Here is a 57671-nt window from a genome sequence, read left to right as displayed (position 1 = left end):
TCGACGGATTCGAGATTTTCACGGCCACCATATTTGTTGGGGATCCATTCGTCGGCATTGCGGCTGTAATCGCGGTACAGCATCGATGCCACGGCATCGACCCTCAGTCCGTCGATGTGGTAGCGCTCGATCCATTCCAGCGCGCTGGAAATAAGGAAGCTTTTCACCTCGTTGCGTCCGAGGTTGTAGATCAGCGTATTCCAGTCCCGATGAAAACCTTCGCGAGGATCTTCATGCTCGTAAAGCGCGCTGCCGTCGAAACGGGCAAGACCCCAGGGGTCTGTCGGAAAATGAGCCGGCACCCAATCGAGGATGATGCCGATACCCACCGCGTGGGCGCGATCGACGAAATAGGCGAAATCCTCTGGCGTGCCGTATCGCCCGGTCGGTGCGAACAGGCCGAGCGGCTGATAGCCCCAGGAGCCGCCGAAGGGATATTCCATGATCGGCAGGAACTCGAGATGAGTAAAGCCCATGTCGCGAGCATAGGGGATGAGCCGCTGGCTGAGTTCCATCCAGTTCAGGTGGCGGTTGCCTTCTTCGGGGATCCGGACCCAGGAGCTGAGATGCACCTCGTAGACCGACATCGGTGCGTCATCGTCCTGTCGCGCCTTGCGGGAGGCCAGCCATTCGGCGTCGTTCCACTGGAAGGGTGTGCTGCGCGCAACAATAGACGCGGTTGCCGGCGCAGCTTCGCTGGCCCGGGCCACGGGGTCGGCCTTCTGCGCAAGAACAGTGCCGCCGGAATCGATGATCTCGTATTTGTAGTGATCGCCGGGACCGAGGCGCGGCACGAAGATTTCCCACACGCCTGCACTCGCACGCAACCTCATGGGGTGGCGACGACCGTCCCAGGAGTTGAAATCCCCGACCACGGAAACACGCCGAGCATTTGGAGCCCAGACCGCGAATCGGACGCCGGCAATACCCTCGACGGACATCGCCTGCCCGCCAAGAACCTGCCCGAGTTCGTAGTGATTGCCCTCGGCCAGAAGGTGCAGGTCGAGGTCGCCCAGTAGCGGGGGGAAGGAATAGGGATCTTCCGTCTCCTGGATAGCGTCCGGCCAGTGGATGCGCAGGCGATATTCCAGGCGTCCTTCGACTGCACCCGCAAACAGACCATTTTGGAAGACCGGCTGCAGCTGCGCGAGGGTCTCGCCACTGCCGGCTGCAATGATGTCGATGGAGATGGCACCAGGAATATAGGCACGGATCACGTATCCGTTGCCGAGGCCATGCAGCCCGAGGACGGAAAACGGATCGCCGTGGCGGCCCTCAACGAGAGCATACAGGGCATCTTGATCTATTCCCGCCAGAAGATCGGCGTTGGCAAGCGTCATAGGTCGTTCTCCAGCAGGCGATCGACAATCATCGATAGGCCACGCAACGGGATAGGAAGCCATTTCGGCCTGTTGCCGGCTTCATAGGCAATTTCGTAGGCAGCTTTGCCGATCAGGAAGAGATCGAGAATGCGGTTGCGCTGCTCCGGCGGCATCTCCAACTGCGGCGAACTTGCCGAGGCTGCGAAATACTCCTCGAGGAAGCGTACTTCCGCTTCTGCCGTAAACTGGTCGATCATCGCCCGGCGCGTTTCGCCGGCACTGTCGACGAGCACCTGTTTGTCGCTGTCGGCAGATGCAGCCGCATAGTTGAGCGAACGCAGGAACCCGGCGACATCGCGCAACGGGCTGGTCTTGGCACGGCGTTCCTCGAGGTCGCGCGTCGGCTCCCCTTCGAAATCGATGATGTAGGCATCGTCCTCCGATACCAGGATCTGGCCAAGATGGAAGTCGCCGTGGATGCGGGTCATCAAGGTGCCGACAGCGGCATCGGCGAGCTTGCCGATGGCCGGAATGATGCGCTCGCGGCGCGACAATACCCGCTCGACCAAAGCCATCCCGGCCGGATCGAGGCCGTCTTTCGATTGCGCAATGATATCGAGTGCAGTCGAGAGCTGAGACAGCACGCTGTCACGCCATTCGTTCGCCGTCGACTGATCGACCCTTAGAGGCGCAAAGGCCGGGTTGGCGCTCGGAGCGGCAAGGGCTGCGTGCAGTTCGCCAAGGCGGCGGCCGACAACGGCAGCGAAGTCGCCGAGAGGACGGAAAGGATTTTCGCTCTCTGCGTGATGTTCTTCTTCCGAGACCAGCAGCTGATCGGTCGTCAGGCGCAGGCCATCGAGCATCCAGTTCCAGGCGTCGCCCTGATTGCGGATGGCGCCCTGGACGATGATCAGAGTGTAACGGTGACCATCCGCGTCGGTACGCGTTACCTCACCCAGCAACGGCGCGCTGTGGGTATAGCCGACCTCTGTCAGATGGCGGGTCATCTCGACTTCTGGATGCTCACCTTCGAACACGTGGCGGATCAGCTTGACCATGGCGAGGTCGCCGATCACCAGCGAGCTGTTCGATTGCTCGGCGGAGAGCCAGACGATCGGCAGGTCGGCGTGTAGGGCGATCTCATCGAGCTTTTCGCTGCCTATGAAGTCGAGCGTGCCGGCCTTGCCCGAGATTGTCGAACGTTCAGCCAGCGCCTGCAAGGTCGCCCGTGCCATGCTTTCCATGGCGAAGCCATCGGTCAGCAAGCCGACGCGACGTCCCTGACGAACGCGGGCGAGCGCCAGCTGCTGGGCCAGAATGGGCGGATGCATGTCGTCCCAGGCAAAGCTAAGCGGCAGGAAGTAGCGCTCCGAGCGATCGTCGAACTCTACCTCTAGCTCAGACATGATCACGCCATCTGCAAAAGGCATGGGGGTCGCCGCGACAAGCGTCGCGTTCTTCACTCTTTCTCCCTTGGCGCCAAACCAGCGACGACGAGCGAGATAGGAAGGCAGGATATCGCGCGACAGTACTGCCGCGTTGCGACCGTCTTCCATCAGTTCCAGCAGGTTGTGCTTCAGAACGATGGTGACAAATTCGTCCATCTGTTCCGGTGGCGGAGTGCGCCATACCGGGCCATCGGTCTCGCCCGCAAGCTTGAACCAGAAGAAGCCATATGGCTGCAGCGTCAGGAGATAGGTCAGCTGGCCGATGGGCGGGAAGGCTGACATGCCGGTCATCTCGACCGGTATCCGGCCCTCGAATTCCGAAAGGTCAAGCTCCACCGCCTGCGGCAGGCGAGACAGGTTGACCACACAAAGGATCGTCTCATCGCCATACTCGCGCAGGTAGGCGAGGATCTTGCGGTTGGCGGGTTTCAGGAAGCGGATGGTGCCCCGACCGAATGCCGTGTGACGACCGCGCAACGCAAGCATGCGTCGCGTCCAGTTCAGCAGCGAATGAGCATCGGTATTCTGTGCCTCGACGTTGAGCGCGCCGTAGCCGTAAATCGGGTCCATGATCGGCGGCAAGACGAGCCGTGCCGGGTCCCCGTGTGAGAAGCCGCCGTTGCGATCGGGTGACCATTGCATCGGCGTACGCACGCCGTCGCGGTCACCGAGATAGATGTTGTCGCCCATGCCGATCTCGTCGCCGTAGTAGAGGACCGGCGTGCCGGGCATCGACAGCAGCAGCGCATTCATCAACTCGACGCGGCGGCGGTCACGCTCCATCAATGGCGCAAGCCGGCGGCGAATGCCGAGATTGATGCGGGCCCGACGGTCTGAAGCGTAGGTGTTCCAAAGGTAATCGCGCTCCTCATCGGTCACCATCTCGAGCGTCAGCTCGTCGTGATTGCGCAGGAAGATCGCCCACTGGCAATTGTCCGGAATATCCGGTGTCTGGCGCAGGATGTCGGTAATCGGGAAGCGGTCTTCTTTGGCAATGGCCATGTACATGCGCGGCATCAGCGGAAAGTGGAACGCCATGTGGCACTCGTCGCCATCGCCGAAATAGTCGCGCGTGTCTTCCGGCCATTGGTTGGCTTCGGCCAGAAGCATCTTGCCGGGATGGCTCTCGTCCATGGCGGCACGGATCTGCTTCAGGATCGCATGCGTCTCCTCGAGATTCTCGTTATTGGTCCCCTCGCGCTCGACAAGGTAGGGGATTGCGTCGAGGCGGAATGCATCGATGCCGGTATCCAGCCAGAAGCGCATCGCCTTCATCAGCTCGTCCATGACGGCCGGATTGTCGAAGTTCAGGTCTGGCTGGTGCGAATAGAAGCGATGCCAGTAATACTGGCCAGCCGCCGCATCCCAGGTCCAGTTCGACTTTTCAGTATCGATAAAGATGATGCGGGTTTCCGGGAACTTCTGATCCGTATCCGACCAGACATAAAAATCACGCTCCGGCGATCCGGGTGCTGCCAGCCGTGCACGCTGGAACCAGGGGTGCTGGTCGGAGGTGTGGTTGATGACCAGTTCGATGATGACGCGCATCCCGCGCTCGTGCGCGCCGGCAACGAACTCGCGGAAGTCGTCCATCGTCCCATAGTCGGGGCTGACATTGGTGTAATCGGCAATGTCGTAGCCATCGTCGCGGCGAGGCGAGGGGAAGAACGGCAGCACCCAGATGGCGGTGACGCCGAGAGCTGCGATATAGTCGAGCTTCTGGGTGAGGCCCTGGAAGTCGCCGATACCATCGCCATTGCTGTCGAAAAACGACTTGATGTGCAGCTGGTAGATGATGGCGTCCTTGTACCAGAGCGGATCCTGGCCAAGCTTTTCGTTGATGATGATATTGTCCATTTAAATCTCCCGAACACTGCTACGCCAGATGGAAAAGGGCACGCCCGGCTCAAACCGGAGATGTTGCCGCTTGCCTGTCCAGGTCATTCGATTGCCATGCATGAGGTCTTCGACGAAAAGGCTGCCGTTATCTGGAAGGCCCGAGGCCCACAGCGGAATTTCGACGTCGGCTTCCTGCGCGTTATGAGGGTCGAGGCTGACCGCCACGAGCACGACGTTGTCTCGGCTCGGCGTCGCCTTTTCGAAGAAGAGAATGTTATCGTTCCAAGCCGGCAGCAGGGTCAGGCCCAGATGAGAATGCAGCGCCGGATTGTGCTTGCGGATGCCGTTCAGCCGAGTGATCTCGGCGATGATGTTGCCCGGCCGATCCCAGTCCCAGGCCCGGATCTCGTACTTCTCGCTGTCGGCATATTCCTTGCGCTTGGCATCCGGACGGCCCTCGCAGAGCTCGAAACCGTTATAAACGCCCCAGAGCCCCGAAAGCGTAGCAGCGAGTGCGGCGCGGATCAGGTAGGCCGAGCGCGGCGCGTTCTGCAGGAAATCAGGGTTGATATCGTGGGTGTTGACGAAGAAATGCGGGCGGAAGAAATCCTTCGGCGCCGTTTCCGTCAGCTCGCGCATATAGGCTTCCAGCTCCCACTTGGCATTGCGCCAGGTGAAGTACGTATAGGACTGGGAGAACCCGACCTTGGCGAGGCGGTACATCACCTTCGGCTTGGTAAAGGCTTCCGATAGGAACACCACGTCTGGATGTCGGCTGCGGATATCGCCGATCATCCACTCCCAGAAAGGGAAAGGCTTGGTGTGCGGATTATCGACTCGGAAAAGCTTTACACCGTGATCGACCCAAAGCTGGACTACATCGCGCAACGCCGTCCAAAGCCCCGGCACGGCGTCCTTGGCATAGAAATCGACGTTGACGATGTCCTCGTATTTCTTGGGCGGATTTTCCGCATAGCGCACAGTTCCGTCCGGTCGCCAGTCGAACCAGCCCGGATGCTGCTTCAGCCATGGGTGATCCGGCGAGGCCTGGATGGCAAGGTCGAGCGCGATCTCCAGCCCGTGCTCGTGAGCCGCCTCGACCAGCCGGTCGAAATCCGCGAATGTTCCGAGTTCCGAATGGATGGCATCATGGCCACCGTCCGCCGCGCCGATGGCGTAGGGGCTGCCCGGATCCTGCTCCGACGCGTTCAGGGTGTTGTTGCGACCCTTGCGGTTCGTGTTCCCGATAGGGTGTATCGGCGGGAAGTACAGAACGTCGAAACCCATGTCGCGGATGGCGGGCAGACGACCGATCACGTCGTCGAATGTGCCGTGACGGGTCGGATCGCCGCTCTGCGAGCGCGGAAAGATCTGGTACCAGCTGGCAAAACCTGCCGCCTGCCGTTCGGCGTCCACCGGGTACGCTGCGCTGCGCACTTTGAACGGGCGGTGATCCGCCTGTTTCATCAGCGACGAGGTTTCGCCAGCCAGCAAAAGCTGGACGCGAGCCTTGTCTTCCGCCTTGGTAAGGCTGTCCGCCAACGTTTCAAGCCGCGTGGCGATATCGCCGCTATTCTTGCCGATCGCAGACTTGACGAGACCGAGGCCTTCCTGGAGCTCGAGCTTCAGGTCGAGCTTGGCGTCGTTCTTCTTCACCAGTTCATAGCGAAAGATGGCAAACGGGTCGCGCCAGGCTTCGATGACGAATTCATGTCGGCCCATGCGCTGAAGTTCGAATTCTGCCCACCAGCGGTCATTGCCGATTAACTGCATGCGGACTTCAGACCAGATGTCCTCATCGACGGCGCGCCACATGAGGGATGCCGAGAGCGGATCGTGGCCATCGCCGAAAATGTCAGCCTCGACACGGACTGTCTGTCCGACGGTGGTTTTCACCGCGAAGCGGCCGTCATCGACTGACGGCGTCACCTCTTCGATCGCCAGTCGTGGCGTAGCGGCAGCGTCTGTCGCAGGCAGGGGAGCTTGCGACAAAATCGCCTTGCTGGCCTTGCCCTCGAATACCCGGACCTCGCCGGGAAGCAGCCTGATGATTTTCTCAGCGTCTAGCGTCGCGCCATCAGCCAAGCCCAAAAGCGGCAGGAAGCCAGCCGAATTTTCGGAAAGCATTCCCACTGGCAACAGCGCGGATTTGCGCAGGTCGTTATTGACTGCAATCAGCCTCTGCGTGCTGGCAAAGCGCGCATCGGCGGCGTCTGAGCGGATGAGGATGGAGACCGGGGTCGACGAGCCCACGACCACGCGGACCGACTGTCTTTCGAACGCCGCGTTCTGCTTCTGAAGGTTTGCATTAACCCGCCGGACCTCGCCCGAAAGGTCAAGAAGACCATCGTGACGCAAGGAGGAGATACCGCGTCCGTTGCCGGCCGTCATGTCGAGGGCGAGAGACGCGCCGAATTCGAACCCCATAGGTATCAGCAGACCGTCGCCGAATTCAGCTGCTATCAGCAGTGCACGACGCGCTTTGCGCTCGATTGTCTCCAGGTCTTCCGCACCATGGGCGACGCGGCGACCGAACGGTGCTTCTGGAAACGCAATGTTGAGACCGATTGCGCGGTGGACATCGTGCTCCTCGACGATCCAATCGCCACGCTTGTCCCACCAGCAGATAGACGAGAAGGCACCGTCAAATCCCGCGCTTTGCAGAGCGCGGCGGACAGAGAAGGCCGTGCCCGGGGTCCAGGCATAGAAATGAGTGTCTGGCGCAATCTCGCGGGCAGCGCTGATCAACCGTGTCCAGGCATATGAAGGTACCCTGTCGATGCCGAGGCAGCGAAAGCCCGAAATGCCTGCCGATACCAGTGCGTCGAGGCGGACCTGCCATTGGCGCAGGTTTTCCTCCTCCGCTTCGCTGCCGGTTGAAAAGTGCTTAGCATGCCTTTCCTCGGGCGAAATGCGCGGATCGGAAACTACGTCTCCGTTGATCGATTCTACAGTTGAAATTCGATCTATGACGATGTCGATCATGAAGTTCAGACCGCGTTGGCGGGCCGCGGCGGCGAGGGCCTGAAGCCCCTCGACGGTATTCCCGAGGCTTTGCAGCGATGGCGTCAGGCGATCCAGGTCGCTGGGAACGAACACGCTTTCGCCCGGCACCGTCAGAAACGGCGGGGCTGAAAGGACGGTGTCGAAGCCCAGGGCTGCGGCGTGATCGAAGACAGCCGACCAAGTCATCATGCCGTCCAGCATCAGGGGGTGGACGTAGTAAATGCGTGGTGGTCGACGCCGTTTTTGCTGATCGTTCCGTAGGGTAGACGCTTGCATCGTTCTCGGCCCCGCTGGCCGCGCCCGAGGGCTGCGACCGGATTTTGGTTTGCCAAGTGGAACGGTAGGCAGCCTCCATTGTTCCGCCGACGAGCAGGTTTATCCTCCGGCAGAGACTTTCGGGCGGGCAGGAAATCGATTTTTCAGCGCATGTTGGCATTGAGCGTTAAGCACCTGCGGAAGTCTGCCCGCATAGGCTCCGAAGTCGTTACGCTTACTTCAAACGATAGTGGAAAGTCTTCAATGAATGACGATGGGGTGATCGGGGCAGATCGCCTCGCCTATCATCTGGTCCATGTGTTCGTCAGCGACTTCGACGAGTGAGATCGCGATGTCCTCGGGCTTCCAGCCTTCGTCGAGGGCTTCGCGCACCACCCTTTCCACCGCACGGCGGAGAGACTCCCGGCAGCGCCAGTCGCTGTCGTCGGCAAGCAGCAGAGGATTCTTTGGCGTTTTTGGCATAGCGTCCCCCTCGCGCGAGGCCCGACTCCTGAGTGTTGCTGGCTTGATCGATACGCGGCACAGCCATAGCTGCCAATCGTCTCATATATTATCTGTGGTAACCGCCACTCTTGGCAAGACACGAAGACGCAATACCGGCCGAAATCGCCGGCGGTAGGGAAGTGCGACGAGGAGGCTATCGCGTGCGCTGATACCAGAGCGCGCTATAGTCATCGAGCGGGGGCAGAGGGAGGCTGGCCTGCGCTAGCAAGGTGAGAGCCGCCGGAGCGATGCCCGTCAGCAGTGCAGCGCCGAGGCTGGTGCCCGTGGAGCCCGGCAGCGCGACGACATCTAGGCCGGTAAGGGCGGAAAGCGCCGCTATATAGATGCGGTTGAGCGCAAACGGTCCCTCGACGACAACGCTGCCACCGGCGCCAATCAGATCGAGGCAGGCCTGCGTCATGAGAGCGAGATACAGCCCGGCGGCAGCGCAGCGCTCTGCGACTGTCGCCTCCGCGTCGTTCAACCATTGCATTTGCGCGCCGGGAAAGGGACCTGAGCCGGGGACCACGTTTGGCAACAGCATCAGACGTCGCTCGATGACGGCACTCACCGCCTTCTCGGAATCCTCGGGGGCGACGTCGCCGAACGCTCTCGCCAGCACTTCGAACTCCCTACCGCCCATGAACCGCGACGAGGGAACGGCGCGACCGTAGGCATCTACATTGGCGAGCGTGTCGCGCCCAGGATCGAGCCCATCCATATCGCCGCCAACGGCAAAGCTGACCACCCATGTCCCCGTCGAGACTACAGTGAAGGGTGAGGGGCGATCGATCAGGTGTGGAAGCAGCGAAGCGTTGCTGTCATGGATGCCGCAGAAGACCGGAATTTCACCGCCAACTCCTAGCTCGGCGGCGAGCGAAGCAGAGATCGGCCCAAGGACATCGAACGCCGAGCGGATCGGCGCCATTTTGGCACGGATGCCAAGCAGGTCAACGAGGGGCGAGTAGTCTGCGGATGCCGGCAGCCACAGATCCGTATGACAGCCGAGCGATGTCATTTCGTTGGCAGCTACGCCGGTCAGCCGCCAGGCCCAGTATTGCGGATAGGTAAGAATCGTCGCAACCCTAGCAAAGGCCTCGGGAAAGACCGTCTTCTGGTAATGCAACTGCGCCCCGAGATTAAGGCCGACGGCAAGCGAGGGCGAGAAGGTTTCGGCGAAATCCGGGCGCAGAGCGAGGTACTCCGCGCGAATGGCCGGGTCGTAGGGATGCTCATAATCCAGCACGGGCAGCGCGAGCGCGCCGTCGGCATCGAGCAATGCGGCACAAGCCCCATGGGTGGTGATCGACACAGCATCGAAACCCGGCGCAACCGCGAAATCGGCCAGCGCTTTCATCGTGAAGCACCACAAGGCTTCGATATCGTAGTGGGGATAGGGGCCGTCTTGCAGTACGCTGTTGCCGGTCTTGACGACGGCGACCTCCCTACCGGTCCGGGCATCGAGCACGACCACCTTGGCATTCGTCTTGCCGATGTCGAGGACGGCGATGCGCTGGAAAGCCGCGCTCATGGCAGATGAAAGAGCGTCACGAGATCGCTCTGCTCAGGCGAATTATCCGGATTGGTGGCCATGATATCGGCCATGTGCGCCCACCAGCGCTGCATCACCGGGTGGGCCGGAAGGCTCGCCATCGTGTGATCCTTCGGCCGCGTCAGCACGCCGAACAGCGTGTTGGTTTCGCGGTCGAGATGGATGGAATAGTCGCTGGCCCCGGAGGTGTGCAGCAAGTCGACCAGTTCCGGCCAGATCTCGTCGTGACGCCGGCGGTATTCGGCTTCCATGCCGGGATGGAGCCGCATCTTGAAAGCGCACTTTTCGAAATCGCCGGTCATTTGCCGCTCATGGCCTTTATGCGCCGCACGATGATGGGCAGCGCGATGGTGATGATCAGCAGCAGGCCGATGAAGATCGACATGACGATGCCAGGAACATTGAGCAGGCCGAGGCCAAAGGTAACGAGGCCCATGACAAAGGCAGCAATGACGACGCCGCCGATAGTGCCGGAGCCGCCGAGGATGGACACGCCGCCGAGCACGACCATGGTCACCACTTCCAGCTCCCACCCTTGCGCTATCGATGGCCGCGTCGAGCCGAGCCGCGAGGTGAGGCAGACCGAGGCCAGACCGCTCATGACGCCGGTCAAAAGGAAGAGGATGAACTTTATCCGCTCGACCGGAATGCCGGAGAACCTCGCCGCAAACTCATTGTTTCCGATCACATAGACCTGCCGTCCGAAATTGGTGGCATGCAGCAGGATGGCAAACAGGATCGCAAGCACGAGGAACAGCACGAACTCGAATGAGAAAACCCAGACGACGTAACCCTGTCCGAAGAAGGCGAAGTCTTCAGGATAGCTCCCGAACGCCTGGTCCCCGAGGACGATGTAGGAAATGCCGCGAAACAGGCTCATCGTGCCGATGGTGACGACGATAGACGGCAGCTTTAGCACGGAGACCAGAATGCCGTTGAACAGCCCACACAGCAGCCCGACGCTAAGGCCGATGGCAACCAGCCCGACGGTATCGACGCCCGCCTGCGCCGCATATCCCATCGCGGTCGAGGCAAGCGCAATGATCGCTGCAACCGACAGGTCGATTTCGCCAGCAATGATCAGCAGCGCCATAGCAAAGGCGATCATCGCCTTTTCGGTGAAATTGTATGTCGCGTCCGAGAGATTGTAGGCATCGAGGAAGTAAGGCGAGGCCAGCGAGTTGAAGATGAAGATCAGGATGGCGACGCCAAACAGCAGCACCTCCCAACTGGCCATGATGCGCCGGAAGGGTGTCCCCAGCCTATCGGGAATGGCGCGTCGCTCGGTCTGTGTCTCGGGAACGGCACTCATGCTGCCACCTCGGTTGTGATCGTGTCCCGGGCCGCCTTGTCGCGCAGGATGATACGGCCGCGATTGCGTTCACGGCGCGCATTGAAGACGACTGCGAGGATGATAACGGTGCCGGAGATCGCCATCTGCGTGAACGGCGAGATTCCAATCACAGGCAGCGCGTTCTTGATGACGCCGAGAAACAGTGCGCCGAGCACGGTGCCGGCCACAGAGCCGACGCCGCCCGCAATCGAGATGCCGCCGATGACGCAGGCGGCGACGCTGTCGAGCTCGAAGCCGTTGGCAATATCTACATAGGCGACCGCATAGCGCGACACCCAGAGATAGCCTGAGAGCCCCGCCAGCGCGCCGGAGAGAACGAAGGCGAAGAAGCGCGTCCGGCCAACATCGACGCCGGCATAGACGGCGGCGACGGCATTACCGCCGGCAGCGTAGGCGGCGCGGCCGAAGGGCGTAAATTTCAGGATAAAGTATATGAGCGCGACAACGGCAATGCCGATCCAGCCAAGCACCGGCAGGCCGAATATCATGGTGCGCGGGACGTTGAGAAAGACCGGCGTCATCTGGTGCGCGTTGACCCAGGCACCGCCCGACAGCACGAAGGCCATGCCGCGATAGATGGTCAGCGTGCCAAGGGTAACGACGATCGGCGGCATTTCCAGCGCCCAGACGAGGTAGCCGTTGATAGCGCCGAGTGCTGCGCCGATAACGATGGAGACGAGGATAAGGGCCGCAAGCGGAATGCCTGGGAAGCTGGAATTCAGCATGGCAACCGCCATGCCGGTCAGCGCAAGGTTGGCGGCAACCGACAGGTCGATGGACTTGGTGAGGATTACCGTCATCTGGGCCAGTGCCAAGATGATGAGGATCGAGGTGTCGTTGAAGATGTTGGACAGGTTGCCGGGCGCGGCGAAACCCGCAGCGCGGGTGGAAAAGCCTGATATCATCACCAGAATGATGATGAACAGCAGCGTTTCGCGCTTTTTCAGGAGACGGGACATGGCTTTATCCTAAACATTGCCAGTGGCGGCGCGCACCAGGGTTTCCGGCGTCAGCGCATCGCGGTCGAACAGGCCTGCCGACAGGCCTTCCTTCATGACGAGCACCCGATCCGCCATGCCGATGATTTCAGGCAGCTCCGACGAGATCATGATGATGCTGAGGCCCTCGGCGGCCAGTTCGCTGATGAACTGGTGGACGGCAGCCTTGGAGCCGATGTCGATGCCCTTGGTCGGTTCGTCGAGGATGATGACCTTTGGCAGCGTCGCCAGCCATTTGCCGATCACCACCTTCTGCTGGTTGCCACCAGACAGGGTGCCGACAGGCACGGACAGGGCAGCCGCGCGCAGGTCCAGCCGCTCGGCGTACTTGCGGGCCAGCGCCAGCTCATTCGCAGCGTTCAGGAAACCCTTGCGCGATGTGCGCACCAGAGAGGGCAGCGACATGTTCTGGAATATCGGCATCGGTAAAGCCAGCCCATGGCGGCCGCGCTCCTCCGGCACGTAGACGATGCCGGCCCGGATCGCATCCAGCGGCGAGCGAATGGCAATCTCCTTGCCGTCCAGCGTCAGCTTGCCCGAAAGAGGTTTGGTGATGCCGAACAGCGACTGGCAGATTTCGGAGCGGCCGGCGCCGATGAGCCCGTAGATGCCGAGGATTTCACCACGGCGGAGCTCGAACGAGATGTCGCGGAATTCCGTCGCATGGCAATAGCGCTCGACGGCAAGGACCGTGGCGCCGATGTCGACGGCCATCTTCGGAAAGGCATCCTTGACGTCGCGGCCGACCATCATGCGGACAATCTCGTCCTGCGGCGTGTCCTTCAGCCGACCATGGCCGACGGCCCGGCCATCGCGGAAGACGGCAAAATTATCGGCAATCTCGTAGACCTCGTCGAACTTATGGCTGATGAACAGGATCGCCTTGCCCTTGGCCTTCAGGCCCTCGACGATGCGGAAGAGGTCATCGATCTCCTTGCGCGAGAGGGCAGCCGTCGGCTCGTCCATGATGACGATGCGGGCCTCTATGGACAGTGCGCGGGCGATGGCGACGAGATGGCGCTGGGCGATCGACAGGTCCTTCAGGCGGATCGTCGGGTCGATGGCACTTTCGAGCGACACGAGCAGCGCCTTGGCGCGGCTGTTCATCGTCTTCCAGTCTATCGTCCGCCATGCCGTGCGCGGCGCGTGGCCGAGGAAGATGTTTTCCGCCACCGTCAACTCGTCGAACAGCACCGTTTCCTGGTGAATAGCCGTGACGCCGGCATCTATCGAAGCCTGGGCGCTCGCAAATGTGGTCGGCTTGCCATCGACCAGGATCTCGCCTTCGTTCGGCCGGTAGATGCCCGTCAGAATCTTCACCAGCGTCGACTTGCCGGCACCGTTCTCGCCGATCAGCGCCGTCACCTTGCCGGGATAGAGCGCAATGCTGACATTATCGAGTGCCTTGACGCCCGGAAAGATCTGCGAAATTCCGCGCATTTCCAGGATCGCCGTCTCCGACACGGGCGGGCTATCCACGACGGGGTATTGAAGGGCAGCAGTCATCAGCGGTCTACCGGTTAAGATTTCCAGTCCCGGCGGCACGGTGCCGCCGGGTGGTGAGCTTTGGCTGACAGGCGATCAGAAGACTTTCGAGAACTGATCGATGTTGGAGGCATTGTAGACGAAGGGATCGGACATGGCGGCTTCGCCCTTGTCGTCGACCTTGATCTTGCCCATGCGGCCGGCCGGGATTTCGCTGCCTGGCGCACCCTTGGTCTCACCCTTGACGAGGCGATAGGCGATCTGTGTGGCCGAATAGCCAAGGTCGATCGGATTCCAGATGGCAAATTCCTTGGTCGCGCCGGACTTGATGGCGCCGGCCATTTCCGAGGGCAGTCCGAGACCGGTGACATAGACCTGGCCAATCTTGCCGGCATCCTTAACAGCCTGCGAGGCGGCGAGAACACCCACGGTGGTCGGCGCAACGATGACCTTGACTTCAGGATGCGAGGTCAGGATGCCCTGCGCTTCGCGGTAGCTCTTGTCCGACAGATCGTCGCCGTAGACGGTCGTGACGAGGGTCATGCCCGGAAAGTCCTTCATCTGCTTCTTCATCTCGGCAATCCAGATGTTCTGGTTGGTCGAGGTGGTCGTGGCAGACAGGATGGCGAAGTCACCCTTGCCGCCGTCGAGATGATCCTTGACCAGCGTCAGGCACATCTTGCCGATCAACTCGTTGGATGACGGGTTGAGCTGCAGGATACGGCCGGCCTTTGCGACGCCGGAATCGAAAGAGATCACCTTGATGCCGCGCTGGGCCGCCTTCTTCAGGGCCGGCACGACAGCATCTGGATCGTTGGCCGAGATGGCGATGGCATCTACGCCCTGGGCGATCAGCGAGTTGATGACTTCGATCTGGCCTTCGGCCGTCGTCGTGGTCGGGCCTGTGTAGATGACCTCGACGCCGCCGAGTTCCTTGGCCGCTTCCTGGGCGCCCTTGTTGGCCGCTTCAAAGAAGCCGTTGCCGAGCGATTTGACCACGAGGCCGATCTTGATGTCCTTGGCGTTTGCCGTGCCGGACATCAAGGCTGCGACCAGCGCAACGCCGATCGCCAGTTTCTTTACAATATGCATGTCTCTTCCTCCCAGTTGATTGGTCTGCGTCACGCCACGCCGGTTCGATTATGCGACCGACGAGGAATCCTCCCTGCCCGACTGCGATGCCGCGACGCTCGCAATCACGAGCCCCACGCCTGCGTCTTCGATCATTCTGACGGACTCCTCCGAGATTCCGTCGTCGGTGATAACGGTCGTCACCCGGTCGAGCGGGCACAAGATCAGGCTCGACCGGCGATGGAACTTGCTGGAATCGACCATGACAATCAGTTCATCCGCCTGATGCATCAGCTTTTGTTCGCTCTGGATGATCAGCGCATCGGCCTCCATGATCCCCAGCGGGCCAACGCCCTGGGCACCGATGAACATCCTGCGCGCATAGAAATTGCGCGTCGTGTCATTGTCGAAAGGCGACAGGATCAGGCTCTGCTCGCGGTAGATCGCGCCGCCCGGCACCGTCACCGAATTTTTCGAATGCTTGACCAGATGCTCGGCGATGGCAAACGAATTGGTCATCACCTGCAGCCGATGGGCGGCCATGAAATGCACCATCTGAAACGTCGTCGTACCGCCGTTGATGATGATCGCATCGCCGGGGTCGCAGAGCTCGACAGCCTGGCGAGCGATTGCGCGCTTCTTGTCAATATTGACGGATTCGGACACACGGAACGGACGGCCGGCGAGATTGCCCAGTTGCGGCGGATGCACGGCCTCTGCGCCGCCACGGACGCGGCGGATCTTTCCCTGCACATGCAAGGCAGCAATATCACGGCGGATCGTCGCCTCGGAAGCCTCGGTCAATTCGGCAATATCCTGAACTGTGACGACCGACTTTTCCTGGACTGCGCTGATAATAATGCGATGGCGTTCGCGCTCGTGCATCGTCCCCTCCTGGCGCCGTTTATTTCTTAACGGTGACAATGTGTCAATCAAAAACGATCACAAAATTTCATATTGCGCCGCAACATAACTGAATATGATCGTTTTCGATTGACAAAGAGAGTTTCAGTGAGCGATACCCTCGCAACAATGGGCGGCAAATTGCGATCAGAACGCCCGGATACGACATGGGAGGAAGACATGGCTGATATCAGGCTTCTCGATAATCGTTGGGACGATAATTACGCTGCCGGGCTGGATGAGCCGGGCAAGCTGCTCTACCGCTCCAATCTGCTCGGTGCCGACAAGCGCATCACCAATTACGGTGGCGGCAACACGTCAGCCAAGGTGATGGAAACCGATCCGCTCACCGGTGAGAAGGTCAAAGTGCTCTGGGTCAAGGGTTCCGGAGGCGATGTCGGCACGATCAAGCTCGATGGTTTCGCCACTCTCTACCAGGACAAGCTCGACGCGCTGAAGGGCCTCTACAAGGGTCTCGATGACGAGGACCGCATGGTTGGCTTCCTGCCCCATTGCACTTTCAACCTCAACAGCCGCGCCGCCTCGATCGACACGCCGCTGCATGGTTTCGTGCCTTTTACCCATGTCGACCACATGCATCCGGACGCCATCATCGCCATCGCCGCCTCCAAAAACTCGAAGGAACTGACGCAACAGATCTTTGGCGACGACATCGGCTGGCTGCCTTGGCGCCGTCCGGGCTTCCAGCTCGGCCTCGACCTCAGCGCCTTCGTCAAGGACCATCCGCATTCCAAAGGTGTCGTGCTCGAAAGCCATGGCCTTTTCACCTGGGCTGATGACGCCAAGGCCTGCTATGAGCTGACGCTCGACATCATCAACAAGGCAATCGTCTGGTTTGCAAAAGAGACCGAAGGCAAGGCGATTTTCGGCGGCGCGGTGATGACGAGCCTGCCCGCAATAGACCGCCGCGCTATCGCTGCCAAACTGATGCCCGAAATTCGCGGCCGCATCGGCAAGGCAGAGCGCAAGCTCGGCCATTTCGACGACCAGGATGCCGTGCTCGAATTCGTCAACTCCAGGCATTTAGCACCCTTGGGTGAACTCGGCACCTCCTGCCCCGACCATTTCCTGCGCACCAAGATCAAGCCGCTCATCGTCGATTTCGATCCTTCCATGCCTGACGTCGATGCGGTCATTGCCGGTCTCGACAAGGCACTGGAAGACTACCGCGCCGATTACGCCAGCTACTACGAGAGCTGCAAGCATCCTAACTCGCCAGCCATGCGCGACGCCAATCCGGTGATTTTCCTCATCCCCGGCGTCGGCATGCTGTCTTTTGCCCGAGACAAAGCCACGGCCCGCATCGCCAGCGAGTTTTACGTCAATGCCATCAATGTCATGCGCGGTGCGTCGACAGTCTCCGAATATCAGGGCTTGCCGGCGCAGGAAGCATTCGACATCGAATACTGGCTTCTCGAGGAGGCCAAGCTTCAGCGTATGCCGAAGCCTAAGAGCCTCGCCGGCCGCGTCGCTTTCGTTACCGGCGGCGCCGGCGGCATCGGACGGGCCACCGCCTCGCGGCTGATAGCAGAGGGCGCATGCGTCGTGCTCGCCGACATTGATGAAGCGGCGCTTGAAGCAACAAAGGCTGATTTCGCAAAGCAGTTCGGCGCCGACGCCGTGCGCGGCGTCAGGCTCGACGTCACCAAGGAAGAGGGGGTCATTTCCACCTTCGCCGAGGCCTGTGTCGAATTCGGCGGCATCGACATTCTCGTCTCCAACGCCGGCATCGCCTCGTCTGCACCGATCGAGACGACCGAGCTATCGATGTGGAATCGCAACATCGATATTCTCGCGACCGGTTATTTCCTGGTGTCACGCGAGGCCTTCCGGCTATTCCGCAAGCAAAATCTCGGCGGCAACGTCGTGTTCGTCGCCTCGAAAAACGGACTGGCGTCTTCCCCGGGTGCGGCGGCCTATTGCACGGCCAAGGCGGCAGAAATCCACCTTGCCCGTTGCCTCGCGCTGGAGGGTGCAGACGCCGGCATCCGCGTCAACACCGTCAACCCGGACGCAGTCTTGCGCGGTTCCAAAATCTGGAATGGCGAATGGCGCGAGCAGCGTGCGGCGTCGTCAAAGATCGAGATAGACGATCTCGAGGAACATTACCGCAAGCGCTCGCTGCTAAAGCTCAACGTCTTTCCGGAAGACATTGCCGAAGCGATCTACTTCCTGACGTCGGATGTGTCGGCCAAGTCGACCGGCAACATCATCAATGTCGATGCTGGCAACGCGCAGGCTTTCACCCGCTGAGGCTATTTCCGGAGGATTACCCACAGGGCGTGGATGATGCCCGGAAAGTAACCGCACAATGTCAGCAGGATGTTGAGCCAGAACTGCAGGCCGAGACCGACCTGCAGGAAGACGCCAACCGGTGGCAGGAAGATTGCGAGCAGTACGCGTATGATATCCAAGGTCGCCTCGTTCATGAATTGGTAGTTCGGGCGGTAGAACGCTGGGGGAAGCCCTTTTGTTCGCCGCGCCAAGGGAGGATTTTATGGTTGAGCTCAAGATCGCGCAGGATGTCGTTGCGCAGGAGAACGAAAAGCGTGCCAGTGCGCTGAACGCGGACTATCAGGCGCTCGGCGCCAGCCTCGATCGCCGCGACATCGACATCGAGGCCGTCACGCAGAAAGTCTCCGAATTTTTCGTCGCCGTGCCGTCCTGGGGCGTCGGCACTGGCGGAACGCGCTTTGCCCGCTTCCCCGGCACCGGCGAGCCGCGCGGCATCTTCGACAAGCTCGACGACTGCGCGGTCATCAACCAGTTGACCCGTGCAACGCCCGCCGTGTCGCTGCATATTCCTTGGGACAAGACCGACGTCCGCGATCTCAAGGCCAAGGGCGAAAGCCTGGGGCTCTCCTTCGACGCGATGAATTCGAACACCTTCTCGGACGCACCGGGCCAGGATCACTCCTACAAGTACGGTTCGCTCAGCCATGTCGACGCGGACACGCGGACGCAGGCAATCGAGCACAACATCGAATGTATCGAGATCGGCAACGCGCTCGGCTCTAAGGCGCTGACCGTGTGGATCGGCGACGGTTCGAACTTTCCGGGCCAGAGCAACTTCACCAAGGCGTTCGAGCGCTACCTCTCGTCGATGGCAGAAGTCTACAAGGCCCTACCGGACGACTGGCGTATCTTCTCCGAGCATAAGATGTACGAGCCGGCCTTTTATTCGACCATCGTCCAGGACTGGGGCACAAATTACCTGATCGCCCAGACGCTCGGTCCCAAGGCTTTCTGCCTCGTCGATCTCGGCCATCACGCTCCGAACACCAATATCGAGATGATCGTCGCGCGGCTAATCCAGTTCGAGAAGCTCGGCGGTTTTCACTTCAACGATTCGAAATACGGCGACGATGACCTCGACGCCGGCTCGATTGATCCCTACCGCCTGTTCCTCGTGTTCAACGAACTGGTCGATGCCGAACACCGCGGCGTCAAAGGCTTCCAACCGGCGCACATGATCGACCAGTCGCACAACGTCACTGACCCGATCGAAAGCCTGATCTCTAGCGCCAACGAAATACGCCGCGCCTATGCCCAGGCATTGCTGGTCGATCGCACAGCGCTATCGGGCTATCAGGATGCCAACGACGCACTGATGGCATCCGACACGCTGAAACGCGCCTATCGCGCCGATGTCGAGCCAATCCTGGCCGAGGCACGCCGCCGTGCTGGCGGCGCCATCGACCCCGTTGCGACCTATCGGGCCAGCGGATATCGCGCGACGGTCAGCGCCATCCGACCGGCGTCCACGGGCGGAAGTGGCGGGATCATCTGACAGTGCTGGAGATGCTCTTGCCCGCTTCTATATCCCGGGCGAGGCCACTTCGGGATGTACCGAAAATTGATAAGATGCTCATCTTTTACGCCGCTGCCGCCAATTTAATCAAGGAGTTAGTTGGCAAAATATTCACGTTTCGCGCATACTTTCTGCCGTCAGTCGGTGCAGTGTGGCAACGGGCAGATGTCCATGGGCCTGCCAGCGATCGCGGTGGAGCGGGGCATTGGGGAAAACGAAACAATCGAAAAATCGCGAGATCGGGATGCATGCGGTATCGTCCGATGACGACTTCCGTTCGCTATTTGCGACCCATCCGAGCCCGATGTGGGTCTATGATCCCATTAGCCTGCGGTTCCTGATCGTCAACGAAGCGGCTGTCGAACTTTACGGATACAGCCCGGCAGAATACCTGCGGATGACGGTACTCGACATTCGACCGGCCAGCGAGCGCCAGCGGATGATCGAAGCCGTCGCTGGCGGCACCGACATGGAGCGCGTCAAGCGCTGGCAGCACCTGAAGGCCAATGGCGAGGTCTTCGAGGTCGTAACCTATGGTCGCAGCGTCCGCTTCGAGGGATCGGCGGCGATCCTTGCCGTCGTCCAGGACAGGACCGAGGTCAACGCTGCCCATCAGCAGGCAAGCGACACGCAGTCCCTGCTGAACAGCATCGTCGAAAACCTGCCCGTCGGTGTCTTCGTCAAGGACCTGATGGATGAAGGTCGGTACGTGCTCCACAATCAGGCGAGCAGCGATATTGTCGGCAGGTCCTCGGTCGATATCATCGGCAAGACGGACAAGGAACTGTTTTCGCCGCACCAGTCCATGCGTTTCAGCGAGCAGGACCAGGTGATCCTCGACGCGGACAAGACATTGACGATCGAGGAAGAAGTGGAGGGCTTCGACGGGGAAAGGAGACTAGTGCGGACGTTCAAGCGCGCGCTTCCGACGCCGGACGGTATTCGGCCCCGCTATCTTCTCGGCATCACAGAGGACGTGACCGTCGCAAGGGCAGTCGAGGCCAGGATGGCGCATATCGCCATGCACGATGCTTTGACCGGGCTGCCGAACCGGTCGTTCTTTTCAGATCGTATTCGCGACCTTGCCGACCAGGCGACAGAAGAGAACCCGATTGCGCTGCTTTATTTCGATATCGATCATTTCAAGCATATCAACGACAGCCTCGGCCATCCCGCCGGCGACACGCTTCTGCGCGAGGTTGCGACCCGCCTTCGACGCCTCACACGGAGCGACGACCTGATTGCTCGTCTAGGCGGCGATGAATTTGCGGTTGCGCTGCAGGTCCATGCCGGTGTCGAGCGCGCGCGCGAGTTCGCAGACAGGCTCCTTGCATCGCTCGCACAGCCCATCGATCTCGACGGGATCCAGGAATACATCAGTTGCAGCATCGGCATCGCCGTCGCGCCCCAGGACGGTGGCGACGCTGAAGTCCTGTTGCGCAATGCCGACCTCGCCCTCTATGCCGCCAAGGCGGCCGGACGCTCGACCTACAGGTTTTATGAAATTTCCATGCGGCTCGCCGCAAAGCGCCGCCACGATCTCATGGGAGAACTGCGCCAGGCGATCGACAATCAGCAGTTCGAACTGCACTATCAGCCGATTGTCTCGCTGAAGGACGACAGCCTGGTCGGCTTCGAAGCCCTGCTGCGTTGGCGCCATCCGCACCGCGGCATGGTTGCGCCGCAAGAGTTCATTCCGGTCGCCGAGGAGACCGGGCTGATCACGACCATCGGTGCCTGGGTTCTGCGGCAAGCCTGCGCCACGGCCGCCAACTGGCCGGATCAGTTGCGAATTGCGGTCAATCTGTCCGTGTGCCAGTTCCGCCATCAGGGACTTCTTGCAACGATCACGTCGGCGCTCGACGAGACCAATCTCAGGCCGGATCGCCTTGAGATCGAAATCACCGAATCGGTGTTCATCTCCGACAGCGCCCAGAGCGTTCCCCTGCTGCACGAGATGAAGGCTCTTGGAATCCGCATTGCGATCGACGACTTTGGCACCGGCTACTCGTCGCTCGGCTATCTCCGCGCTTTTCACTTCGATAAGATCAAGCTCGACCGCAGTTTCGTCTCCGGTATAGAAACCGACCCCGGCAGCCTGTCGATCATTCGAGCCGTGGTGGGGATTGGCATCGGCTTCTGCGCGACGACGACGGCTGAAGGCATCGAGACCGCAGAGCAGATGCGAGCGCTCAAGGCAGAAGGATTTGGGGAAGGGCAGGGCTATCTGATCGGGCACCCGATGGCGCGCGAGGCGGCAGAAGCTTTTATCGAGAACCGTCGTGCCCGGCCCAATGACGCGATGCGCAAAGCCGAGCCTGAAAAGCCGAAATGCAAGGTGGCGTGACACTGACGATGGCTTTCGTCGGAGGCTGGTGAAACCGCTTGCTCTCCGGAATCAAAAAGGGCCGCTTGACGCGGCCCTCCATGAGCTTTGGCCTGTGAAAGACCGGGATCGCAATCGCAATCCTCAGGAAGGTAGGATCAGAACGAGGGCTGCCCCGTTTCGTTCCCAACAATTCCCATGTCCATCACGAGTACCGAAATCTCATTAGACATTGGATCACCTTCCTTTCGTTGCGTTAATGATGAGATGAAGATAATCGAAAATTCGGGTTATGCAAGACCAGTTCACCGCTTTGTCCGCTAACCATCCTTCTCGCTACTGGTCGACGCTTCCTGCATCCGATAATAAACGCGTCAACAACCTTGCCAATCGACGGCATATTTATATTTCTCAAAGCTGTCTGTCGCCGGCCTCAGAAAAGGCGGCGCGCCATTGAAACAGAGAGTATATCGATGCAGGGGATGCCCTTAGACGCCGGGAAAGTCGATCAGCCATGACCGAGGGCGCGGAACCAAAGAAATCCGCTCCTCCATTCCTGGCTTCAGGGGGCGAGGCTGCCTCTGTTATCGCCGGTTTCGACTGGTCTAAAACATCTCTAGGACCAATCGACCGATGGCCCCAGGGCCTGAAAGCGACCTGCAGCCTAATACTTGGGTCGCCCGTACCGATCGCGACCCTTTGGGGTGAAGACGGCATCATGATCTACAACGATGCCTATTCGGCGGTGGCTGGAAAACGCCATCCTGCGCTGTTGGGATCTAAGGTGCGGGAGGGCTGGCCGGAAGTCGCTGCTTTCAACGACCATGTCATGAGGACCTGTCTTTCCGGAAAGCAGCTGGCCTACCGCGACCAGGAATTCGTCCTCCACCGGAACGGACAGCCGGAACAGGTCTGGCTGAACCTCGACTACTCGCCGTTGCTGGATAACGACGGCAAGCCTGTCGGCGTTATCGCCATCGTTGTCGAAACCACGGGCAAAGTGCGGGCGGAACAGAGGCTGAGAGGCGAAAGCGATCGTCTGCGCAAAATGTTCGAGCAGGCGCCCGGCTTTGTTGCGACTGTCTCCGGACCAGACCACATTTTTGAAATTGCCAACAAAGCCTACCTCGATCTCATCGGCAACCGCGACATTTTCGGCAAGCCAGTACGCGAGGCCCTGCCGGAAGTTGTCGAACAGGGATTTGTGGATCTTCTCGACCACGTCTTCAGGTCCGGCCAGCCGTTCATCGGTCACTCTGCACTGATCCTTCTGAAGCAGCGCAGCGGGGAGCAGGCGGAGCGTTTTATCGATTTCATCTACCAGCCCACGTTCGACGAGTGGGGCTCTGTCACCGGCATTTTCGTCCAGGGCAATGACGTGACCGACCGCCGCGCTTCCGAGGAGGCGCTTCGGGAAAGCGAATCACGGTTCAGGCTGATCGCTGACAATGCGCCGGTCATGCTCTGGATGGCAAATGCCACAGGACAGAGCGTATATTTCAACGCCCGGAAGCGCGCCTTCTGGAATGTTGCCGAGGCGGCCGTCGCCACGTTTGACTGGGGTGCAACCGTGCATCCCGACGACAGGGATGCGTTGCTTGCCAAGCTCGACCGTGCGATGCGCCTTCAAAGTCGTGTCACCCTCGAGGCACGGTATCTCGATGCCAATGCCAACTATCGCCTTATCCAGACCGAAGCTCAGCCACGCTACGACGTGGCGGGGGCCTTCCTGGGGCTGATCGGAGTCGATACTGACATCACCGACACGCGCTTGCAGGAAGTCTATCGCTCGGCGCTGATTTCGCTCAACGACAGCCTTCGCGACATCGGAGACCCCGCCGATATTGCTTTCAAGGCCGCCAGGATACTCGGGCAGACAATGAATGTCAGCCGCGCCGGCTATGGCACAATCGATCCGCTACGCGAAACCATCACCATCGAACGTGACTGGAATGCTCCCGGCATAGAGACTCTCGCCGGCGTGCTGCACTTTCGCGACTACGGCAGTTACGTCGAGGATCTGAAGCGAGGCGAAACGGTCGTTTTTTCCGATGCGACGAAAGATCCCCGCACGTGCGAAAATGCTGCCGAACTCATTGCCATCAGCGCCCAGTCGGTCGTCAACATGCCTATTTCCGAGCAAGGCGGACTTGTCGCCCTGCTTTATCTCAACCATGCGACAGCGCGAGAATGGAAGCCAGAGGAGCTTGCCTTCATCCGGGAAGTGGCAGAGCGCACCCGCACCGCCGTAGAGCGCCGTCGTGCGGAGCAGGATCTCCAGCAGCTCGCCAGTTCCCTGGAGAGACAGGTGGCAGCCCGTACCGCCGATCTCGACCGTGTTTGGCGAAACTCTCGGGATCTGCTGGTGATCATCGGAAGCGACGGGCTGCTCCACGCTGTCAATCCCGCCTGGCCGGCGGTCCTCGGGCATGCCAAGCTTGAGGTGATCGGCCGATCGTTCTTCGATTTCGTCTGGCCGGACGATCTGCGGCTCACAAAGCGGGCACTGCAAGGCGCCGCATCGGTGGCGGATCTAGAAAGCTTCGAGGCTCGCAATCGCCATAAGGACGGCTCGCCCCGCTGGATTTCATGGCGGATCTCCTCGCAGGACGGCATGATATTCGCCTATGGACGCGATATAACGTCAGAGAGGGAGCAAGCTGCGGCGCTCGATAGGGTCGAGGAACAACTCCGCCAGGCCCAGAAAATGGAGGCCATAGGCCAGCTTACCGGCGGCGTCGCACACGACTTCAACAACCTCCTGCAAGTGGTATCCGGCAATCTGCATCTTCTCAGCAAGGAGGTGGCGGATAACGCCCGGGCGCGGGCGCGCATCGAAAATGCGCTGGCTGGAGTCAACCGTGGCGCAAAGCTCGCAGCCCAGTTGTTGGCATTCGGCCGGCGCCAGGCTCTCGAGCCTAAAGTGATGAATATCGGGCGGTTCGTCGCCGGCATGGGGGACATGCTGGGTAGGACGATCGGCGAGGCTATCGAGATCGAGACCGTCCAGGCGGGCGGCCTGTGGAACACCTTCGTCGATCCTGCGCAGATAGAAAACGCCATACTCAACCTCGCAATCAACGCACGCGATGCCATGGACGGTCGTGGTAAGCTGACGATCGAGGTCGGCAATGCCTTTATCGACGAAGCTTACGCACACAAGCATGTAGAGGTCGATCCGGGCCAGTATGTGATGCTGGCCGTCACGGATACCGGTAGCGGCATCCCTGCGGACATCATCGAAAAGGTCTTCGAGCCCTTCTTCTCCACAAAGCCGCTCGGCAAGGGAACTGGGCTTGGCCTGTCGATGGTCTACGGCTTCGTCAAGCAGTCGGGCGGCCACATCAAAATCTATAGCGAAAACGGGCAAGGCACGACGATCCGCATCTATCTGCCGCGCTCGATGCAGGCCGAGGACCGGCTTACCGAGATGGAATTCGGACCAGCCAGTGGCGGGACGGAAACTATCCTGGTGGCGGAGGATGACGAGGACGTACGGGCGACAGTGGTCGAGATGCTGGGCGATCTCGGCTACCGGGTTTTGAAGGCCGTCGATGCCGCAAGCGCACTGACCATCATCGAAAGCGGCCTGCCGATCGATCTGCTGTTTACCGACGTCGTCATGCCCGGCCCGCTGAAGAGCGCGGAACTGGCTCGCAAGGCCAAGCAACGACAGCCCGACATGGCGGTTCTCTTCACCTCGGGCTACACCGAGAATTCCATCGTCCATGGCGGGCGGCTCGATGCAGGGGTCGAATTGCTGTCGAAGCCCTATAGCCGAGACGCCCTGGCCCGGCGCATCCGTCAATTGCTAGACCAGCGGCAGGTCGACATGGCGGCGGCCGCCGAGGCTGCGGTCACGCCGCTCCCTGTCTCCGCTCCATCGCCCCGACCGCTTAAGTTACTTGTTGTCGAGGATGACGCGCTGATCAGGCTCGATACTGTCGAACAGCTCCAGGAGGCAGGCCACGACGTGGTGGATGCCAGCAGCGCCGAGGAGGCGCTGGTGCTGGTGAAGTCCGAACGCTTCGACATCCTGCTGACCGATCTCGGACTGCCAGGCCTTTCCGGTGGTGAACTGGCGGAGAAGATCCGGGCAATCTACCCCCAGATGGGCATCATTTTCGCGACGGGCAATGCGGAGATGCCTGCCGTCTCCACCGGTCCGAAACCTGTTTTGCTGCAAAAGCCCTACAACAACCGTAGCCTTCTGCGCGCAGTCGGCTCCGCCTGACCGACGCCAACAAAAAGGACTGGAGCCCATGAAGAAGACCATCGATATCACGACCGCCGATGGCGTCGCCAAGGCAGCGATTTTCCGCAGCGACGCACAACACGCAGATGCTTCAGCACCCGGCATTCTGCTCTACATGGATGCACTCGGGCCACGGCCGGCGATGGATGGGATGGCGCAGCGCCTGGCGGACGCTGGCTATATCGTACTGCTCGCCGACCTCTTCTATCGCTACGGCGCCTATGGACCGTTCCAGTCGTCGGCCTTTGCCGATCCTGTGACGCGGGACCAGATCATGGGCATGCTGCACGGCACGACCCAGGCGATGACGAAGAGCGATACAGCCGCCTTTCTCCAGACCCTAGACGACGCAGGTGCCACGGGGCCGGTCGGTGCCGTCGGTTATTGCATGGGCGGAGGCCGGGCACTGACGGCAGCCGGCGCCTATCCGGATCGGATCGCGGCCGCGGCCAGCTTCCACGGCGGTGGTCTTGCTACCGATGCGGACGACAGCCCGCACAAGGCGGCGGCAAAGGGCAAGGCCCGGATTTACGTGGGCACGGCAGGCATCGACGGAAGCTTTCCGCCGGAGCAGTCGGCTCGCCTGGCGGAAACTTTACGGACTGCTGAAGTCGATCATGTCATTGAGAACTATGTCGACGCCGCTCATGGCTGGACGATCCCGGACCATGCCGGAGTCTACAACGAGAAGGCCGCCGAACGTCACTGGAAACGGCTACTCGATTTCTTCGCTGAGACGCTGCACTGAGAGAGCACGCATACCTGAGGCGTCAGGCGCCAACTTAGAGCATCAAGAGCCGTTTAACGGTGGATGTGGCCCGCATGATCCTGGAACAGGCCGAAGGGCCTGTCCATCGGCAGTGAGGAACGGGAAACCTCCGGTGTCGGCACGTCCAGGTAGCTCATGATACTGTCGACATGGTCGACCTGCGAGCGGAGGCTGTCGAGCGAGGCACCGGTCAGATTTGTCCCGGCCGGCAGCTTCGCCGTCAGCGGGTTTTCGTAGCGGCCGTTGACACGGAGTTCGTAGTAGAGATGCGGGCCGGTGGAATATCCGGTCGAGCCGACATAGGCGATCACCTGGCCCTGCTTGACGCGCTGCCCTACCTTCAGGCCCGAGGGCGTCGCCGAGATGTGAGCGTAAGTGGTCTCATAGCCGCCGTCATGGCGGATCCGGATATATTTGCCGTATCCGACCTCGGTGGAAATCAGTTCGACCGTGCCGTCGCCTGCCGCCATGATCGGGCTGCCCATCGGCGCGCGGAAATCGACCCCGTTGTGGAATTTACGCACTCCGAGGATCGGGTGGATGCGCCATGCAAAACCGTCTCCCAGCTGTCCGTTGGGGACAGGCTTGGGATTCAGCACCTTGGCGACCGAATGGCCTTTTTCGTCGTAATATTCAGACGAGTCCGTTCCGTCCTTGTGCAGATAGAAGCGGTGGGCTTCGTCACCGGAGTGAAACTCGATGAACATCAGCTCGCTGTCGCTGTCATCGGCTTTGCGGAACAGGAGGTCGACGCTATCAGGCGTACCAGTGGTGCCGGCCAGCGGAATGCCCTTGGCGGCGGCAAGCTTTACGAGGTGCTCGATTGCCGTGTCCGACAAACCGGCTTTCGTCAGGCGCTCGCGCACGTCCTTCTGGTCGCCACTGCCGAGATCCTTCAGGTCGACGGCAGCGACTTCGGAAGAAGACGGCGCATCCGGCTGGCCTTCGCTGTAAAGCGTTGAGAACAGCCGGTCGTCGGCAAGCGGCTTGAACCCGTTGGAATCGTCGCTGGCCACCACCCGCTCGCTGCCGTTCTCGCTCCGTAACTTGGCGAGCACCAGCTTTGGCGAACCCTCCGTGTGGCCCTTTTCCATCAGCAGTTCGAGACTATCGCCCGGCACCACGGTATCCGTAGCCAGTGCCTGCACCAGTTGCTCACGACGATCCTCCGCGATACCGGCGGTCTTCAGGATATCGGTGAGATCCTGGCGGCTTTTCGGCATGGAGACGAGCCGCTGGAATTCCCGGTGCGGCTGTGTGGCACCCGCCGTCGCCACGGTGACATTGAGAGGAACGCCGCGTATCGGGAAGCGCGAACGGCGCTGGGAGGCAAAATTTGCCGATCTCGGATAGACGCTGTCTGCAAAGGTCGCCACGGCTGGCGTCGCAACCGGTGTGTCGGCCTCGTTTTCCTCGGTGAAGGAAGAGGCGACCGGCGCATCCCGCTGCTCGGTATCGCCGTTGAAGACCAGGGTCAGCCGGTGATAGGTGAAGATACGCGTTTCCCCCGTCGCCAGCTTTTCGGCCACTTGGGCAAAGCGCGAACCGTCGAAGTGACGCTTCCCCTCCAGACGGTTGCCCTTCAATGCAAGTGGCGTCGGCTGGACGATCTGGGCAGGGGGAACGAAAACCGGCAACGCCACGGCACTGCGGGTGATCAGCGGATAGAGCACACCTGCCAGCAGCGCCATCGAACCGGCGCTCGCAAGCCCGAGCGCAATGAGATGACGTGCATGGGCGGAGCGCGGGAAAAACGGCAGGTGGAATGTTTCATGATGCGGCTGCGCCGGTATCGCCGCTTCCGCGGGGAACTGGACGTAAAGCGGACCTTCAGTCATGAAAACGGATTGCCCTCGGATTTAGCTCGCCCCAAATTATGGGAGAACGTGGCCAAAACTAGGCGAGCCCGTACCGATCGTCAATATACACAGCCTGACACAATCCCCGCGCAAGTTTCGAGCCGCTTACACATCCCAGGCGCAAGCTTTAACGTACTGGCGCGTTGAGGGGCCTCATTCAGCAGCGGCCTCCGGCTTGGAAATGCTGTCCCTGACGACGCCATACTGGCTACCCCAGGCGTCCGTCATCGAACAGCGGACATCCCAGAGATCGGGAAAAAAGCGGTGCCGGGCACCGGCCTGCAGAAGATCGACCGGCCTGCCTTTCAGCGATTTCGATCCAAGCCCGATCGAGCGGTGGATGAGGTAGACATGGTTGGCGCGGAACTTCTGGAAAAGTTCGTCGAATTCTATCAGCGCCTCGGCTACCACGTAGCTGTCGCCATGATCGTACTTGCCGTCATAGACATCGTCGACGGTGAGGCCCTTTCCCTCCAGATAGGTCGCCTTGAAGGCTCGCCAGAGATCGGCAGGCATACGCAGCAGCAGTTTGAAGCCCGGAGACTCCTGTCCGCTGCCATTGCCGAGTTGAAGGCGGATTTCCTGGTATTCCTTCGGCGACATCGTTTCCAGCATATCGAGTTGCGTGGTCATCATCCGCATGAGCCGGTGCACCCGACCCATCAGCGTGACGATACGGTGGGGATTGTCCTCCTCGATATAGCCGATCACCTCGACCAGCGTGTAGGCGATGAGCTTCATCCACAGCTCCTCGACCTGGTGGACGATCTGGAACTGCAGTTCGTCGGCATTGGCCATTTCAGACAGGGGCTTCTGGCAGGTAAGCAACTTGTCGCACTGCAGGTAGACGCCGTAGTCTTTCATATCGGGTGTCTCGATACGCGCCCAGTATTCCTGCTTGTCCATTTTGGTCCCCTTATATTGTGCAGCTGTTTTCCTAACAATACGAAATATTCCCTGGAACATTGTTCCTTTCTGTCATCCAGCATGGGCAACTGGTAGAACGATCGCTCGATTGGAGCCCCAGGGCGGAGAACGATGAATTTAAACCCACTGGATCTTAAAATAGTTTCGGCGCTGGAAAGCGACGCCCGCATGTCGTTCGCAGCGCTGGCCGAGCAGGTCGGGCTGAGCAAGACGCCATGCTGGAAGCGCGTCAAGGCTCTGGAGGCCGCCGGTCTCATCCGGGGGTATACCACAACGCTCGATCCGGCCCAGCTCGGCTTCGGCCTCGAGGCGTTTGTCCAGGTGTCTATCGATTTCGAACTGTCGGACGCCTTCGAGGAAGCAGTCCGGAAAAACCCGCTGATCTGGCGCTGCCATGCGACCACAGGCGACGCCGACTACCTGCTGCATATCCTGGCCGTGGACATGGTGGCCCTGGACTGCCAGCTGCGTCAGGAGCTCAGCCGCCTGCCGGGCGTGCGTCGGACGGTCACGTCGATGTCGACGCGGGAAATCAAGACAGAAACCTCCTTTGTCGCCGCTGTCCGGCATGCGAGCGAAATGCAAGCGCGGTGAGGCCACCATCGGCAGGCAGGCACGCCCGCTCGCCGATGGTTTTTTGGCATGGCTCAGGTGCTTACGGCGTGCTCTGGGGAGGAAACGTCGATATTTTTCAGAGCCATGCCCTTTTGTCCCTTGCAGAGGCCTGTCCGCGCGCTCATGTTGAATAACGGGCATGGAGAGGCACATGGCAAAAGACAATATTTTGGTCCGGAATTCGCAGACGTCTCCGATGGACTCGGGGGTTTTTACCTGGGATATAGAAACCGACCAATTTTTCGCCGATAGCGCCTTCGCTTCCGTTTTCGGCCTCGATCCTTCAGAGACGATGGTCGGTTTGCCGATCGAGCGCTATCTCGACCGCGTCCATCCGGAAGATAAGGCCCGTGTCGCAAAATCCGTGCATGAAGCCGTCGTTTCGGGACATCCCTGCCAGCAGAATTACCGCGTCCGCTCTGCCCGGGGGTTCTATACCGAGATCATGGCCTTCGGTCGCTGCTTTCGAAACGCCGACGGCACCCCATCGCAATATGCCGGCATCGTTTTCCCAGTCGTGCCCGTCGTCGAGGAGAGCGCCACGTTGCAGGACCTCTGCTCGCAAGCACACCGTGCTGCGCTAAAAAGCGGTCGCCTGGATATCGCAAGGACACTTCGCGACGTGCTTGACGACCTTGCAGAGGAACCGGCACCAGCACGGCTTCAGCACCACCCTCACTGAGGGTCCCGTCGCCGTTTTATCTGGAATGTCAGGTCAGATTGAGACCGCCGTCCAGCAACATTATCTCCCCCGTCACATAGTCCGACGAGACAAGCATCCAGACAGCCTGCGCGATGTCGTCCGGCGTCGCAGCCCGGCGCATCGGCGAATGGTTTCGCCACAAATCCTGTGCGGCAGTCCAATCCGCTGTCAGCGGCGTATCGACCAGACCGGGCGCGACGGCGTTGACGCGGATATCGGGTGCCAGCGACAGGGCCATCAGCCGTGTCGTGTGGTTGAGAGCCGCCTTTGCAGCAGCGTAGGGGATGGAGGCCCCCTTGGGGCGGATGCCGGCATGGGAGGAAATGTTGACGACAGAGCCCGGTCGTCCGGTGCGGGCGGCTGTTCGCAGCGCCGGTTCAGCCTCGGCCACCAGCCGGAACGGCGCGACGACGTTGACCTCGTAGAGCTCATGCCAGATCGCCGGCGTGGCCGCAGCCATATCGGAATGGGGAATGACGCGGCTGATGCCGGCATTGTTGACAAGCACGTCGAGCCGACCCCATTGGGCAACCGCCCCGGCGACCAGCCTTGCCCTGTCGGCATCGACAGCGAGATCGGCCTGGATATAGGTCGCCATCGGCAGCATGCCTGCAAGCGCCAGCCCGGCGTCAACAGACGACCTGGAATGGAGGACGATTGCATAGCCTTCTGCGGCAAGCCGCCGGGCGATTGCGGCACCGATGCCCGAGGTCGAGCCGGTGACGAGTGCGACGGGAGGTGTCATAGCGATATTTGCCTCGAAGGAAACTGGCGACGTGTTCTCACCATCTGCGCCGCAGATGCCGGCTTGTCCAGCCATCCCCGAGGTCGTAACACCGCGGCACCAAGGAGACAGAGCCATGCCACTCTACATCAAGGACGATGCCATCGACCGCCTGGCGCGTCGCTATCAGGCGCTGACCAAGGCGCCATCGAAGACCGAGGCTGTCCGCAAGGCGCTGCAACTGGCGCTCGATACCGAACTGGCAAAGCCGGTGCTGGAAGATATCGCCGTGGCCTTCTGCCGAAACCTGCGCACGAAGGCCACCGTGCGTAACACTGATGCAGAGCCGCGCTGATGTTTATCGATGGCTCTGTACTGCTGGCAATGATGACCGACGAAGAGGCCGCGCGCGAATTTGCAAGGCGGATGCAGGCGTCGACCGTACGCCTCACGTCGCCAATGGCGGTCGCTCGAACGACACTGGCACTTGTCGTCGAATTGGAAATTCCGGTCGATGAAGCGTCCGAGGCTGTCGCCACCTTCCTGCAACTGATGAATATCCAGTCGGTGGCTGTGCCCCCGCGAGCCGCTTCACTCGCGGTGGAGGCCTACTCCAATTTTGGTAGAAGCGACGGCGGTCTCAGTCTCGACGACTGCCTGACATATGCTTGCGCAAGATATTATCGCCAACCATTGCTTTTTTCTGGCAACGGCTTTGCGGCTACGGACATAGAGGTCGCTTGAGGTGAGCCCGCGCCACGCCGCCAGCTGATGCGGCACGGCCGTTTTGCATGCAGCTGGTGCGAAAACCGACCTTATCCCTTTACGGGCAGTCAGAAAGCGGCGCAGCGTCGAAAGTGTTGCTGCGCATCACAGACGTCGTCGGGTTCGAGTCGCACTGGATGCGGGTCGGCGTGCGATTTGTGGTGCCGGTGAACGGCAGGTCGACATTGATGATACCGCTTGGCGAAATCGCGTCCTTCGAGTGATCGATGACTGCGCTGTAGACGGTTACCACGCGCGGACCCTTGGGAGTGACGCGCAGGGTGAGCGGTTCGGCGACAACAGCGGTGGCCATGCTCAAGGCGAGTGTCGAGGCAGCGAGTAATTTGAGAAACATCATGCTCTCCTGTCATTGATATGCGATGGCAGGGGAACACATGGAGCGGGGCTAAGTTCCGCACCCCGATGCGATCACGGTAAAATTGAAGAGACAGGCTTCACTCTCCGATCAATTGCACTGAGTGCGATTGTGGTGTCGGCAGATTGCCTGCGCTACTTCGAGTTCAGTCTTCCGTGTAGCGCTGCTCTCGCCAGGGATCGCCGCGCATGTGATAGCCGTTCTTCTCCCAGAACCCGGCCTTGTCCGATTTCATCAGGTCAATGCGTCGCAGCCATTTGGCGCTCTTCCAGAGATAGAGATGTGGCACGACAAGGCGCATCGGTCCGCCGTGATCGCGGCTGAGCGGCTGGCCCTCCCAGGCGGTGGCAAGGATTGCATCCTCGGCAGCGAAATCGGCCAGCGGCAGGTTGGTCGTATAGCCATCATAGCTGGTGAGCATGACGTAGTCGGCGTCCGTCTTTGGCATGACATGATCGAGAAGATCGCGGGTGGAAACGCCGTCCCATTTGTTGTCATAGCGCGACCATGTGGTGACGCAGTGCATGTCGCTGACCTTGCTGCTTTGCTCAAGGGCGCAGAATGCCGCCCAGTCGAGCGACAGCGGCACCTCGACCCGGCCACCAACCTCCAGCCGCCAGCTTGAAAGCGCAACTTCGGGCTGGGTGCCGAGATCGAGCACCGGCCAGTTCTTCACCAAATGCTGCCCCGGCGGCAACCGTTCGCTCTCCGCCCGGCTGACGCGACCGGTCAGAAACTTGCCCTCCGCCGCCCACCGCCGCTTGGAAGTGGTTAGCTTGCTATCCGAAACCGGCTCGTCCGTCATCGTCATCTCCCTAGTCATTCCACCGCGCGGAGAACAAGAAGTACCCGACCACACGCGCCGCGACAACACTGTCTGTGTCCGCGAACGGTGGCCGATTTTTTCGGGTGGGGACGTTGCATGGCTGCGGTTATTTTGCTTTCGGCGAAAGGACTTCATCCAAGAGTTGACCGCTCGGTTCGGACACGGGAAGCTGTTGGTTTAAAGGCAGAGGCCCGGGCATTGGATAATCGCGCAAGGCCACCGCCGAAGACGGCGGCCTTGGCTAACCTCGCGACCTCAGTTGCCGAGAATTCCCGGCAAACGGAGACCCTTTTCCTTGGCGCAATCGACGGCGATCTCGTAGCCAGCGTCGGCGTGGCGCATGACGCCGGTGGCGGGGTCGTTCCACAGGACGCGGGCGATGCGGCGGGCGGCGTCTTCCGAGCCGTCGCAGCAGATGACCATGCCGGCGTGCTGCGAAAAGCCCATGCCGACGCCGCCGCCGTGATGGATCGATACCCAGGTGGCGCCGGAGGCAGTGTTCAGCAAGGCGTTGAGCAGCGGCCAGTCGGAGACGGCGTCCGAGCCATCCTTCATCGCCTCGGTTTCGCGGTTCGGCGATGCGACGGAGCCACTATCGAGATGATCGCGGCCGATGACGACGGGCGCGGAAAGCTCACCGCTCTTGACCATTTCGTTGAAGGCCAGACCGATCCGGTCGCGGTCGCCGAGACCCACCCAGCAGATGCGGGCGGGCAGGCCCTGGAAGGCGATGCGTTCACGCGCCATGTCGAGCCAGTTGTGCAAATGGGTATTACCGGGCGTCAGTTCCTTCACCTTGGCGTCGGTCTTGTAGATATCCTCCGGATCGCCCGACAGCGCCGCCCAGCGGAACGGGCCGATGCCGCGGCAGAACAGCGGCCGGATATAGGCCGGGACGAAGCCGGGGAAAGCGAAGGCATTCTCCAGACCCTCGTCTTTCGCGACCTGGCGGATATTGTTGCCGTAATCGAGCGTCGGCACACCGGCGTTCCAGAAATCGACCATGGCGGCGACGTGGATCTTCATCGAGGCGCGCGCAGCGGCCTCGACTTCCTTCGGCGCAGTCTCCTGTTTGGATTTCCATTCGGCCACGGTCCAGCCTAGCGGCAGGTAGCCGTGCAGCGGATCGTGAGCGGAGGTCTGGTCGGTGACGATATCCGGCCGGACGCCGCGCTTGAAAAGCTCGGGGAAAATTTCGGCGGCATTGCCGATCAGCGCGATCGACTTTGCCTCGCCGGCCTTGGTCCAGGCATCGATCTTGGCCAGCGCCTCGTCGAGGCTGTCGGTCTTTTCGTCGACATAGCGGGTGCGCAGGCGGAAATCGGCGCGGGTTTCGTCGCATTCGACGGCGAGGCAGCAGGCACCGGCCATGACGGCGGCAAGCGGCTGAGCGCCACCCATGCCGCCGAGACCGCCGGTGAGGATCCATTTGCCCTTGAGGCTGCCGCCATAGTGCTGGCGTCCGGCTTCGACGAAGGTCTCATAAGTGCCCTGGACGATGCCTTGGGCGCCGATATAGATCCACGAGCCGGCCGTCATCTGGCCATACATCGCAAGGCCCTTCTTATCGAGCTCGTTGAAATGATCCCATGTCGCCCAGTGTGGCACGAGGTTGGAATTGGCGATCAGCACGCGCGGCGCATCCTTGTGGGTGCGGAACACGCCGACCGGCTTGCCGGATTGCACCAGCAGCGTCTCTTCCTCGGTGAGCGTCTTCAGTGTCGCGACGATGCTGTCGAAGTCTTCCCAGGTGCGTGTCGCCCGGCCGATACCGCCGTAGACGACGAGTTCGTTTGGGTTCTCGGCGACGTCAGGGTCGAGATTGTTCATCAGCATGCGCAGCGGCGCTTCCGTCATCCAGCTCTTGGTGTTGAGCTCCGGCCCGCGTGGCGCCCGGATCTCGCGGATGTTGTGGCGTGAATTGGTCATGACGAAATCCCCTTAGCTGATGAGGTCGAGCGCGATCTGTTCGATGCGCGACAGAATGGACTTGAGCGGAACGCGCAGCGCCTCGGCCTTTTCAGGATCATAGGCGAAGGGCGGAGCTTCGGCGGCAAGATGGGTCGATTGCGCCAGCTCCATCTGGATGGCATGGACGCCCGATGCCGGCTGGCCATAATGGCGGGTTGTCCAGCCGCCCTTGAAACGGCCGTTCAGCGTGCTGGTGTAGCCGGCGGCTTCAGCGGCGATGGCAACGGTTGCAGCCTCGATCGCCGGCGCGCAGGTCTTGCCCATGTCGGTGCCGATATTGAGATCCGGAAGCGTGCCCTCGAACAGGAAGGGAATGTGGGCACGGATCGAGTGGCAGTCATAGAGGACGGCGATGCCATGGATCGCCTTGACCCGTGCGATCTCGGCAGCAAGGGCCGCATGATAGGGCGCATGAAACGCCGACAACCGGGCGTAGGTGTCGCCGTCGGAAGGCTCGGCACCATCCCTCCAGATCGGCTTGCCGTCGAAATCCGTGCCCGGGATCAGGCCGGTGGTATTTTGACCAGGATAAAGGCTCGATCCATCGGGATCACGATTGGCGTCGATAACGTACCGATGGAAGGTGGCCCGCACCGTCGTCGCGTCGTCGAGCAGGCCGTCGTAGAGCCGGTGGATGTGCCAGTCGGTATCGGCGAGAATGCGGCCATTGTCGTTTAGTCGCTCCCAGATATCCGCTGGTACGTCGGTGCCTGTATGGGGGAAGGCGAGCACAACGGGCGAGGAGCCCCGGCGGACTTCGAAAACAGGTGCGCTCATTGAATGGTCTCCGTAGCTTGCGCAGATGTAAAGTCGGCGGACGCAACGCCCACCCCGTCACCCCGGTGGCCAACTATCCGCTCGTTGGCGTCCACACTACGCATGGCTGCCCCCGCGCCGGCACCAACCACACCCTCATTCCTGTGCCTGTCACAGGAATCTAGCCACGGCGCGTCTGCGCCGTGAAATGACACTTTTGAAGCGAAGGAAGCCTCCTGCGCCGCAGACGCGGCGCACTGGATCCCTGTGACGAGCACAGGGATGAGGGAAGTTCGGAGGGAGCCCACTGGTCCCCACGGCCTGGGCGACCTTGGCGTCCATAAACTGCCCCCTGGAAATGCCTCCATAATCAACCCTCCAGACCCGGCAGGATACCCTCGGACACCGATGCATTCAGTGTGCCAGATGATACCAGGTCGCTGGCTGCTGCAAGGTCGTTTGCCATGTAGCGGTCCTCGTCGAGCGTCGGCACGACGCGGCGGATGGCGGCGACGGCGGCGGTGAGTTCGGGGCTGGTGACCAGCGGCGCGCGGAACTCGATCCCCTGGGCCGCCGTCAGCGCTTCGATTCCGATGATGCCAAACAGGTTGTCGGTCATCTGCAGCAACCGGCGCGCACCGTGACAGGCCATGGAGACGTGGTCTTCCTGGTTGGCCGAAGTCGGTGTGGAATCGACCGAGGCCGGGTGCGACATCTGCTTGTTTTCAGACATCAGCGCGGCAGATGTTACCTCGGCGATCATCAGCCCGGAATTGAGCCCGGGCTTTTTGGCAAGGAATGCCGGCAGGCCGTGCGACAGCGTCGGATCGACCAGCAGCGCAATGCGACGCTGGGCGATGGCGCCGATCTCGCAGATGGCGAGCGCGATCTGGTCGGCGGCGAAAGCCACCGGCTCCGCGTGGAAATTGCCGCCGGAGACGACCGAATTATCGGACAGCACCAGCGGATTGTCGGTGACCGCATTGGCCTCTATCTGCAGGGTTTTAGCCACCTGGCGCAACAGATCCAGGCAGGCGCCGTCGACCTGTGGCTGGCAGCGGATGCAATAGGGATCCTGGACGCGCTCGTCGCCCTCGATATGGCTTGCGCGGATGACCGAATTGTCGAGCAGCGCCCGCAGCGCAGCAGCAGTGTCGATCTGGCCCTGATGGCCGCGCAGGGTGTGGATATCGGCATGGAATGGCGCCGACGAGCCCATCGCCGCATCGGTCGACAGCGCCCCTGTGATCAGCGCCGCCTGGGCGGCCCTGTGGGCGCGGAAGAGGCCTGCGAGCGCCAGTGCCGTCGAGGTCTGCGTGCCGTTGATAAGCGCCAGGCCTTCCTTGGCGGCCAGCACCATCGGCGTCAGCCCGGCCTTTTCCAATGCCGCACCACCGCTCATTCGTTCGCCGGCAAAAAATGCCTCGCCTTCACCCATCATGACCGCCGCCATGTGGGCCAGCGGCGCCAGGTCGCCGGAAGCACCGACCGAGCCTTTTTCCGGAATGACGGGGATAACCCCCCTCTCAAGCATTGCCTCGATCAGCCGCAGCATTTCGAGCCGCACGCCGGAGGCGCCGCGCCCGAGCGACACCAGCTTCAGGGACATGATCAGCCGGACGATATTCTCGGTCAGGGGCTGGCCGACGCCGCAGCAATGGGAGAGGATCAGATTGCGCTGCAGCGTCGCGACATCGGCACGGTCGATCTTGATCGACGCCAGTTTGCCGAAGCCGGTGTTGATGCCGTAGACCGGCGCATTTCCAGCGGCAATCTCGGCGATACGGGCGGCGGCACGCTCGATACCGGCGTCGAACGAGCGATCGAGGACGACAGGTTCACCCGTCCAGTAGATGATCGAGAGATCGGCGAGCGTCACCGAGCCTGGATGGAGTGTGATGGTCATCGATCGATCCTCCCGCCCTTGAACAGGTGCGCATACAGCGGATTGAAACCAATCCGGTAGACAAGTTCGGCCGGGCTATCGACATTCCAGACGGCGAGATCTGCCGATTTGCCGACCTCGATGGTCCCGGTTTCGGCGAGCAGGCCGAGAGCCCGCGCTGCCTCGCGGGTCGTCCCGGCAATGCACTCCTCGACCGTCAGGCCAAACAGGGTCGCCGACATGTTCATGGTAAGCAGCAGGGATGTCAGCGGCGAGGTTCCGGGATTGCTGTCGGTGGCAATGGCGATCCTCACCCCAGCATCGCGCAAGAGTTGGACCGGCGGCTTCTGCTTCTCGTTGATGGCATAGAAGGCGCCGGGCAGCAGCACAGCCACCGTACCGCTCGCGGCAAGCGCCGCCACGCCTGCAGCGTCCAGATATTCGAGATGATCGGCCGACAGGGCGCCATAGGAGGCCGCGAGCCTGGCACCGCCGAGATTGGAAAGCTGCTCGGCATGCAGCTTGACCGGCAGGCCGAGCGCCTTGGCGGCGTCGAACACCCGGGCGATTTCGGATGGCGCGAATGCGATACCTTCGCAAAATCCGTCAACGGCATCGATCAGGCCTTCCGACGCACCCTGCCGCATGCCGGGAAGCACAATCTCGTCGATATAGGCGTCGTTGCGCCCCTTGTAGTCGACGGGCGTCGCGTGTGCTGCGAGATAGGAGGTGACGACGCGGACCGGACGGATGCGTTCAAGAGCCCGGGCGGCGCGCAAGATCCGCAGTTCGGCGTCGATGTTCAGGCCGTAGCCGGACTTGATTTCGATGGTGGTCACGCCTTCGACCAGCAGCGTGTCCAGCCTCGGCAAGGCGGCCGCGACAAGACCCTCGACAGACAGGGCGTTGGTGGCAGTGACCGAGGAAACGATGCCGCCACCAGCGCGCGCAACTTCTTCGTAGGAGGCGCCTTCGAGCCGCATTTCAAACTCGCGGGCGCGATTACCGCCATAGATGATGTGCGTGTGGCAATCGACCAGTCCGGGGGTAACCCAGCGCCCTTCGAGGTCGAGGATGTCGGCGGTCTCGATGGCCCAGACCGGCAATTCGGTCTCCGGGCCGGCATAGGCAATGCGGCCGTTCTCGACGACCATTGCAGCCTTTTCGACGATACCGAGGCCGGGCAGGCGGCTGTCCAGCGTCGCAAGGCGGGCGTTGCGCAGCAGACGTGGGCGGCCTAGAAATGCGGTATTCTGTTCGGAGGAATTGTTCCCGGTCATCAGCTTTGCGCCTTTCTTTATGACTTAACATGTATATACATAATAACCGTGTGACAAGCGGAAATATGGCGGCTGGCGAGGAACCTAGGACGGATCGCCCGCAAATAGAAGGGGAATGCCGATGGTCGGACTTCACGCAGGATCGGCCCTATTGCCAACCGGCTGGCAAAAGGACGTACGCATAGAGATTGCCGACGGGCGCATCGTCAGCATCGCTGCGGGCGTACCGGCCGAGGCAGCCGACGAGCGCCACGCAGTGCTCGTACCCGCGATGCCCAACCTGCACAGCCACGCTTTCCAGCGGGCGATGGCAGGTCTTGCCGAAGTGCGAGGCCCCGGCAGCGACAGCTTCTGGAGCTGGCGGACGGTGATGTACAAGTTCGCCCTGTCGATGACGCCCGAGGATGTCGAGGCGGTTGCGGCCGAACTCTACATGGAGATGCTGGAGGCCGGCTTTTGCCGCGTCGGGGAATTCCACTACCTGCATCACGATAAGGACGGCAGGCCCTATGCCAACATTGCCGAATTGGCCGAACGCATCGGTGCTGCCAGCAGTCAAGCCGGTATCGGCCTGACGCTGCTGCCGGTGCTTTACGCGCGGTCCGGTTTCGGAGGCGGTCAGCCGATCGAGGGCCAACGCCGCTTTATCAATACGCCGGATAGCTTTGCGACGCTGATGGAGGGATGCCGGCAGGTCATTGGCGCGCTGGAAGGCGCCGTGCTCGGCCTTGCGCCGCACAGCCTGCGGGCAGTGACGCCGGAAGAACTAAGCTTTGCCGCAGAGCTTGGGCGGAACGGTCCAATCCACATCCACGTCGCAGAGCAGGTCAAGGAGCTAGAGGACTGCATTGCCTGGTCCGGCGCACGGCCCGTCGAATGGCTCCTCGACCATGCCGATGTCGATGCGCGCTGGTGCCTGATCCATGCGACACATATGACAGAGGATGAAACGATACGCATGGCCAGCAGCGGCGCGGTGGCAGGCCTCTGCCCGATCACCGAGGCCAACCTTGGAGACGGGACATTTCCTGCCCCGCAGTTCCTGTCAGAGAGAGGGCGGTTTGGCATCGGCTCGGACTCGAACGTCCTGATCTCGGTGCCGGAGGAGTTGCGCCAGCTGGAATATTCTCAGCGCCTCGACCTCCGCGCCCGAAACGTTGCAGCACCGCAAAACGGCTCTACCGGTCGCGCTCTGTTCGATCAGGCGTTGATGGGCGGTGGTATCGCGCTCCAAACCGCGACAGGGCTGGAAAAAGGAAACTACGCCGATCTCGTATCGCTGGATGTCTCCGCTGTGCCCTATCTCGAAGGCGACCAGTTGCTGGATCACTGGATCTTTGCCGGAGGTGTGCGGATCGACAACGTCTGGGCACTCGGGCGCAAGCAGGTCAGCGGTGGGAAGCATGTCGGGCGCGACGGGATCCGAAAGCGTTTTGTTGCCACTATGACCCGACTGATTTCGGCTTAGACGAGAGATGTATCGTCAGAGAGACCAGGCTCAGCCTAGTTGATGGAGGCTTCCAGCTTGGAACCCTTGCCGGTCATCTCTTCGCCCGCCGGTGTCAGCATCGACAGGCTGAGAACAGACACCACCATGATCGTTACGACGGCTATCATTACTCGCATTGGACTTTTCCTTGTGAACTTGCCCGACAAACGCACCGCGTAGCAGACAGTTCCGTAGGTGGGGTCCTGCGCCCGACAATACCAGCTTACTGCTGCGGATTTGCACCAGGTTGCTGCGGCGCAAAGGGTTCGGCCTGGCGGATGGTGTGCGTCGGATTGACCAGCAGGATGCTGAGCACGATCATCACCAGCGCAAGAATGAGAGTGAGACCGATCAAGAGGGGGCGAATGGCCATCGGCGGCTGTCTCCGTTCATCACCGAAATTTGAGAATCACAGGTCTATCAGAAATGCTTGAAGTTTCTGAGGCATATCCGGCATTTTCATAAATATAGACTTATGTCGCAGCGAGGCCTATGCGAGACGCAGACTGGATCGCCCAATCCTTAAGCAGCAATCAAATTTGCATATTAAATAAGGGGCGGCTTGCCGCGCCTCCGAAATCTCATATGGTGCATTGGCTTTAAACCATTTTACACCGAGGCCATGTCGAGGCAGCAACCCGGCACAGACCGGCAGTGCAACGACGCGGCCAATTTTGCCCCCAGAGGAGAGACCATGAAAATCAATGCATTGCTACTATCGGGCGCCGTGGCGCTGGCCACCCTTGCCGGACCTGCCGCCGAAGCCAAGGACTGGAAAACCGTCACCATCACGCTCGAAGGCGCCTATGCGCCCTGGAACATGACCAATGCCGATGGCACGCTGGGCGGCTTCGAGCCGGAGCTGGCCAAGGTGCTCTGCGAGAAGGCCAAGGTCGAGTGCAAGCTCGTGGCCTCCGATTGGGACGGCATGATCCCGGCGCTCAACGCCGGCAAGTTCGACATCATCATGGATGCCCTGTCGATCACCGACGAGCGCAAGCAGGTCATCGACTTCACCGTTCCATATGCTGCGACGCCAGCAGCCTTTGCCGTCGCCAAGGACAGCCCGCTGGCGAATGCTGCCGGCACCGGCAAGACCATCACCATGGCACCCGGCCAGACGGGCGTGGCGGAGATCGAAGCGCTGAAGAAAGCCTTCAAAGGCAAGACAATCGGTATCCAGGCCGCCACAGTCTACGCCAAGTTCGTCTATGACAACTTTGCAGACATCGCCACGATCCGCGAATACAAGACCGGCGCCGATCGCGACCTCGACCTGCAGAACGGCCGTATAGATCTCGGCTTTGACGACGCCGTCTATTTCGAAACCGCCTTCGAAGCAGCCAATGGCGCGCTCGGCTTCTCCGGCCCGCAGATTGCCGGACCCATCTGGGGTATCGGCGAAGGCCTCGGCGTTCGCAAGTCCGATACAGACCTGCGCGACATGTTCAGCGCGGCCATCAAGTCGGCACTCGCCGATGGCACCGTCAAGACCCTGTCGATGAAGTGGTTCAAGACCGACGTCAGCCCGAAATAACTTCCAACAGATGCCTCCGGTCGATAGGACCGGGGGCATCCAATGTTTTCGCCATTTCGGAATAACAGATGTCGACATTGCAACTGCTGGGCTTCGGTTCGACCGGGTGGGGCGCCCTGCTTCTCGTAGCAACGCTGCTGACGCTCGCCGTCACTGCAGCGGCGCTGGCAATCGGCGCCATTCTCGGCACCCTCGTCGCCGCAGCCAAGCTTTCCGGCAACAGGCTTCTGTGGGCGCTCGGCCATGCCTACACCACCGTCTTTCGCGGCGTGCCTGAACTGCTGATCATCTATCTCATCTATTTTGGCGGCTCGAGCGCCCTGACCTCCATCGGCAAGGCACTGGGCTACGACGGCTTCCTTGGCTTGCCGTCCTTTGCCGCCGGAGCCCTTGCCGTGGGGGTCATCTCAGGCTCCTACCAGGCTGAAGTATTTCGCGGCGCCTACCTGGCGATCTCGAAGGGCGAACTGGAAGCCGCCTCGGCGATCGGCATGGGCACGCGACTGCGCTTCCGCCGGATCATCCTGCCGCAGGTGCTCAGGCTTGCCATCCCCGGCCTCGGCAATGTCTGGCAGCTGAGCCTCAAGGATTCAGCCCTGATCTCTGTTACCGGGCTTGCCGAACTGATGCGCACCAGCCAGGTGGCCGCCGGCTCGACGCGGCATTATTTCCTGTTCTTTATCGCCGGCGGGTGCCTCTACCTGATCCTGACCAGCCTTTCGGACCAGGTTTTCAACCGCGCCGAACGTCGCGCCAACCGCAGCATGCCGTCGGCAACAATGGGGAAGGCCTGATCATGGATATCGCCTTCCTGTCATCGACCATGGCTACGCTGCTCGCCGCCCTGCCGATGACGCTGGCCCTGTTCATCACGTCGATCACCCTAGGAGGCCTGCTGGCGCTGGGGCTCGTCTGGATGCGCACCGGCGGCAATCCGATCCTGTCGGGCTTCGCCAAGGCCTATATTTTCGTGTTTCGCGGCTCGCCGCTGCTGATCCAGATGTTCCTGATCTTTTACGGCCTCGGCCAGTTCGGCATCATCCGCTACTCGTTTCTCTGGCCGCTGCTGCGCGAGCCCTTTGTCTGCGCCGTGCTGTCGCTGGCGCTCTGCACGGCCGGCTACACGGCCGAAATCTTTCGCGGCGGTATCCGCGCCGTTTCGCCGAAGGAGATCGAGGCGGCCCGCTCGATCGGCATGTCCGGCTTCCTGCTGGTCCGCCGCATCCTGGCGCCCATTGCCTTCCGCCATGCGCTGCCTGCCTATTCGACCGAGATCGTGCTGATGTTGAAGTCGACGGCGCTCGCAAGCCTCGTCACCGTCTGGGAGGTAACCGGCGTCGCCCAGCGGCTGATCTCGCACACCTACCGGACGATGGAGGTATTTCTCTGCGCCGCCGTCATCTATCTCGTCCTGAATTTCATCATCCTGCAGGCCTTTGGCTTGCTCGAATATCGCCTCTCCCGCCATCGCCGCGCAGCGCCGCAGGCTTTGAAGGCGTAACGCAGTCTGAACTGGAGCGACCATGGCCCGCGTCAACCGACTTTCGGTCCGCAATATCCGCAAGAGCTTCGGCACCCACGAGGTGCTGCGCGGCATCTCGCTGGATGCCGAGGATGGCGACGTCATATCCCTGCTCGGCGCCTCCGGCTCCGGCAAGTCGACATTCCTTCGCTGCATCAACCTGCTCGAAGTCGCCAATGACGGCGAGATCTGGGTGGATGGCGAGCAGATCCGCATGATCCACAAGAACGGGCGGAGCAAGCCGGAGAGCAACCGCCAGGTCGACCATATCCGCTCGGAACTCGGCATGGTGTTCCAGTCGTTCAATCTCTGGTCCCACATGACCATCCTGCAGAATGTCATAGAAGGCCCGATCCACGTGCTGAAGCGGCCTCGTGCGGAAGCCGTCGCCGACGCCGAAGCGCTGCTCGAGAAGGTCGGCATTGCGGACAAGCGCCACGCCTACCCGGCCCATCTCTCCGGCGGCCAGCAGCAGCGCGCGGCGATTGCCCGGGCGCTGGCGATGAAGCCGAAGGTGATGCTGTTCGACGAACCAACCTCGGCGCTGGATCCGGAACTGGTCGGCGAGGTGCTGCGCGTCATGCGGGCGCTGGCAGAAGAGGGCATGACCATGCTGGTCGTCACCCACGAAATGAGCTTTGCCCGCAACGTCTCCAACCGCGTCGTCTTCATGCGCGAAGGGCTGATCGACAGTTCCGGCAGCCCGGAAGAGATGTTCGGCGGCGGCGGCTCGCCGGCGTTCCGCCAGTTCATCGGCAATTTCGGAAGCTGATCCCATGACCGTCACTCTTGAATCAAAGCTCGGCTGGCGCGACGTCGCGGCCATCGCAGGCGGCGAAGACCTGTCGCTCGCCCCCGAAGTCTGGGCGCGCATCGACAATGCCAGCCGCATCGTTGCCCGCATCGTCGAAACGGGCAAGCGGGCCTACGGCATCAACACCGGCGTCGGCGCCCTGTCGGATACGGTGGTCGACCTCGCATCGCAAAGCAAGCTGTCACGCAACATCATCCTCAGCCATGCCTGCGGCGTCGGACCGCTTCTGGCCCGGCGCGAAGTCAGGGCGATCATCGCCGCCCAGATCGCCAATTTTTCCCACGGCTATTCCGGTGTGCGCCGCGAGATCGTCGACCACCTCCGGACGTTTCTCGACAAGGACTGCATTCCAGACGTCCCCTGCAAGGGATCGGCAGGCTACCTCACCCACAATGCCCACACGGCACTGGTGCTGATCGGCGAGGGTGCGGCCCATGTTGCCGGACAGCCTATGACCGGTCGCCAGGCGCTTGCAGCAATCGGCCTTGCCCCGCTGGTGCTGGGTGCCAAGGAGGGTCTCAGCCTTGTCAACGGCACGGCCTGCGCCACCGGGCTTTCCTGCGTGGCACTGGCGCGTGCAGCCAATCTTCTCGACTGGGCCGATGCCATCGCCGCCCTGACGTTCGAGGCAGCCGGCGGACAGATGGCAGCTTTCGACGAGACCGTGCTCGCCCTCAAGGTTTCGGATGGCGTCCAGAAAGTAGGCGCATCGTTACGGCGGCGGCTCGCCGGCAGCGGTCTGATTGCGGCAGCGCTCGGCAAACGCACGCAGGATGCCCTCAGCCTGCGTGCCATCCCGCATGCCCATGGCGCAGCCCGCGATGTCTTCGAAAATTCCGCCCGCGTGGTCGACCAGGAACTGGCCTCCGTCACCGACAATCCCGCCGTCTACGGCACGCCGGACCATCCCGTCGTCTCCTCGGAGGCCCATGCCGTGTCGCCGGCACTCGGCCAGGCGGCGGACGGCCTCGCGATTGCGTTGGCGCAGATCGCTGCGATGAGCGAACGCCGGATGGACCGGCTGGTCAATCCACTGGTGAGCGGCCTGCCGCCGTTCCTCGCCAGCGACGCAGGCAGCCATTCCGGCCTGATGATCGCCCAGTACAGTGCCGCAGCGCTCGCCAACGAAAACCGTCGGCTGGCTGCTCCCGCCAGTACCGATGGCGGCCTGACATCGGCGTTGCAGGAGGATTTTCTCGCCCACCCGACCGCCGCCGCCAACAAGCTGCTCGCAGTGCTCGACAACGCCGAGTACATCCTTGCGATTGAACTGATGGCCGCCGCACAGGCACATGACTTCCTGGCTAAGGCGGCAGCGCGCGCCGATGGCACAGAGACGATTTACCGGCTTGTCCGCAGCCGCGTCGCGCATTATGCCGACGACCGTCCGCTTGGCGGCGACATCGAGGCGATCAAATCAATGATCCGCGACATGCCACCGCCGCCTTACTGAAATCGGGAATGTAGCCATGACACCGCAATTCGACGTCGCCGTCATCGGTCTCGGTGCCATGGGCAGCGGGGCCCTGTCGCATCTTGCCGCCCGCGGCGTGAAAGCCATCGGCATCGATGCCTTCTATCCAGCCCATACGCTGGGCTCTTCCCATGGCGACAGCCGGCTTATCCGGCTCGGCTATTTCGAGGACCCGTCCTATGTGCCGCTGCTGCAGCGGGCCTATGCCAACTGGCGGGCGCTGGAAGCGCGGCTGCGCAGCGAGGTGCTGACGATCACTGGCGTCCTGCAGATCGGCGCGCCCGACAGCACCATCGTGACAGGCACGCGCGCCTCCTGCAAATTGCACGATCTTACCATCGAAGAGTTGGACCGGGCGGCGATGAAGGCGCGGTTTCCGGTGTTCTCACTGGATGCCGGCGAGATCGCCCTGCTCGATCCTCAGGGAGGCTATATCCGCCCGGAAGCGGCCGTCACGGGCTATATAAGGCTCGCCGCCGAAGACGGTGCCGTGCTGCATTTCGGCGAGAAGATCACCGGCATCGAGCCTGACGACGCCGGTGTGACCATTACGTCTGCCGTGGGCAAGTACCGCGCAAACAAGGTGATCGTCGCCACCGGGTCGTGGATTTCGGAGCTCGTGCCGCAGTTGAAGGAACACGCCGTGCCGATCCGGCAGGTGGTCGCCTGGTACCAGCCGCGCGACGGCTTCGTGACCCAGCCGCAGCGCATGCCCGCCTTCATACGCGACGAGGGCGACGACGGCTCCTATTTCGGCTTTCCCGCCATCGGCGTCGACGGGGTCAAGATCGGCCGCCATGCGCATTTCCGCGAGCCGATCGATCCGAACGAGCCCAATCCACCGGTGAACGACGCCGATATGGCGCTCCTCGACGCCTTCATCGCCAGGCGCCTGCCGGCTGCGAACGGGATGCGCGTCAACGCCATCACCTGCCGTTATACAATGCTGCCGAGCGAGGATTTTCTGATCGACCTGATGCCCGGCAATCCGCGCATCGTCGTCGCCTCGCCTTGTTCCGGCCACGGCTTCAAGTTCACCAGCGTCATCGGCGAAATACTCGCAGACCTCGCTATCGATGGCCGCACCGACCTGCCGATCTCCGCCTTTTCGTTTGACACGATGGAAAGATTTATCGCGGCGCGGAAGTGAGTGACATGGTGATGGCTTTCCTTGCCACTTTATCGACACGTTTCCGGAAATGAGCGAGCATCTGTGAAAATGCGCCCTGCTCGTCTATATCGATGACACCACCGGCAGGCGCTTGCATTTGCGTTTGCCGGCTCGGAGAACAGTGCGGCTCCAGAAGCCGAATATCGTGCTGTCGCTCACCGAACAGGATCTCCGCACGCGGCGATGACCGATCCTCTCACAGGCCTTTACCGCTCGGCGCTGCTGGTCTTGTACCGACAACAGACAAAAAAATGGGCCGCGACCCTGTCAGGAGGCGGCCCATCGAGTACGAATTAAGTAACCTTATGCGGCGGCGGAGACGCTGCCTTCGGTCGGGACTTCCGCAATGGTCTTCAGGATCTGCGAAGCGATCTGGTAGGGGTCGCCCTGCGAGTTCGGGCGGCGATCTTCCAGATAGCCCTTGTAGTCGTTCTTGATGAACGAGTGCGGCACGCGGATCGATGCACCACGGTCGGCAACGCCGTAGGAGAACTTGTTCCACGGAGCAGTTTCGTGCTTGCCGGTCAGGCGCTTGTCGTTGTCAGGACCGTAGACATTGATGTGGTCCATCAGGTTCTTGTCGAAAGCGGCCATCAGGGCTTCGAAATAGGCCTTGCCGCCGACTTCGCGCATATAAGCGGTCGAGAAGTTGGCGTGCATGCCCGAACCGTTCCAGTCTGTGTCGCCGAGCGGCTTGCAGTGGTATTCGATATCGACGCCGTACTTTTCAGTCAGGCGCTGCAGCAGGTAGCGGGCCATCCACATTTCGTCGGCGGCGCGCTTGGAGCCCTTGCCGAAGATCTGGAATTCCCACTGGCCCTTGGCCACTTCGGCATTGATGCCTTCATGGTTGATGCCAGCTGCGAGGCAGATGTCGAGGTGCTCTTCGACGATCTGGCGCGCGATGCTGCCGACGTTCGAGTAGCCGACGCCCGTGTAGTAAGGGCCCTGCGGAGCAGGATAGCCAGCTTCCGGGAAGCCCAGCGGACGGCCGTTCTCGTAGAAGAAGTATTCCTGCTCGAAGCCGAACCAGGCGCCGGCATCGTCGAGGATGGTTGCGCGCGCGTTGGAGGAGTGCGGCGTAACGCCGTCCGGCATCATGACTTCGCACATGACGAGAACGCCGTTCATGCGCTCGCTGTCAGGGAAAACAGCAACTGGCTTCAGCACGCAATCGGAGCTGCGGCCTTCGGCCTGCATCGTCGACGATCCGTCGAAACCCCAGAGAGGCAGTTCCTCGAGAGTTGGGAATGCGTCGAATTCCTTGATCTGGGTCTTGCCGCGCAGATTGGGAACCGGCGTGCAACCGTCGAGCCAGATGTACTCGAGTTTATATTTCGTCATGGCGAACCTCTCATAGGTTTACGAAGCTAAGGTCAGTAAAGTCTGTCGGAGTGGGCGGCCCCGGATCTAGGCTGTCCACGTTTGCCAAGACACATGCATTTGCTATGCCAGTTTCGGCGCCCACCCCCTCTCAACACCATATCTCGGCGGCTTCGCACACTTCTTTAACCAGAATATGCTAAGATTCACATATTCAACGGGCCAGTGCACCGCGCTGGTGGCGACATCAGCTGCCTTTTCCGCAAGGTAAGCGCATCTTCCGGTTCGCTTACCGTGCAGCCTTGGCCGTCACAGGCTTGGCAATGATCTGTCAGCGTAAATTTACGCCACAAAATCACCACGATTTCCCTTGCGGAAAGCTGCGAATTGCCTACATATTCAACATAATGATTTCTTTTTAATCATTTCGAGCAAATGGCAGGCAGACATGTTACATTGAGAATGCCGGGAGTAGCGATCTCCACGGGGAAACGAAAGATAGACATCAATGGCAAACACACACGCAGAAACCGCAACGATTTACCAGTTTCCCATCGTCAGCCGTAACGTCCGACGAGACCTTGGCGCAGAAGCAACTGTCGTCTTGCTCGACCGAAAGCTCAACCGTTTTTCCGAAGGCGCGTTCGCCGACGCTGCCTATGGCGGCAGCTGGTATCATGACGCGGCTATCGAAGCCGAGCACAAGCCGAAGTCCTGATCCTAATCCAGCAGTCGATTTGCCGCGGCTTCTGCTACCTCGTAGTTTGCGGTGGCAGTTGAAAGCTGCACGCTACCACGCGCCAACCGGCTAGCGCGCGGAGGCCATCGCCCCCTGATCGCGGGAACATATCCAATCCTGACTGGTTGCTGCTTTCCAACCTCAGGAGCACATCATGGCCGAAGAATTCACGCCGAAACCACCTCTGCCGCTTGGCATCATCGAGCCCTCCGACGCACCGCTTGTCGATGAAGCTTTGGCGCAGCCGAAGGCCGACTTTTCCGATGCCGTCGCCGAACAAGTTGCCGCCCTCAAGGATGAGGTCGCCAGCCTTTCGATCGACATAGCCAACATGACAGATGCGGCGCGCACCAGGCTCAAGTCCAACGCAAACGCCGTCGAAGCGTTGGTGGATGAGACCGTCAGGCTGCACCCGGTCCTCAGCGTGCTGACTGCAGCCGGCATGGGCTATTTCCTGGCGCTGATCGTCCACGGCGTCGACCGCCACCGCTGATCAGCCCGCAATCCTCTCGTCGCCCTCGCGTCAGACTGCGACGCGGGTGGCGAAATTGCATCCGGGCATAGAACAAAGACCACGCGCTTGCGTTGTGTCAATGACGGAACTCTGGAGACACCCATGGTCGGCGACGAAAATCTCAAGACCTATCGCGCCAAGCGGGATTTCAAAAAAACGCAGGAGCCGAGCGGCGAAACAGAAATTGCCGAATCGAACAGAAGACGGTTCGTTATCCACAAGCACGACGCGACGCGGCTTCACTATGACCTGCGCCTGGAACTCGACGGCGTCTTCAAGTCCTGGGCAGTCACCAAGGGTCCGTCTCTCGATCCCAGCGATAAGCGGCTCGCCGTCGAAGTGGAGGATCATCCGCTCGACTACGGCGACTTCGAAGGCACAATCCCGAAAGGCCAGTATGGCGGCGGCACTGTGCTGCTGTGGGATCGCGGATACTGGGAGCTGGAAGGCAGCAAGACGCCGGAAAAGGCGCTTGAAGACGGCGATTTCAAATTCAGTCTCGAAGGCGAAAAGCTGCATGGCAGCTTTGTGCTTGTGCGCATGAAGAATGACCGGAACGGCGGCAAGCGAACCAACTGGCTGCTGATCAAGCATCATGACGACTATGCCGTGGATACCGGCGGCGAGAAAATTCTCGAGGAGGATAGCTCTGTCGCATCCGGCCGCTCGATGGAGACAATTGCCGCAGGCAACGGAAAGGCCCCCAAGCCTTTCATGCTGGCCGAGGCCGCCCCGTCTGCCAGTGCTGTCTGGGACAGCAGAGAGGGGCTGGCTGCAGAAGAACGCGCCGCAAAAGAGCCGAAGGGCAAGTCAGCCAAGGGCAAGGGCAAGGGCAAAACCGGCGCAGAGGAAAGCAGCTCCGCAATGCCGGATTTCATACCGCCCCAGCTTTGTGACACGGGCGCGCGGCCCCCGTCTGGTGAGGGCTGGGTACACGAAATCAAGTTCGATGGTTACCGCATCCAGATGCGGATAGTGGACGGTAGCGTCAGCCTGAAGACCCGCAAGGGCCTCGACTGGACAGATAAATTCAGCGCGATTGCCCGCGCTGCTGAGGCTCTGCCCGACGGCATTATCGACGGCGAAATCGCTGCACTCGACAGCCACGGCGCGCCGGACTTCGCCGCACTGCAGGCAGCCCTCTCGGAGGGAAAGACAGAGGATCTCGTGTTCTTCGCCTTCGATCTGCTGTTCGATGGCGGGGAGGACATGCGAGACCAACCTCTGTCAAAGCGCAAGACCCGCCTGCAGAAGATTTTGGACGATGCAAAGCCCGATGCCCGCATCCGGTTTGTCGAGCATTTCGACACTGGTGGCGACGCGGTCCTGCGCTCTGCCTGCCAGCTTTCCCTCGAAGGCATCATCTCGAAGAAGCTCGACGCTCCCTACCATTCCGGCCGTAGCCCGTCGTGGTCGAAGTCGAAATGCCGCGCCGGCCACGAGGTGGTGGTTGGCGGATGGGCAACGACCAACGGCAGGTTTCGCTCGCTTCTGGTTGGCGTCTACAGGGGCGATCATTTCGTCTATGTCGGCCGCGTCGGCACCGGATATGGCGAGGCGAAACTCAAGACGCTCGAACCAAGACTGGAAGCCGTCAAGGCGGATAAATCGCCATTCACCGGCATCGGTGCCCCGCGCAAGGATGCGAGCATTGTCTGGGCAAAGCCGGAGCTCGTTGCCGAGATCGAATTTGCTGGCTGGACGAATGACGGGCAGGTGCGCCAGGCGGCGTTCAAGGGCCTGCGCGACGACAAGCCCGCATCCGAGGTCGAGGCCGAAAAGCCTGCATCGCCTGTAAAGGTCGAGGTGCCGCATCCGGAAGAGAAAGTCCACGCAACCCGCCGGGGCGCAGCAGCCCGGGCGTCGGTTATGGGCGTGGCGATCTCCCATTCGGACAAGGCCATGTGGCCTGACGCCGGCGACGGCGAGCCGGTCACCAAGCTGGATCTTGCCCAGTATCTGGAGGCAGTGGGCCCGTGGATGATGGACCACATTGCCGGTCGGCCATGCTCGATAATCCGGGCGCCCGACGGCATCGACGGCGAGCAGTTCTTCCAGAGGCATGCAATGCAAAGCACATCGAACCTACTTGATCTCGTCACCGTATCGGGCGATCGCAAGCCCTATCTCGAAATTGATCGTATCGAAGGCCTTGCCGCGGTGGCGCAAGTCGCGGCGCTCGAGCTCCACCCGTGGAATTGCCTGCCGAAAAAACCCGAAGTGCCCGGGCGACTGGTATTCGACCTCGACCCGGGCCCGGACGTGCCGTTTTCGACCGTGGTCGAGGCTGCGCGCGAGTTGCGCGACCGGCTGGAGGAGCTTGGCCTTGTCAGCTTTTGCAAGACCACCGGCGGCAAGGGCCTGCACGTCGTCACACCTCTCTCGGAAGGCAAGACGGCGCTGACATGGCCGGAGGCGAAGACGTTTGCCCACGACCTGTGCCTTCAGATGGCCCATGACGCCCCTGACCGATACGTCGTCAACATGGCAAAGAAGCTCCGAAACGGACGCATCTTCCTCGATTACCTGCGCAACGACCGCATGGCGACGGCAGTCGCCCCACTTTCGACACGCGCGAGACCGGGCGCGACGGTGTCGATGCCAATACTGTGGTCGCAGGTGAAGTCCGATCTAGACCCTAAACGCTTCACCATCCGTACCGTGCCCGCCCTCCTTAAGAAGAGTTCGGCCTGGGAGGACTACGACGACGGCGCCCGCCCGCTCGCCCCGGCGGTGAAGCGGCTCGCAAAATCGCGCGCGGACGCGGCATGATGGCGGTGAAGGCAGGCCGGAAAGGCAAGAAGGCTGGAGCCAGCAAGGGAGACCTGCTTGGCATCGCGCTCGATACACCCCCGATGGAGGCGCGCTCCGCCGAGGCGTTGCCGCAGGGCGATGGCTGGCAATACGAACCGAAGTGGGACGGCTTTCGCTGCCTCGCGTTCAAAAACGGCGACGATGTCGCGCTTCATGCGAAATCCGGCAAACCTCTCGGACGCTACTTTCCGGAGGTACTCGCCCTGCTGGCCGAAATTCCGGCCGAGAGGTTTATTATCGACAGCGAGTTGGTGATCGAAGTCGACGGCCACCTCTCGTTCGAAGCGTTACAGATGCGGCTTCATCCGGCGGAAAGCCGCATTCGAAAGCTCTCCGCCGCCACGCCTGCTCGTCTCGTCATGTTCGACATGCTGCTGTCTTCGGACGGAATGCCACTCGTCGACCTGCCGATGTCCGAGCGCCGCAATGCGCTCGAGAGCTTCGCAAAGCAGAATCCCCGTCCGCGGCAGATGGTACTGTCGCCCTTCACGACCGATCTTACCCAGGCGGAACGCTGGCTTTCCTCGTCGGGAAACAGTGCCACTGACGGCGTCGTTGCGAAACGTCGCGATGGCGCCTACGAGCCCGGTATCCGCGCAATGTTGAAGGTGAAGAGGCTACGTACTGCGGATTGCGTCATCGGCGGCTTTCGCTATGAGAGCCACAGTGCAGAAGTCGGCTCGCTGCTGCTCGGCCTCTACAATGAGGAGGGCAAACTCGATCACGTTGGCTATACCTCGACCATTTCAGACGAGGAACGGCCGGACCTGACGAAACGGCTTGAAGCGCTGCAGTCACCACCGGGTTTCGGCGGAAAGGCGCCGGGGGGGCCCAGCCGGTGGACGACCGAACGCAGCGCCGCGTGGCAGCCCCTTCGGCCGGAACTTGTGGTCGAGGTCCGGTTCGACCAGGTGACTGGCCAACGGTTCCGTCACGGAACGAAGCTGGTGCGCTGGAGACCCGACAAGGATCCGCGCCAGTGCACATTCGAGCAGATAGCCCCGCCTCTTGCACCGGACGAGGTCGATTAGGGTGAATGCAAACTGGCCCGGAGAGAGCCCTACCCGGCCTTCGCGGTTAGCCATTCACTGATATGGGAAACGGTATCGCGGTAAAACGTCTCGTACAGCGACTGCGAGACGTAGCCGATATGCGGTGTTGCCAGCATATTGGGGAGCGTCCGGAATGGATGATCCGGCAGCATCGGTTCGACGTCGAAGACATCCACTGCAGCCCCTGCGATGGCATCGCGCCTGAGCGCATCGATCAGCGCTGCCTCCGTGACGATCGGGCCGCGCGAGCTGTTGATGAGGAAGGCGGTCGGCTTCATCAGCGCAATCTCGCCAGCTCCGACCAGTCCGCGACTGCGATCGCTGAGTACGAGGTGCACGCTCAGGAAATCGGATTGCCGGAACAGAGCCTCTTTCGAGACCAGCGTCGTCCCGAACTGTTCGGCCTTTTCTGCCGTCAGGTTCTGGCTCCAGGCGATGGTCTTCATGCCGAATGCGTGGGCGATGGTCGCGACCCGCGAGCCGACATTGCCAAGCCCGAGCAACCCGAGTGTCCGGCCGTTGAGATCGGAACCGATCGAACGCTGCCAGCCGCCGGAGCGAAGCGAGGCATTCTCGCTGGCGACGTGGCGGGCAACGCCGAGGATCAGCGCCCATGTCATTTCCACGGTGGCCGTAGATGCATAACCCGTGTGCTTGACGACGATGCCGCGTTCCGCCGCGGAGGCCACATCGATCGAGGCATTGCGCGCACCGGTCGAGACGATGAGCTTCAGGTTGGGCAATTGCGCAAGCAGCTCGGCCGGCATCGGCGTGCGCTCGCGCATGACGCATATCACATCGAACGGCGCCAGCCGCTGGACGAGTTTCTGCCGGTCGGCGAGGTGATCGTTAAAGACGGTGACCTCGGCCCGCCTGGTCACATCCGACCAGTCGGCAAGCGTCAGGGCCACATTCTGATAGTCGTCGAGGACTGCGATTTTCATCTCTGTTCCTTCAAGGGCTGATACGCCTAACCTAGGAACGAAGAACCGATTTCACAGGTCTGAAACGTCGGACCGCGACCGATCAGCCGCCGCAGGTGCGCAGCTGGCTGTTGTAGGTCGAGGCGATGCCAGCGGCCCTACGTGCGGTGCGCTGCAGCTCGCCGTTGGAGCGGAAGCTGCCGCGGCTGTAGCCGTCGTGGCCGACATAATAGGCCATGTAGAGATTGTAGGTGTCGTTCAGCGCGATGCCGTTCTGCTGGTGGCTTTGCGCGTGGTACCAACCGATAAAGTTTATCGAGTCGGCAAAATTGGTCCGCCGTGCCGACCAGTGGCCGGTTGCACGCTGGTAGCGCGACCATGTGCCATCGAGAGCCTGGGCATAGCCATAGGCACTGGAAGGGCGCGTCCAGGGAATGAAACCGAGCAGCATGGTGCGCGGCGGCCGTGCATAGGGCTTGAAGCTGGATTCGACATAGATGGTCGCCATCAGCACCGGCACGGGGACGCCATACTCGCGCGCGGTCCTTTCGGCGGCCCGTCGCCAGTTGTTGAAAAGACCATCGCGCTGCTCGAAAATCGCGCAGCTGTTGCGGATCTGATGGGGCGCCGTCGCGCAACTGGACAACACGACAAGGGCGGCGATAAACAATTTACGCATCGCAAACTCACTCTCTTCTGAGAGATGAATAAGCGGTAAACGTTAAAAACGGGTTTTTATCGAGTCCGGGAATCGCACAGCGTGATTTCCGGCGAAATGCACCTGCAAACGGGGAGAAGACAATGCCGGAAACCATCCGCCCGATGCCAGGCGAGGCAGGCATCCTCGAATTCCTGCAGCTGTGCGACAGCTTCTATCCGGCCGATGCCGTCGATGCGTCGATTGACCAGCAGCGTCTCTGGTACGATGCACTCTGCGCTCGGTTCGACAGGCCAATGCCGGACGGCATGACGGCAGAAGACATCCCGATTGGCACCGTCCCGACCCGGCGATATCGCCCCGCCGACGTGCGGACGTCGACGAAACTGCTCTATCTGCATGGCGGCGGCTATGTCGTCGGCTCGCTGTCGAGCCATCATTCGATCTGCGCCGAGATCGCCGACACTGCGGGCGCCGAACTGATTGCCGTCGATTACCGCCTGGCCCCGGAACATGTCTGGCCGGTGCAGACGGACGATTGCTTCACGGTGCTGAAGCTGCTGCTCGGCGATGGCGAGACGGTCGTCGTCATCGGCGACAGCGCCGGTGGCAATCTCGCGGCAGGCCTAGCGCTCAGGGCGCGCGACGAGGGGCTGTCGGGAATTGCCGGGCAGGTGCTGATCTATCCGGCCCTCGGCGGCGATCTTGTTTCCGGCTCCTATGAGGAAATGGCCGATGCCCCCGGGCTGACGACGGCAGACGCTGCCTATTACCGCGCCATCCTCAAGGCGCCCGCAGACGAGCCCGTCGCCCATCCGCTGCTGACCCGGACCTGTGCGGGCCTGCCGCCAGCCTACATCACGGTCGCCCATTTCGATCCGCTGCGCGACGACGGAAGACTTTATGCCGGACGGCTTGCCGCTGACGGCGTCGAGGTCTGGTTCCGCGAGGAGCCGCAGATGGTGCATGCCTGGCTGCGGGCCCGCCATATGAGCGACGGCGCACAGGCAGGCTTTCGCGCACTCTGCATCGCGGTCAGCCGATTTGCCGGCACGCTCTGATCACATCATGTCGCGCGGCACGGCCTTGTCGAAGGTCTTCTCGAAGACCTTCGCCTCGCCCTCGTAGCCGATGACCGAACCGCCGATCAGCCACTCCGTCGCCGTGCAGGCAATCGTCGCGGTCGACACGGTGCGGACGAACCAGCCGGGCCGCTGCATGTCGCAGGTCCACACCGATTTGCCCTTCATAGACAACGGATCGTTGGCGGAGATCGACCACACCTCGTCACGCAGCTGGCGCGTCGACAGGCCGGTGCCGGGATGCTCGAACAGGCCGGTATCTTCATAGACGCAATAATCCGTGCGACCGGCGGAGAGATCGCGCACGACCTGGCGCTTCGTCTCGCCGGGCTTGTGCTCGATATACTTCGGCAGCGGATCGGGGTTATCCGGCTGTTTCATCTCGAACAGCTGGTGTTCGCCGAGCAGCGGCATAGCCAATCCTATAGAGGCGAGATCGATGGTCACGCCTTCGTCGACGGGTGGCGGCAGCAGCATCGGCCAGTAGGCAGTCGACAGCGACAGGCGGATGCGGTGGCCGGCCTGGAAGCGATAGCCGCAGGCATCGAGCACTAGGCGGATCTGCGTCGGCTCGCCCGGCACCATTGGCTGCGGCTCGGCATTGCTGTCACGATGGGCGAGATTGAGAACGCCAAAGGTCACTCGCGTCGCGGTGCCGTCCGGATGGATATCGACGATGCGGGCGCAGAGATTGGCAAGTTCGGCGTGCGCGCGGACCGTCAGCGTCAGTTCGGGGCGCCCGAGGAAGTCATGGGCTTCCGTCAGCACCGGCGTCTGGAACACCAGCGAGCCGCCATCGTCGCCGCGCTGGTCGAGTGCCATCTCGGCATCCGGCTTGAGGGTGAACCATTCGCCGGATGCGGTGCCCGTGTCGAGCGGCGACTTCAGGAAGACCGGGTGCTCCGGCGCATGCGGGATCGGCACCCCTTCCATCAGCGTCCCGAATTGCTCGA

Annotated in this window: 48 protein-coding genes (2 of these 48 cut by a window edge); 21 read left to right on the top strand and 27 right to left on the bottom strand. The window is 61.3% G+C overall.

The genetic code is table 11. The features are described from left to right. The 11 genes from glgB to PR017_RS26870 form a co-directional block, all read right to left on the bottom strand. Positions 1–1340: the 5' portion of a 1,4-alpha-glucan branching protein GlgB gene (gene glgB / locus PR017_RS26920; RefSeq protein ID WP_111221152.1), read on the bottom strand. The gene continues 898 nt to the left of window position 1, outside the view; only the first 1340 of its 2238 coding nucleotides appear in the window; its start codon is at positions 1338–1340; the stop codon falls past the left edge of the window. Then, entirely contained in the window at positions 1337–4627 is a 3291-nt protein-coding gene (gene treS / locus PR017_RS26915) for a maltose alpha-D-glucosyltransferase (protein WP_111221151.1), read from the bottom strand. Before treS ends, glgB begins: the two co-directional genes overlap by 4 nt. Next, positions 4628–7804 (bottom strand): alpha-1,4-glucan--maltose-1-phosphate maltosyltransferase, encoded by a 3177-nt coding sequence (locus tag PR017_RS26910; protein ID WP_425070061.1) that lies wholly within the window; start codon positions 7802–7804, stop codon positions 4628–4630. A 327-nt stretch (positions 7805–8131) separates the two neighbouring features. Next, on the bottom strand, positions 8132–8353 hold the full coding sequence (locus tag PR017_RS26905; protein WP_111221149.1) for a hypothetical protein: 222 nt from the start codon (positions 8351–8353) through the stop codon (positions 8132–8134). A 175-nt stretch (positions 8354–8528) separates the two neighbouring features. Next, positions 8529–9905, bottom strand: coding sequence for an FGGY-family carbohydrate kinase (locus PR017_RS26900; protein ID WP_111221148.1), 1377 nt, complete (start codon positions 9903–9905; stop codon positions 8529–8531). Continuing rightward, the gene (rhaM, locus tag PR017_RS26895) at positions 9902–10228 is read right to left on the bottom strand and encodes an L-rhamnose mutarotase (RefSeq protein ID WP_111221147.1); all 327 of its coding nucleotides are present in this window, start codon (positions 10226–10228) and stop codon (positions 9902–9904) included. Before rhaM ends, PR017_RS26900 begins: the two co-directional genes overlap by 4 nt. Next, positions 10225–11238, bottom strand: a complete 1014-nt coding sequence (locus PR017_RS26890) for an ABC transporter permease (RefSeq protein WP_111221146.1) — start codon at positions 11236–11238, stop codon at positions 10225–10227. Before PR017_RS26890 ends, rhaM begins: the two co-directional genes overlap by 4 nt. Continuing rightward, positions 11235–12239: an ABC transporter permease gene (locus tag PR017_RS26885; protein WP_111221145.1), complete on the bottom strand. Its 1005-nt coding sequence runs from the start codon at positions 12237–12239 to the stop codon at positions 11235–11237. Before PR017_RS26885 ends, PR017_RS26890 begins: the two co-directional genes overlap by 4 nt. A gap of 9 nt (positions 12240–12248) precedes the next feature. Continuing rightward, positions 12249–13784, bottom strand: a complete 1536-nt coding sequence (locus PR017_RS26880; protein WP_111221144.1) for a sugar ABC transporter ATP-binding protein — start codon at positions 13782–13784, stop codon at positions 12249–12251. A gap of 75 nt (positions 13785–13859) precedes the next feature. Next, positions 13860–14855 (bottom strand): rhamnose ABC transporter substrate-binding protein, encoded by a 996-nt coding sequence (gene rhaS, locus PR017_RS26875; RefSeq protein ID WP_111221143.1) that lies wholly within the window; start codon positions 14853–14855, stop codon positions 13860–13862. A 48-nt stretch (positions 14856–14903) separates the two neighbouring features. Further along, complete coding sequence (locus tag PR017_RS26870; RefSeq protein WP_111221142.1) at positions 14904–15719, bottom strand: DeoR/GlpR family DNA-binding transcription regulator; 816 nt, start codon at positions 15717–15719, stop codon at positions 14904–14906. 198 nt (positions 15720–15917) lie between these two features. Between PR017_RS26870 and PR017_RS26865 the strand changes: the two genes are divergently transcribed. Next, on the top strand, positions 15918–18011 hold the full coding sequence (locus tag PR017_RS26865) for a bifunctional rhamnulose-1-phosphate aldolase/short-chain dehydrogenase (RefSeq protein ID WP_111221141.1): 2094 nt from the start codon (positions 15918–15920) through the stop codon (positions 18009–18011). A 2-nt stretch (positions 18012–18013) separates the two neighbouring features. On the opposite strand, the gene PR017_RS26860 is transcribed toward PR017_RS26865, so the two are convergent. After that, the gene (locus tag PR017_RS26860; protein ID WP_111221244.1) at positions 18014–18172 is read right to left on the bottom strand and encodes a YqaE/Pmp3 family membrane protein; all 159 of its coding nucleotides are present in this window, start codon (positions 18170–18172) and stop codon (positions 18014–18016) included. Positions 18173–18255: 83 nt separating this feature from the next. On the opposite strand from PR017_RS26860, the gene rhaI reads away from it, so the two are divergent. The 4 genes from rhaI to PR017_RS26840 all read left to right on the top strand — a co-directional run bounded on the left by rhaI (position 18256) and on the right by PR017_RS26840 (position 26898). Beyond that, complete coding sequence (gene rhaI, locus PR017_RS26855) at positions 18256–19548, top strand: L-rhamnose catabolism isomerase (RefSeq protein WP_111221140.1); 1293 nt, start codon at positions 18256–18258, stop codon at positions 19546–19548. Positions 19549–19813: 265 nt separating this feature from the next. Further along, positions 19814–21916, top strand: a complete 2103-nt coding sequence (locus PR017_RS26850) for a putative bifunctional diguanylate cyclase/phosphodiesterase (protein ID WP_111221139.1) — start codon at positions 19814–19816, stop codon at positions 21914–21916. A gap of 493 nt (positions 21917–22409) precedes the next feature. Further along, on the top strand, positions 22410–26129 hold the full coding sequence (locus PR017_RS26845) for a PAS domain-containing protein (RefSeq protein WP_111221138.1): 3720 nt from the start codon (positions 22410–22412) through the stop codon (positions 26127–26129). A 28-nt stretch (positions 26130–26157) separates the two neighbouring features. Beyond that, positions 26158–26898: a dienelactone hydrolase family protein gene (locus PR017_RS26840; RefSeq protein WP_111221137.1), complete on the top strand. Its 741-nt coding sequence runs from the start codon at positions 26158–26160 to the stop codon at positions 26896–26898. Positions 26899–26951: 53 nt separating this feature from the next. Here PR017_RS26840 and PR017_RS26835 read toward each other — a convergent pair whose 3' ends face one another. Continuing rightward, positions 26952–28757 carry a M23 family metallopeptidase gene (locus PR017_RS26835; RefSeq protein WP_111221136.1) on the bottom strand — a complete coding sequence of 602 codons (1806 nt, stop codon included), beginning with the start codon at positions 28755–28757 and terminating at the stop codon, positions 26952–26954. 174 nt (positions 28758–28931) lie between these two features. Beyond that, entirely contained in the window at positions 28932–29684 is a 753-nt protein-coding gene (locus PR017_RS26830; protein ID WP_111221135.1) for a tryptophan 2,3-dioxygenase family protein, read from the bottom strand. 132 nt (positions 29685–29816) lie between these two features. Here PR017_RS26830 and PR017_RS26825 point away from each other — a divergent pair, with 132 nt between their 5' ends. Both PR017_RS26825 and PR017_RS26820 read left to right on the top strand, forming a co-directional pair. Continuing rightward, positions 29817–30299 carry an Lrp/AsnC family transcriptional regulator gene (locus PR017_RS26825; protein ID WP_111221134.1) on the top strand — a complete coding sequence of 161 codons (483 nt, stop codon included), beginning with the start codon at positions 29817–29819 and terminating at the stop codon, positions 30297–30299. A 172-nt stretch (positions 30300–30471) separates the two neighbouring features. After that, positions 30472–31002, top strand: coding sequence for a PAS domain-containing protein (locus tag PR017_RS26820; protein ID WP_111221133.1), 531 nt, complete (start codon positions 30472–30474; stop codon positions 31000–31002). A 28-nt stretch (positions 31003–31030) separates the two neighbouring features. Here the strand turns inward: PR017_RS26820 and PR017_RS26815 are convergent, their stop codons facing one another. Further along, entirely contained in the window at positions 31031–31768 is a 738-nt protein-coding gene (locus PR017_RS26815) for an SDR family NAD(P)-dependent oxidoreductase (RefSeq protein ID WP_111221243.1), read from the bottom strand. A gap of 115 nt (positions 31769–31883) precedes the next feature. On the opposite strand from PR017_RS26815, the gene PR017_RS26810 reads away from it, so the two are divergent. Together PR017_RS26810 and PR017_RS26805 are read left to right on the top strand one after the other, a co-directional pair. Further along, positions 31884–32102, top strand: coding sequence for a type II toxin-antitoxin system VapB family antitoxin (locus PR017_RS26810; RefSeq protein ID WP_111221132.1), 219 nt, complete (start codon positions 31884–31886; stop codon positions 32100–32102). Continuing rightward, positions 32102–32491: a type II toxin-antitoxin system VapC family toxin gene (locus tag PR017_RS26805; RefSeq protein ID WP_111221131.1), complete on the top strand. Its 390-nt coding sequence runs from the start codon at positions 32102–32104 to the stop codon at positions 32489–32491. The genes PR017_RS26810 and PR017_RS26805 overlap by 1 nt, the downstream gene beginning before the upstream one ends. Before the next feature lie 79 nt (positions 32492–32570). Here the strand turns inward: PR017_RS26805 and PR017_RS26800 are convergent, their stop codons facing one another. The 6 genes from PR017_RS26800 to hutI all read right to left on the bottom strand — a co-directional run bounded on the left by PR017_RS26800 (position 32571) and on the right by hutI (position 39606). Further along, on the bottom strand, positions 32571–32870 hold the full coding sequence (locus PR017_RS26800; RefSeq protein WP_133255611.1) for a hypothetical protein: 300 nt from the start codon (positions 32868–32870) through the stop codon (positions 32571–32573). Between the two features lie 163 nt (positions 32871–33033). Beyond that, entirely contained in the window at positions 33034–33693 is a 660-nt protein-coding gene (locus PR017_RS26795; RefSeq protein ID WP_111221129.1) for a sulfite oxidase-like oxidoreductase, read from the bottom strand. Between the two features lie 276 nt (positions 33694–33969). Further along, entirely contained in the window at positions 33970–35643 is a 1674-nt protein-coding gene (gene hutU / locus PR017_RS26790) for a urocanate hydratase (protein ID WP_111221128.1), read from the bottom strand. A 12-nt stretch (positions 35644–35655) separates the two neighbouring features. Continuing rightward, the gene (gene hutG, locus PR017_RS26785) at positions 35656–36462 is read right to left on the bottom strand and encodes an N-formylglutamate deformylase (protein WP_111221127.1); all 807 of its coding nucleotides are present in this window, start codon (positions 36460–36462) and stop codon (positions 35656–35658) included. 349 nt (positions 36463–36811) lie between these two features. After that, positions 36812–38347: a histidine ammonia-lyase gene (gene hutH, locus PR017_RS26780; protein ID WP_111221125.1), complete on the bottom strand. Its 1536-nt coding sequence runs from the start codon at positions 38345–38347 to the stop codon at positions 36812–36814. After that, positions 38344–39606, bottom strand: coding sequence for an imidazolonepropionase (hutI, locus tag PR017_RS26775; RefSeq protein WP_111221124.1), 1263 nt, complete (start codon positions 39604–39606; stop codon positions 38344–38346). The genes hutH and hutI overlap by 4 nt, the downstream gene beginning before the upstream one ends. A 121-nt stretch (positions 39607–39727) precedes the next feature. On the opposite strand from hutI, the gene PR017_RS26770 reads away from it, so the two are divergent. Further along, entirely contained in the window at positions 39728–41074 is a 1347-nt protein-coding gene (locus PR017_RS26770) for a formimidoylglutamate deiminase (RefSeq protein ID WP_111221123.1), read from the top strand. A gap of 35 nt (positions 41075–41109) precedes the next feature. Here the strand turns inward: PR017_RS26770 and PR017_RS26765 are convergent, their stop codons facing one another. Continuing rightward, entirely contained in the window at positions 41110–41232 is a 123-nt protein-coding gene (locus PR017_RS26765; protein WP_257625765.1) for a hypothetical protein, read from the bottom strand. Between the two features lie 86 nt (positions 41233–41318). Next, the gene (locus tag PR017_RS26760; protein ID WP_162854770.1) at positions 41319–41468 is read right to left on the bottom strand and encodes a hypothetical protein; all 150 of its coding nucleotides are present in this window, start codon (positions 41466–41468) and stop codon (positions 41319–41321) included. A gap of 321 nt (positions 41469–41789) precedes the next feature. Here PR017_RS26760 and PR017_RS26755 point away from each other — a divergent pair, with 321 nt between their 5' ends. From PR017_RS26755 to solA, 6 genes are all read left to right on the top strand, one after another. After that, a complete protein-coding gene (locus PR017_RS26755; RefSeq protein WP_111221122.1) occupies positions 41790–42632 on the top strand; it encodes a transporter substrate-binding domain-containing protein in 843 nt (280 codons plus the stop codon). Positions 42633–42700: 68 nt separating this feature from the next. Continuing rightward, on the top strand, positions 42701–43426 hold the full coding sequence (locus PR017_RS26750) for an ABC transporter permease (RefSeq protein WP_111221121.1): 726 nt from the start codon (positions 42701–42703) through the stop codon (positions 43424–43426). Positions 43427–43428: 2 nt separating this feature from the next. Further along, entirely contained in the window at positions 43429–44133 is a 705-nt protein-coding gene (locus PR017_RS26745) for an ABC transporter permease (protein WP_111221120.1), read from the top strand. 22 nt (positions 44134–44155) lie between these two features. After that, the gene (locus PR017_RS26740) at positions 44156–44926 is read left to right on the top strand and encodes an ABC transporter ATP-binding protein (protein ID WP_111221119.1); all 771 of its coding nucleotides are present in this window, start codon (positions 44156–44158) and stop codon (positions 44924–44926) included. A gap of 4 nt (positions 44927–44930) precedes the next feature. Further along, positions 44931–46421, top strand: a complete 1491-nt coding sequence (locus tag PR017_RS26735) for an HAL/PAL/TAL family ammonia-lyase (protein ID WP_111221118.1) — start codon at positions 44931–44933, stop codon at positions 46419–46421. A 16-nt stretch (positions 46422–46437) separates the two neighbouring features. Further along, positions 46438–47592, top strand: coding sequence for an N-methyl-L-tryptophan oxidase (gene solA / locus PR017_RS26730; protein WP_111221117.1), 1155 nt, complete (start codon positions 46438–46440; stop codon positions 47590–47592). Positions 47593–47916: 324 nt separating this feature from the next. On the opposite strand, the gene PR017_RS26725 is transcribed toward solA, so the two are convergent. Continuing rightward, on the bottom strand, positions 47917–48957 hold the full coding sequence (locus PR017_RS26725; protein WP_111221116.1) for a glutamine synthetase beta-grasp domain-containing protein: 1041 nt from the start codon (positions 48955–48957) through the stop codon (positions 47917–47919). Positions 48958–49444: 487 nt separating this feature from the next. Here PR017_RS26725 and PR017_RS26720 point away from each other — a divergent pair, with 487 nt between their 5' ends. From PR017_RS26720 to PR017_RS26705, 4 genes are all read left to right on the top strand, one after another. Next, positions 49445–49654: a DUF2735 domain-containing protein gene (locus PR017_RS26720; RefSeq protein WP_111221115.1), complete on the top strand. Its 210-nt coding sequence runs from the start codon at positions 49445–49447 to the stop codon at positions 49652–49654. Positions 49655–49829: 175 nt separating this feature from the next. Then, the gene (locus tag PR017_RS26715) at positions 49830–50168 is read left to right on the top strand and encodes a hypothetical protein (RefSeq protein WP_111221114.1); all 339 of its coding nucleotides are present in this window, start codon (positions 49830–49832) and stop codon (positions 50166–50168) included. A gap of 123 nt (positions 50169–50291) precedes the next feature. Next, the gene (gene ligD / locus PR017_RS26710; RefSeq protein ID WP_111221113.1) at positions 50292–52961 is read left to right on the top strand and encodes a DNA ligase D; all 2670 of its coding nucleotides are present in this window, start codon (positions 50292–50294) and stop codon (positions 52959–52961) included. Continuing rightward, entirely contained in the window at positions 52958–54034 is a 1077-nt protein-coding gene (locus tag PR017_RS26705; protein WP_111221112.1) for an ATP-dependent DNA ligase, read from the top strand. Before ligD ends, PR017_RS26705 begins: the two co-directional genes overlap by 4 nt. 29 nt (positions 54035–54063) lie before the next feature. Here PR017_RS26705 and PR017_RS26700 read toward each other — a convergent pair whose 3' ends face one another. Continuing rightward, on the bottom strand, positions 54064–54999 hold the full coding sequence (locus tag PR017_RS26700; protein ID WP_111221111.1) for a D-2-hydroxyacid dehydrogenase family protein: 936 nt from the start codon (positions 54997–54999) through the stop codon (positions 54064–54066). An 82-nt stretch (positions 55000–55081) separates the two neighbouring features. Further along, positions 55082–55657 carry a transglycosylase SLT domain-containing protein gene (locus PR017_RS26695; protein WP_111221110.1) on the bottom strand — a complete coding sequence of 192 codons (576 nt, stop codon included), beginning with the start codon at positions 55655–55657 and terminating at the stop codon, positions 55082–55084. 122 nt (positions 55658–55779) lie between these two features. On the opposite strand from PR017_RS26695, the gene PR017_RS26690 reads away from it, so the two are divergent. Beyond that, positions 55780–56697 (top strand): alpha/beta hydrolase, encoded by a 918-nt coding sequence (locus tag PR017_RS26690; protein ID WP_240539033.1) that lies wholly within the window; start codon positions 55780–55782, stop codon positions 56695–56697. On the opposite strand, the gene PR017_RS26685 is transcribed toward PR017_RS26690, so the two are convergent. Next, positions 56698–57671: the end of a CocE/NonD family hydrolase gene (locus tag PR017_RS26685; protein WP_111221109.1), read on the bottom strand. 1027 nt of this gene lie beyond the right edge of the window; only the last 974 of its 2001 coding nucleotides appear in the window; the start codon falls outside the window, past its right edge — the gene reads right to left on this strand; its stop codon occupies positions 56698–56700. It lies immediately after the preceding gene.

This window comes from Rhizobium tumorigenes (assembly GCF_003240565.2).
GTDB lineage: Bacteria > Pseudomonadota > Alphaproteobacteria > Rhizobiales > Rhizobiaceae > Rhizobium > Rhizobium tumorigenes.
This window is presented reverse-complemented; position numbering and strand designations above follow the sequence as displayed.

Bases quoted from the DNA above. Each gene is read 5' to 3' on its own strand.
- treS (WP_111221151.1), bottom strand. From the start codon at position 4,627: ATGGACAATATCATCATCAACGAAAAGCTTGGCCAGGATCCGCTCTGG.
- PR017_RS26910 (WP_425070061.1), bottom strand. From the start codon at position 7,804: ATGATGACTTGGTCGGCTGTCTTCGATCACGCCGCAGCCCTGGGCTTC.
- PR017_RS26905 (WP_111221149.1), bottom strand. From the start codon at position 8,353: ATGCCAAAAACGCCAAAGAATCCTCTGCTGCTTGCCGACGACAGCGAC.
- PR017_RS26900 (WP_111221148.1), bottom strand. From the start codon at position 9,905: ATGAGCGCGGCTTTCCAGCGCATCGCCGTCCTCGACATCGGCAAGACG.
- rhaM (WP_111221147.1), bottom strand. From the start codon at position 10,228: ATGACCGGCGATTTCGAAAAGTGCGCTTTCAAGATGCGGCTCCATCCC.
- PR017_RS26890 (WP_111221146.1), bottom strand. From the start codon at position 11,238: ATGAGTGCCGTTCCCGAGACACAGACCGAGCGACGCGCCATTCCCGAT.
- PR017_RS26885 (WP_111221145.1), bottom strand. From the start codon at position 12,239: ATGTCCCGTCTCCTGAAAAAGCGCGAAACGCTGCTGTTCATCATCATT.
- PR017_RS26880 (WP_111221144.1), bottom strand. From the start codon at position 13,784: ATGACTGCTGCCCTTCAATACCCCGTCGTGGATAGCCCGCCCGTGTCG.
- rhaS (WP_111221143.1), bottom strand. From the start codon at position 14,855: ATGCATATTGTAAAGAAACTGGCGATCGGCGTTGCGCTGGTCGCAGCC.
- PR017_RS26870 (WP_111221142.1), bottom strand. From the start codon at position 15,719: ATGCACGAGCGCGAACGCCATCGCATTATTATCAGCGCAGTCCAGGAA.
- PR017_RS26865 (WP_111221141.1), top strand. From the start codon at position 15,918: ATGGCTGATATCAGGCTTCTCGATAATCGTTGGGACGATAATTACGCT.
- rhaI (WP_111221140.1), top strand. From the start codon at position 18,256: ATGGTTGAGCTCAAGATCGCGCAGGATGTCGTTGCGCAGGAGAACGAA.
- PR017_RS26850 (WP_111221139.1), top strand. From the start codon at position 19,814: ATGCATGCGGTATCGTCCGATGACGACTTCCGTTCGCTATTTGCGACC.
- PR017_RS26845 (WP_111221138.1), top strand. From the start codon at position 22,410: ATGACCGAGGGCGCGGAACCAAAGAAATCCGCTCCTCCATTCCTGGCT.
- PR017_RS26840 (WP_111221137.1), top strand. From the start codon at position 26,158: ATGAAGAAGACCATCGATATCACGACCGCCGATGGCGTCGCCAAGGCA.
- PR017_RS26835 (WP_111221136.1), bottom strand. From the start codon at position 28,757: ATGACTGAAGGTCCGCTTTACGTCCAGTTCCCCGCGGAAGCGGCGATA.
- PR017_RS26830 (WP_111221135.1), bottom strand. From the start codon at position 29,684: ATGGACAAGCAGGAATACTGGGCGCGTATCGAGACACCCGATATGAAA.
- PR017_RS26825 (WP_111221134.1), top strand. From the start codon at position 29,817: ATGAATTTAAACCCACTGGATCTTAAAATAGTTTCGGCGCTGGAAAGC.
- PR017_RS26820 (WP_111221133.1), top strand. From the start codon at position 30,472: ATGGCAAAAGACAATATTTTGGTCCGGAATTCGCAGACGTCTCCGATG.
- PR017_RS26815 (WP_111221243.1), bottom strand. From the start codon at position 31,768: ATGACACCTCCCGTCGCACTCGTCACCGGCTCGACCTCGGGCATCGGT.
- PR017_RS26810 (WP_111221132.1), top strand. From the start codon at position 31,884: ATGCCACTCTACATCAAGGACGATGCCATCGACCGCCTGGCGCGTCGC.
- PR017_RS26805 (WP_111221131.1), top strand. From the start codon at position 32,102: ATGTTTATCGATGGCTCTGTACTGCTGGCAATGATGACCGACGAAGAG.
- PR017_RS26800 (WP_133255611.1), bottom strand. From the start codon at position 32,870: ATGATGTTTCTCAAATTACTCGCTGCCTCGACACTCGCCTTGAGCATG.
- PR017_RS26795 (WP_111221129.1), bottom strand. From the start codon at position 33,693: ATGACGGACGAGCCGGTTTCGGATAGCAAGCTAACCACTTCCAAGCGG.
- hutU (WP_111221128.1), bottom strand. From the start codon at position 35,643: ATGACCAATTCACGCCACAACATCCGCGAGATCCGGGCGCCACGCGGG.
- hutG (WP_111221127.1), bottom strand. From the start codon at position 36,462: ATGAGCGCACCTGTTTTCGAAGTCCGCCGGGGCTCCTCGCCCGTTGTG.
- hutH (WP_111221125.1), bottom strand. From the start codon at position 38,347: ATGACCATCACACTCCATCCAGGCTCGGTGACGCTCGCCGATCTCTCG.
- hutI (WP_111221124.1), bottom strand. From the start codon at position 39,606: ATGACCGGGAACAATTCCTCCGAACAGAATACCGCATTTCTAGGCCGC.
- PR017_RS26770 (WP_111221123.1), top strand. From the start codon at position 39,728: ATGGTCGGACTTCACGCAGGATCGGCCCTATTGCCAACCGGCTGGCAA.
- PR017_RS26765 (WP_257625765.1), bottom strand. From the start codon at position 41,232: ATGCGAGTAATGATAGCCGTCGTAACGATCATGGTGGTGTCTGTTCTC.
- PR017_RS26760 (WP_162854770.1), bottom strand. From the start codon at position 41,468: ATGGCCATTCGCCCCCTCTTGATCGGTCTCACTCTCATTCTTGCGCTG.
- PR017_RS26755 (WP_111221122.1), top strand. From the start codon at position 41,790: ATGAAAATCAATGCATTGCTACTATCGGGCGCCGTGGCGCTGGCCACC.
- PR017_RS26750 (WP_111221121.1), top strand. From the start codon at position 42,701: ATGTCGACATTGCAACTGCTGGGCTTCGGTTCGACCGGGTGGGGCGCC.
- PR017_RS26745 (WP_111221120.1), top strand. From the start codon at position 43,429: ATGGATATCGCCTTCCTGTCATCGACCATGGCTACGCTGCTCGCCGCC.
- PR017_RS26740 (WP_111221119.1), top strand. From the start codon at position 44,156: ATGGCCCGCGTCAACCGACTTTCGGTCCGCAATATCCGCAAGAGCTTC.
- PR017_RS26735 (WP_111221118.1), top strand. From the start codon at position 44,931: ATGACCGTCACTCTTGAATCAAAGCTCGGCTGGCGCGACGTCGCGGCC.
- solA (WP_111221117.1), top strand. From the start codon at position 46,438: ATGACACCGCAATTCGACGTCGCCGTCATCGGTCTCGGTGCCATGGGC.
- PR017_RS26725 (WP_111221116.1), bottom strand. From the start codon at position 48,957: ATGACGAAATATAAACTCGAGTACATCTGGCTCGACGGTTGCACGCCG.
- PR017_RS26720 (WP_111221115.1), top strand. From the start codon at position 49,445: ATGGCAAACACACACGCAGAAACCGCAACGATTTACCAGTTTCCCATC.
- PR017_RS26715 (WP_111221114.1), top strand. From the start codon at position 49,830: ATGGCCGAAGAATTCACGCCGAAACCACCTCTGCCGCTTGGCATCATC.
- ligD (WP_111221113.1), top strand. From the start codon at position 50,292: ATGGTCGGCGACGAAAATCTCAAGACCTATCGCGCCAAGCGGGATTTC.
- PR017_RS26705 (WP_111221112.1), top strand. From the start codon at position 52,958: ATGATGGCGGTGAAGGCAGGCCGGAAAGGCAAGAAGGCTGGAGCCAGC.
- PR017_RS26700 (WP_111221111.1), bottom strand. From the start codon at position 54,999: ATGAAAATCGCAGTCCTCGACGACTATCAGAATGTGGCCCTGACGCTT.
- PR017_RS26695 (WP_111221110.1), bottom strand. From the start codon at position 55,657: ATGCGTAAATTGTTTATCGCCGCCCTTGTCGTGTTGTCCAGTTGCGCG.
- PR017_RS26690 (WP_240539033.1), top strand. From the start codon at position 55,780: ATGCCGGAAACCATCCGCCCGATGCCAGGCGAGGCAGGCATCCTCGAA.